This is a genomic window from Microbacterium sp. SWDP-B6 (assembly GCF_059803615.1).
Window position 1 is genome coordinate 57,672 of the sequence record NZ_JAPFGV010000013.1, and the last position, 47,309, is coordinate 104,980.

General features: G+C 68.3%; 44 protein-coding genes and 1 tRNA gene (1 of these 45 only partly in view). 11 read left to right on the top strand and 34 right to left on the bottom strand.

The genetic code is table 11. From position 1 onward, the window contains the following. The 3 genes from OPU70_RS14755 to OPU70_RS14765 all read right to left on the bottom strand — a co-directional run. A protein-coding gene (locus OPU70_RS14755; RefSeq protein ID WP_042539587.1) for a carbohydrate ABC transporter permease crosses the window boundary here: on the bottom strand, positions 1–93 show its beginning. The gene continues 867 nt to the left of window position 1, outside the view; only the first 93 of its 960 coding nucleotides appear in the window; it begins with the start codon at positions 91–93; its stop codon lies off the left edge, out of view. Next, the gene (locus tag OPU70_RS14760) at positions 90–1,229 is read right to left on the bottom strand and encodes a carbohydrate ABC transporter permease (RefSeq protein WP_042539585.1); all 1,140 of its coding nucleotides are present in this window, start codon (positions 1,227–1,229) and stop codon (positions 90–92) included. Before OPU70_RS14760 ends, OPU70_RS14755 begins: the two co-directional genes overlap by 4 nt. Positions 1,230–1,334: 105 nt before the next feature. After that, positions 1,335–2,654 carry an ABC transporter substrate-binding protein gene (locus tag OPU70_RS14765; protein WP_042539583.1) on the bottom strand — a complete coding sequence of 440 codons (1,320 nt, stop codon included), beginning with the start codon at positions 2,652–2,654 and terminating at the stop codon, positions 1,335–1,337. 281 nt (positions 2,655–2,935) lie between these two features. Here OPU70_RS14765 and OPU70_RS14770 point away from each other — a divergent pair, with 281 nt between their 5' ends. Beyond that, the gene (locus tag OPU70_RS14770; RefSeq protein ID WP_079113353.1) at positions 2,936–3,940 is read left to right on the top strand and encodes a LacI family DNA-binding transcriptional regulator; all 1,005 of its coding nucleotides are present in this window, start codon (positions 2,936–2,938) and stop codon (positions 3,938–3,940) included. A 127-nt stretch (positions 3,941–4,067) separates the two neighbouring features. On the opposite strand, the gene rplL is transcribed toward OPU70_RS14770, so the two are convergent. The 3 genes from rplL to OPU70_RS14785 all read right to left on the bottom strand — a co-directional run bounded on the left by rplL (position 4,068) and on the right by OPU70_RS14785 (position 7,009). Further along, the gene (gene rplL, locus OPU70_RS14775) at positions 4,068–4,445 is read right to left on the bottom strand and encodes a 50S ribosomal protein L7/L12 (protein WP_042539579.1); all 378 of its coding nucleotides are present in this window, start codon (positions 4,443–4,445) and stop codon (positions 4,068–4,070) included. A gap of 48 nt (positions 4,446–4,493) precedes the next feature. Then, positions 4,494–4,982, bottom strand: coding sequence for a 50S ribosomal protein L10 (gene rplJ, locus OPU70_RS14780; RefSeq protein ID WP_042539577.1), 489 nt, complete (start codon positions 4,980–4,982; stop codon positions 4,494–4,496). A 233-nt stretch (positions 4,983–5,215) separates the two neighbouring features. Continuing rightward, positions 5,216–7,009, bottom strand: coding sequence for a glycoside hydrolase family 15 protein (locus OPU70_RS14785; RefSeq protein ID WP_498558119.1), 1,794 nt, complete (start codon positions 7,007–7,009; stop codon positions 5,216–5,218). Between the two features lie 51 nt (positions 7,010–7,060). On the opposite strand from OPU70_RS14785, the gene OPU70_RS14790 reads away from it, so the two are divergent. Beyond that, positions 7,061–8,425 (top strand): glucose-6-phosphate dehydrogenase, encoded by a 1,365-nt coding sequence (locus tag OPU70_RS14790; RefSeq protein WP_367823608.1) that lies wholly within the window; start codon positions 7,061–7,063, stop codon positions 8,423–8,425. An 88-nt stretch (positions 8,426–8,513) separates the two neighbouring features. Further along, positions 8,514–9,206 (top strand): YqaJ viral recombinase family protein, encoded by a 693-nt coding sequence (locus OPU70_RS14795; RefSeq protein ID WP_042539571.1) that lies wholly within the window; start codon positions 8,514–8,516, stop codon positions 9,204–9,206. On the opposite strand, the gene OPU70_RS14800 is transcribed toward OPU70_RS14795, so the two are convergent. From OPU70_RS14800 to OPU70_RS14825, 6 genes are all read right to left on the bottom strand, one after another. Continuing rightward, a complete protein-coding gene (locus OPU70_RS14800) occupies positions 9,203–9,727 on the bottom strand; it encodes a hypothetical protein (RefSeq protein WP_498558120.1) in 525 nt (174 codons plus the stop codon). The two genes, OPU70_RS14795 and OPU70_RS14800, sit on opposite strands and share 4 nt — an antisense overlap. Then, positions 9,724–10,362 carry a hypothetical protein gene (locus OPU70_RS14805; protein ID WP_498558121.1) on the bottom strand — a complete coding sequence of 213 codons (639 nt, stop codon included), beginning with the start codon at positions 10,360–10,362 and terminating at the stop codon, positions 9,724–9,726. Before OPU70_RS14805 ends, OPU70_RS14800 begins: the two co-directional genes overlap by 4 nt. After that, positions 10,359–10,991 (bottom strand): signal peptidase I, encoded by a 633-nt coding sequence (locus tag OPU70_RS14810; RefSeq protein WP_498558122.1) that lies wholly within the window; start codon positions 10,989–10,991, stop codon positions 10,359–10,361. The genes OPU70_RS14805 and OPU70_RS14810 overlap by 4 nt, the downstream gene beginning before the upstream one ends. A 39-nt stretch (positions 10,992–11,030) precedes the next feature. Then, positions 11,031–11,648: a SipW-dependent-type signal peptide-containing protein gene (locus OPU70_RS14815; RefSeq protein ID WP_079113358.1), complete on the bottom strand. Its 618-nt coding sequence runs from the start codon at positions 11,646–11,648 to the stop codon at positions 11,031–11,033. A 2-nt stretch (positions 11,649–11,650) separates the two neighbouring features. Then, on the bottom strand, positions 11,651–12,274 hold the full coding sequence (locus OPU70_RS14820) for a SipW-dependent-type signal peptide-containing protein (RefSeq protein ID WP_079113359.1): 624 nt from the start codon (positions 12,272–12,274) through the stop codon (positions 11,651–11,653). Between the two features lie 236 nt (positions 12,275–12,510). Next, a complete protein-coding gene (locus OPU70_RS14825; protein ID WP_475434596.1) occupies positions 12,511–13,386 on the bottom strand; it encodes a LysR family transcriptional regulator ArgP in 876 nt (291 codons plus the stop codon). A gap of 70 nt (positions 13,387–13,456) precedes the next feature. On the opposite strand from OPU70_RS14825, the gene OPU70_RS14830 reads away from it, so the two are divergent. After that, entirely contained in the window at positions 13,457–14,119 is a 663-nt protein-coding gene (locus tag OPU70_RS14830) for a LysE/ArgO family amino acid transporter (protein WP_079113361.1), read from the top strand. A gap of 45 nt (positions 14,120–14,164) precedes the next feature. Here the strand turns inward: OPU70_RS14830 and OPU70_RS14835 are convergent, their stop codons facing one another. The 8 genes from OPU70_RS14835 to OPU70_RS14870 form a co-directional block, all read right to left on the bottom strand. Continuing rightward, positions 14,165–14,989, bottom strand: a complete 825-nt coding sequence (locus tag OPU70_RS14835) for an amino acid ABC transporter ATP-binding protein (RefSeq protein WP_475434594.1) — start codon at positions 14,987–14,989, stop codon at positions 14,165–14,167. Next, positions 14,976–15,641, bottom strand: a complete 666-nt coding sequence (locus tag OPU70_RS14840; RefSeq protein WP_042539555.1) for an amino acid ABC transporter permease — start codon at positions 15,639–15,641, stop codon at positions 14,976–14,978. The genes OPU70_RS14835 and OPU70_RS14840 overlap by 14 nt, the downstream gene beginning before the upstream one ends. Before the next feature lie 3 nt (positions 15,642–15,644). Next, on the bottom strand, positions 15,645–16,457 hold the full coding sequence (locus tag OPU70_RS14845; protein WP_498558123.1) for a transporter substrate-binding domain-containing protein: 813 nt from the start codon (positions 16,455–16,457) through the stop codon (positions 15,645–15,647). A 158-nt stretch (positions 16,458–16,615) separates the two neighbouring features. Further along, a complete protein-coding gene (gene rplA / locus OPU70_RS14850) occupies positions 16,616–17,305 on the bottom strand; it encodes a 50S ribosomal protein L1 (RefSeq protein WP_042539551.1) in 690 nt (229 codons plus the stop codon). Between the two features lie 11 nt (positions 17,306–17,316). Further along, positions 17,317–17,748: a 50S ribosomal protein L11 gene (gene rplK / locus OPU70_RS14855; RefSeq protein ID WP_042539549.1), complete on the bottom strand. Its 432-nt coding sequence runs from the start codon at positions 17,746–17,748 to the stop codon at positions 17,317–17,319. A gap of 189 nt (positions 17,749–17,937) precedes the next feature. After that, a complete protein-coding gene (gene nusG / locus OPU70_RS14860) occupies positions 17,938–18,990 on the bottom strand; it encodes a transcription termination/antitermination protein NusG (protein WP_498558124.1) in 1,053 nt (350 codons plus the stop codon). A 41-nt stretch (positions 18,991–19,031) separates the two neighbouring features. Next, positions 19,032–19,304: a preprotein translocase subunit SecE gene (gene secE / locus OPU70_RS14865; protein ID WP_042539545.1), complete on the bottom strand. Its 273-nt coding sequence runs from the start codon at positions 19,302–19,304 to the stop codon at positions 19,032–19,034. Positions 19,305–19,343: 39 nt separating this feature from the next. Beyond that, positions 19,344–19,416: transfer RNA gene (locus OPU70_RS14870), tRNA-Trp, on the bottom strand. Positions 19,417–19,607: 191 nt separating this feature from the next. Here OPU70_RS14870 and OPU70_RS14875 point away from each other — a divergent pair. Then, on the top strand, positions 19,608–21,431 hold the full coding sequence (locus tag OPU70_RS14875) for an HSP90 family protein (RefSeq protein ID WP_498558125.1): 1,824 nt from the start codon (positions 19,608–19,610) through the stop codon (positions 21,429–21,431). Between the two features lie 37 nt (positions 21,432–21,468). Beyond that, positions 21,469–24,267, top strand: a complete 2,799-nt coding sequence (locus tag OPU70_RS14880; RefSeq protein ID WP_498558126.1) for a hypothetical protein — start codon at positions 21,469–21,471, stop codon at positions 24,265–24,267. A 157-nt stretch (positions 24,268–24,424) separates the two neighbouring features. Here the strand turns inward: OPU70_RS14880 and poxB are convergent, their stop codons facing one another. From poxB to gabT, 7 genes are all read right to left on the bottom strand, one after another. Beyond that, complete coding sequence (gene poxB / locus OPU70_RS14885) at positions 24,425–26,149, bottom strand: ubiquinone-dependent pyruvate dehydrogenase (protein WP_498558127.1); 1,725 nt, start codon at positions 26,147–26,149, stop codon at positions 24,425–24,427. 132 nt (positions 26,150–26,281) lie between these two features. Beyond that, positions 26,282–27,646, bottom strand: coding sequence for an NAD-dependent succinate-semialdehyde dehydrogenase (locus OPU70_RS14890; protein ID WP_498558128.1), 1,365 nt, complete (start codon positions 27,644–27,646; stop codon positions 26,282–26,284). Positions 27,647–27,720: 74 nt separating this feature from the next. Continuing rightward, positions 27,721–29,187: an NAD-dependent succinate-semialdehyde dehydrogenase gene (locus tag OPU70_RS14895; RefSeq protein ID WP_042539535.1), complete on the bottom strand. Its 1,467-nt coding sequence runs from the start codon at positions 29,185–29,187 to the stop codon at positions 27,721–27,723. Between the two features lie 48 nt (positions 29,188–29,235). Next, complete coding sequence (locus tag OPU70_RS14900; RefSeq protein ID WP_498558129.1) at positions 29,236–30,780, bottom strand: APC family permease; 1,545 nt, start codon at positions 30,778–30,780, stop codon at positions 29,236–29,238. Next, complete coding sequence (locus OPU70_RS14905) at positions 30,780–31,664, bottom strand: universal stress protein (RefSeq protein ID WP_056373788.1); 885 nt, start codon at positions 31,662–31,664, stop codon at positions 30,780–30,782. The genes OPU70_RS14900 and OPU70_RS14905 overlap by 1 nt, the downstream gene beginning before the upstream one ends. Beyond that, positions 31,661–33,046, bottom strand: a complete 1,386-nt coding sequence (locus tag OPU70_RS14910; protein ID WP_498558130.1) for a flavin monoamine oxidase family protein — start codon at positions 33,044–33,046, stop codon at positions 31,661–31,663. Before OPU70_RS14910 ends, OPU70_RS14905 begins: the two co-directional genes overlap by 4 nt. Positions 33,047–33,157: 111 nt before the next feature. Beyond that, positions 33,158–34,525 carry a 4-aminobutyrate--2-oxoglutarate transaminase gene (gene gabT, locus OPU70_RS14915; RefSeq protein WP_498558131.1) on the bottom strand — a complete coding sequence of 456 codons (1,368 nt, stop codon included), beginning with the start codon at positions 34,523–34,525 and terminating at the stop codon, positions 33,158–33,160. A 117-nt stretch (positions 34,526–34,642) separates the two neighbouring features. Between gabT and OPU70_RS14920 the strand changes: the two genes are divergently transcribed. Continuing rightward, complete coding sequence (locus OPU70_RS14920) at positions 34,643–36,151, top strand: PucR family transcriptional regulator (protein WP_309690547.1); 1,509 nt, start codon at positions 34,643–34,645, stop codon at positions 36,149–36,151. Positions 36,152–36,165: 14 nt separating this feature from the next. Here the strand turns inward: OPU70_RS14920 and OPU70_RS14925 are convergent, their stop codons facing one another. The 6 genes from OPU70_RS14925 to OPU70_RS14950 are packed head-to-tail and all read right to left on the bottom strand — an operon-like array spanning position 36,166 to position 41,167. Beyond that, positions 36,166–36,990, bottom strand: a complete 825-nt coding sequence (locus tag OPU70_RS14925; protein WP_231567495.1) for a MurR/RpiR family transcriptional regulator — start codon at positions 36,988–36,990, stop codon at positions 36,166–36,168. A gap of 28 nt (positions 36,991–37,018) precedes the next feature. Continuing rightward, positions 37,019–37,852 carry a phosphonate ABC transporter, permease protein PhnE gene (phnE, locus tag OPU70_RS14930; RefSeq protein WP_056373794.1) on the bottom strand — a complete coding sequence of 278 codons (834 nt, stop codon included), beginning with the start codon at positions 37,850–37,852 and terminating at the stop codon, positions 37,019–37,021. Next, positions 37,849–38,658, bottom strand: coding sequence for a phosphonate ABC transporter, permease protein PhnE (gene phnE, locus OPU70_RS14935; protein ID WP_498558132.1), 810 nt, complete (start codon positions 38,656–38,658; stop codon positions 37,849–37,851). Before phnE (OPU70_RS14935) ends, phnE (OPU70_RS14930) begins: the two co-directional genes overlap by 4 nt. Beyond that, positions 38,655–39,458 (bottom strand): phosphonate ABC transporter ATP-binding protein, encoded by an 804-nt coding sequence (phnC, locus tag OPU70_RS14940; protein WP_498558133.1) that lies wholly within the window; start codon positions 39,456–39,458, stop codon positions 38,655–38,657. The genes phnE (OPU70_RS14935) and phnC overlap by 4 nt, the downstream gene beginning before the upstream one ends. A gap of 22 nt (positions 39,459–39,480) precedes the next feature. Next, positions 39,481–40,470, bottom strand: a complete 990-nt coding sequence (gene phnD / locus OPU70_RS14945; RefSeq protein ID WP_042539522.1) for a phosphate/phosphite/phosphonate ABC transporter substrate-binding protein — start codon at positions 40,468–40,470, stop codon at positions 39,481–39,483. 52 nt (positions 40,471–40,522) lie between these two features. Then, the gene (locus OPU70_RS14950) at positions 40,523–41,167 is read right to left on the bottom strand and encodes an HAD family hydrolase (RefSeq protein WP_498558134.1); all 645 of its coding nucleotides are present in this window, start codon (positions 41,165–41,167) and stop codon (positions 40,523–40,525) included. 126 nt (positions 41,168–41,293) lie between these two features. On the opposite strand from OPU70_RS14950, the gene OPU70_RS14955 reads away from it, so the two are divergent. Next, a complete protein-coding gene (locus OPU70_RS14955) occupies positions 41,294–41,956 on the top strand; it encodes an amino acid deaminase (RefSeq protein WP_498558135.1) in 663 nt (220 codons plus the stop codon). Between the two features lie 139 nt (positions 41,957–42,095). Here OPU70_RS14955 and OPU70_RS14960 read toward each other — a convergent pair whose 3' ends face one another. Then, a complete protein-coding gene (locus OPU70_RS14960) occupies positions 42,096–43,547 on the bottom strand; it encodes a helix-turn-helix domain-containing protein (protein WP_498558136.1) in 1,452 nt (483 codons plus the stop codon). Positions 43,548–43,683: 136 nt separating this feature from the next. Here OPU70_RS14960 and aceA point away from each other — a divergent pair, with 136 nt between their 5' ends. The 3 genes from aceA to OPU70_RS14975 all read left to right on the top strand — a co-directional run bounded on the left by aceA (position 43,684) and on the right by OPU70_RS14975 (position 47,257). Further along, the gene (gene aceA / locus OPU70_RS14965; protein ID WP_498558137.1) at positions 43,684–45,009 is read left to right on the top strand and encodes an isocitrate lyase; all 1,326 of its coding nucleotides are present in this window, start codon (positions 43,684–43,686) and stop codon (positions 45,007–45,009) included. A gap of 22 nt (positions 45,010–45,031) precedes the next feature. Then, complete coding sequence (aceB, locus tag OPU70_RS14970) at positions 45,032–46,702, top strand: malate synthase A (RefSeq protein WP_498558138.1); 1,671 nt, start codon at positions 45,032–45,034, stop codon at positions 46,700–46,702. A 120-nt stretch (positions 46,703–46,822) separates the two neighbouring features. Beyond that, positions 46,823–47,257, top strand: coding sequence for a hypothetical protein (locus OPU70_RS14975; RefSeq protein WP_056373808.1), 435 nt, complete (start codon positions 46,823–46,825; stop codon positions 47,255–47,257). The last annotated feature ends 52 nt before the right edge of the window (positions 47,258–47,309 follow it).

Genomic DNA, 47,309 nt, shown 5'->3' on the forward strand with positions numbered 1-47,309 from the left:
CTTGCGTGCACGGCCTGCCGACGCTTCGAAGCGTCCGGCGGTCGTGATCGCCCTGGTGCTCTGGTCGGTGTCTGAGTTCACGGTGTCGGTCATCGGATCTCCCGCTGCTTCTTGATCTGGCGCGCGTTGTAGATGACGATCGGGAGCACCAGGATGAACAGGATGACGGAGAGCGCAGCGCTGCGACCCGCCTCGAACTTGGAGAACTGCGTGTACATCTCGTTCGCGAGCACGGATGTGCCGTAGTTGCCACCGGTCATGGTTCGCACGATGTCGAACACCTTCAGCGAGGCGATCGAGATCGTGGTCAGCACGACGATCAGCGCCGGTCGGATCGACGGGATCGTCACCGAGCGGAATCGCTCCCAGGCGTTCGCGCCGTCAAGCTCGGCCGCTTCGAGAAGCTCGGTGGGCACGCCCTTGATGGATGCCGAGAGGACGACCATCGCGAACCCGGTCTGCACCCAGATCAGCACGACGATCAGCGCCAGGTTGTTCCACGGACCGTTCAGCAGGAACTGCTGCGGCTCTCCGCCGAACCAGACCAGGATCTGGTTGAGCAGACCGATCTGCTCGAACTCCGGACCGCGATAGGCATACACGAAACGCCAGATGATGCTCGCGCCGACGAACGAGATCGCCATCGGCATGAAGACCAGCAGCTTGTAGATCTTCTCGCCGCGGGTCTTGTCGATGAAGACCGCGTAGGCCAGACCGACCATCGTCGAGAGCGTCGGAACCAGCAGCACCCAGACGATCGTGTTCACCACCGAGGTGACGCCGTCGGACTGCGTGAAGATCCAGAGGTAGTTCGAGAAGCCGACGAAGTCGCTGCCGGTCGAGTTCCAGAATGACGCGTAGACGGTCTGGATCGACGGAAGGATTAGTCCTGCCACCAGCAGCAGCATCGCCGGCGCCATGAAGGCGACGAGCTGGATCAGGTATCCCGCTCCGTCGCGGGATCGGTAGTCGAGGAAGAAGAACAGCGCTCCCACGGCGACTGCCACTCCCATCGCCCAGTAGTACGAGTTGAAGAACCACATCACCGCGAACGGGATGAGGAGGCACATCGCGAGGCGAATGCCGGTGTAGAGCGCGCCCTTTCGCGGCGCGATGTCGACGAGCAGCAAGATGACGACGACGACCACCGCGAAGGCGAGGACGACGGCGAGAGCTTGGACGATCGGGGGCAGAGACCCGATCCATTGGAAGAACACAGTCGCGTTCATGGATTCCCCTTCATGAGACGGAGCTGATCAGCGGACGGCGCGCCCATGCGTGGTCCGAGTGCGAGAGAGGGTGGGCCGCCCATCGGGGCGGCCCACCTCATCCGATCAGCTGGAGGGCCAACCGGTCTCGATCTGGGTCAGCACCTCGTCAGTCGAGGTCCCGTTGATCCAGGCGACCATGCCCTTCCAGAAGGTTCCGGAGCCGACGGCTCCGGGCATCTGGTCGGATCCGTCGAAGCGGAACGTCACCGAGTCGTCCTGCAGCAGCTTGATCGACTCCTGCAGGATCGGGTTCTCGACGGCTTCGATGTCGACGCCCTTGTTCGCAGAGGTCACGCCGCCGAGTGCGAGACGGCTGTCCGCCCACTCGGGGCTCGAGAGGTACTCCAGCACCTTCTGCGTCGCCTCGTCGTCGCTGAACGCGCCGACGATCTCGCCACCACCGGTGATGAACGTCTCGTCCTCGCTCTGGCTCGGAAGCAGGAAGGCCCAGACGTCGCCCTCCTCGGAGATGTCCGTGCCCTCGGGGAAGAAGCCCGAGAGGAAGGACGCCTGGTGGGTCAGCGCGCACTCGCCGCTGGCGACTGCCGGGGCGACATCACCGAATGCGGTCGAGTTGATCGAGCGCACGTCACCGAAGCCGCCGTTGACGTAGGCCGGGTTGAGCAGGAGTTCACCCGTCGCGTCGAACGCCTCCTTGATCTGCGGGTCGGTGAACGGGATCTCGTTCTTGACCCACTGGTCGTAGACATCTGCTCCGGCGTTGCGGAGCACGAGGTCCTCGATCCAGTCTGTTCCGGGCCAACCCGTCGCGACGCCCGACTCGAAGCCGGCGCACCACGGAGCCTTGCCACTCGTCTCCTGGATCTTCTGAGTGAGCGTGAGCAGCTCTTCCCAACTCGTCGGCTCCTCGACACCCCATTCGGCGAACTTCTTGGGCGAGTACCAGACCCAGCCCTTGACGCTCGCCATGAGCGGTGCGCCGTAGAACTCGTCCTCGTAGGTGCCGAAGTCGACCCACCCCTGCGTCCAGTACTCCTTCGCGTTCGCCTCGACCGCTTCGGGTGCTGGCTTCAGGAAGTCGCGGGCGGCGTAGTCCGCGAAGAGTCCGGGCTGCGGGAAGATCGCGATGTCGGGCGGGTTGCCGCCCTGTGCGCGCGTTCCGAGCTGAGTCTCGAAGTCCTGGCTGCCCTCGTACTTGATCTCGATGTCGTTCTCTTCTTCGAAGTCCGCCCAGGACTCCGCGAGGAGTTCCGCTTCTCCCTCGACGATCGTGCCGTAGATCGTGACGGAGTTATCGCCGCCACCACCGCCTTCTCCCCCGCCGTCCGTGCCGCCGGGAGCACCACAGCCGGCGAGCGCGATGCCCGCGACTCCCAGCAGTGCGATTGGCGCGTAACGCCGGGAACGCTGTGACAGACCCATGTGAATTCTCCTCTTCGAGTTTCACGGCTCCCACGTCATTCTGCGCCGCCCCTCGGCGCAGAATCGGGAACCGATTCCAGGACAACCTACCGGGGTCTCACGCCGCGACACAATAAGCCAGGATCACAAGCTCGCAACCTTTCGCGATGTCCGATGCTCGGACGTGGGAGCGCTCCCGAGCGATTCGTATGGAACCGGTTCCTTTCCCGCCGCTGAACGGTTACGCTTTCATCGGCGTGGAGGCGCGGACTCGCGTCGAAAGGCATGGTCGAGGAGGACCGATGAGCACGATCGCGGACGTCGCGGCGCGCGCAGGCGTGTCGAAGGCGACGGCGAGCCGAGCGCTCAGCGGACGCGGATACGTCTCCGACGGCACCCGTCAGAGGGTCGCCGATGCCGCCGATGAACTCGCCTACGTCGCCCACTCCTCCGCGACCAGCCTCGCCACGGGGCGGACGCAGACCGTCGGCGTCATCATGCCTCCTGTCGACCGCTGGTACTTCTCCGAACTGCTGGCCGGGATCCAGGAGTCGCTGTTCGCTCTCGACTACGAGCTCGCCCTCTACGGCATCCGCGAAGGCAGCGAGACCCGCGAGCGCCTCTTCGACACGGTGCTGCCCGGCCGGCGGTTCGACGGGATCATCGCCGTAGGCATCCAACCCAGCGCGCAGGAGCTCGAGCGGCTGCATCGCTCAGAGCGGCCGCTCGTCAGTGTCGGCCCCTACAGCGAAGGGTCGAGCGCGGTGTCCATCGATGACGTCGCCGCCGCTCGCATCGCCACCGAGCACCTCATCGAACTCGGCCACACCGACATCGCATTCGTCGGTGGTTCCACGGATCCGGACGACCTCAGCTTCGGCGACGCCCAGCGTGTCGAGGGATACCTCGAGGCACTCGCTGCAGCGGGCCTCGAAGCGATCGCCAGGATCGCGGATGCGCGCCCGACGATGCCCGGCGGCTACGCCGCCGCTGTCGAGCTGCTCGGTGATCGCCGAGGGCGACCCACCGCGATCGTCGGCGTGTGCGATGAGGCGGCGATCGGAGCGATGATCGCGGCCCGGCGCCTGGGGATCGCCGTCCCCACGGAACTCAGCATCGTCGGGGTCGATGACCACGAGCACGCCGAGATGTTCGCGCTCACCACCATCAAGCAGTCGCCACGGGAGCAGGGGCACGAGGCGGTGCGGCTGCTGCGGCAGCAGATAGACCAGCCGGACTCGCCACGAGAGCGCACTGTGACGGCATCCGCCCTGGTCGTTCGCAGTTCCACCGCGGGTCGACGCTGACCCGCGACCTCGCTCGCGAGGCCTCTCACCGGCCCCGGACGCACGAAAGCCCCGGGCGGACCCGGGGCTTTCGTGAAGCGTTCAGACGCATCCAGGGCGAGGCGCACGCGCCGCGACCTGGAACGGATTACTTGAGGGTAACCGTGGCGCCTGCCTCTTCGAGAGCAGCCTTTGCCTTCTCGGCGGCTTCCTTGTTCGCGCCCTCGAGCACGGCCTTGGGAGCACCGTCGACGACAGCCTTGGCCTCGCCGAGGCCGAGCGAGGTGAGCTCGCGGACGGTCTTGATGACCTGGATCTTCTTGTCGCCGGCAGCCTCGAGGATGACGTCGAAGGAGTCCTTCTCCTCGACCTCTTCAGCAGCGCCGCCGCCTGCGCCTGCAACGGCGACGGGGGCAGCAGCGGTGACCTCGAACTTCTCCTCGAACGCCTTGACGAAGTCGTTGAGCTCGACGAGGGTCAGGCCTGCGAACTGCTCGAGCAGCTCCTCAGTGGTGAGCTTAGCCATGATGTATCTCCTAGATAGATGGGTTTGTTGAACGAGATCGCAGGTCGCTCACGCGGCCTCAGCGGTCTCCAGCTTTTCGCGAAGAGCATCGATGGTGGCGGCAGCCTTGCCCATCGTGGCCTTCATCATGCCCGCAGCCTTCGCCAGCAGAACCTCACGGCTCTCGAGCGCGGCGTACTTGTTGACCTCGTCGGCGGTGAGGGCGTTGCCCTCGAAGATGCCCGACTTGATCACGAGAAGCGGGTTGGCCTTGGCGAAGTCACGAAGAGCCTTGGCAGTGGCGACGAAGTCACCGTGCACGAACGCGACGGCCGACGGACCCTTGAGGTCGTCGTCCAGCGCGGTGATGCCAGCCTTGTTGGCGGCGATCTTGGTCAGCGTGTTCTTCACCACGGCGTACTCAGCGTCCTGACGGATGCTGTTGCGCAGCTCCTTGAGCTGGGCAACCGTCAGACCGCGGTACTCGGTCAGCAGAACGGCAGTCGAGTTCTCGAATGACTTCGTGAGCTCGGCAACCGATGCGTCCTTCTGCGCCATGGTCACTCCTTGGTGTGTACGAGGCGCCCCACGGAGGTGAGGCGCCGGTTCCGACCGCTGGCAACAGAAAAGCTCCGGCGCAAGCGCACGGAGCTTTGAGAAGTTCGTGTCCTGCGCGGGCCCCTGCTGAGCAGAGCTTCGATCCTCATGCGCTTGCGCACACGACGATGACCAGCGGTCTTCGGTTACGACAACTGTACCCCACGGCATCCCCGGCCCCAAATCGGTCGGGATCACCGACGGTGCGCGGCGCGACCTCCGTGGCCCGCGAGCGCGTCGGCGGCGCGGATGAGACTCAGGTGCGAGAGCGCCTGCGGGGTGTTGCCGGCCTGCCGCGCGTTCGCGACGTCGTACTCCTCCGACAGCAGTCCGAGGTCGTTCGTCATCCCCATCAACCGCTCCATCAGATCGCGCGCCTCGTCGACACGGCCACTCGTCGCATACTGCTCGACCAGCCAGAAGCTGCACGCGATGAAGGGATGCTCATCGCCGTCGAGCCCGTCCACACCCGACTCCGTGCGGTAGCGGCGGAGGAATCCGTCGGTGAGCAGGGTGCGCTCGATCTGCTCCACCGTGCGCAGCATCCGCGGATCGTCAGGGTCGCAGAACCCCACCTGAGGCAGCACGAGCAGCGACGCATCCACCTCGATCGAGCCGTAGTGCTGAACGAAGTACCCGTGGTCCGCGTCGACTCCGTGCTCGTCGATCTCGCGCCGCAGCCCGTCACGGACCCCCGCCCACCGATCGGCGTCGCCCGGGAGGCCATGCTCGTTCACGGCCCGGACGCCGCGGTCGAGCGCAGCCCACATCATGACCCTCGAATGCGTGAACCACTGCGGCTCGCCCCGGATCTCCCAGATGCCGTTGTCGGGACGCTGGATCGAGGCGATCACCTGCTCGATGAGCGCCCGCTGGAGGGGCCACGAGAAGTCCCCTTCCTCGAGGCCGGCGATCCGGGCCGCCTCCAGGGCGACGAGCACCTCGCCGATCACATCGCCCTGGTACTGGTCGACCGCCCCGTTGCCGATCCGCACCGGGGCCGCGCCTCCGTAGCCGGGCAGACTCGTGAGCTCTCGTTCGATGAGGTCGCGCTCTCCCGCGATCCCGTACATGATCTGCACCTCGTTCGGCTCACCGGCCACGGCTCGGAGCAGCCATCGCCGCCAATGGTGCGCCTCGGTGAGGAACCCGTGAGCGATGAGGGCTTCGAGCGTCAGGGCGGCGTCCCGCAACCAGACGAAGCGGTAGTCCCAGTTGCGCGAGCCGCCGAAGTCTTCGGGAAGCGATGTCGTGGCCGCAGCCACGATGCCACCGGTGTCCTTGTTCGTGAGTGCCCTCAGCACCAGCAGAGACCGCACGACCTCGCCGCGGTACGCGCCGTCGTGCTGGATCCCGCTCGCCCACCCCTGCCACCAGGATCGCGTGGCGGCGATCGCGTCGTCGGCGTCGAGTGCCGCCGGTGCGTGCTCGTGCGAGGGGAACCAGCTGAGCGTCAGGTCACGGACCTCCTCCGCGGCGACCGTGAACGTCGCACGGTGCCGGTGATCCTCCGCGACGAGCCGCACGCCGCGCACGGTCACGGCTTCGGGTCCGGCCGTCGCGCGCAGCGCCGGCTCCTCATTCGTGCCCACCTGCCGCACCCACGGGAGCCTGCGGGAGTAGTCGAAGTGCAGGCGCAGCTCGGTGACGAATTCGACGTGGCCCGCGATGCCGACGACCCTGCGAACGACATCGGTGCGCGAGGACTGCAGCGGCATGAACTCCTGCACCTCTGCGATGCCGTCGGCCGTCTCCCATCGGGTGACCAGGATGAACGTGTCCGACACGTAGTGGCGCTGCGAGGTCGCGGCGGCATCGAGCGGCCGCAGGCTCCAGCATCCGTTGCTCGCCTCTCCGAGCAGGGCTCCGAACAACGACGGCGCGTCGAAGCGAGGAAGGCAGAGCCAGTCGATACTGCCCTCCTTCGAGACGAGCGCGCCGGTGCGGCAGTCGCTGAGCAGGGCGTAGTCCTCGATGGGAGCGGGCATCGACCGATTCTGGCACGACCGTCCGTCGAGAGGACGGGATACGGTGAGACCATGACCGATGCGACGACGCTGGTGATCCTCGGGGCCGGTGGCGACCTCACCGCCCGGCTCCTCCTCCCCGCGCTGGGACAGCTGCTGACACGGGAGCCCTCCCGCGCGGTGCGCATCGTCGGCGCCGACCGCGAGGAGTGGACCGACGCGGATCTCGAGTCCGTCGTCCGCGCGTCGTTCGCGTCGATGGATGCCGAGGACGCCGCGTCCCGCGTGGACGTGACGTACACGCGGACCGACATCACACATCCGGACGACCTCCGCGCACTGTTGAAGGACTGCACCGGGCAGGTCGCGCTCTACTTCGCCGTGCCGCCCGCCGTGGCCGCGGCATCTGTCGCGACTCTCACCCCCGACATGCTGCCTGCGGGCGCGATGCTCGTCATGGAGAAGCCCTTCGGCACGGACGAGGCGAGCGCCGAAGAGCTGAACCGGACGTTGACAGACCTCGTGCCCGAGAGCCAGGTGTTTCGGGTCGACCACTTCCTCGGCCGCTCGACCACGCTCAACCTCCTCGGGGCGCGGTTCGCGAACCGCATCCTCGAGCCGCTCTGGTCTGCCGAGAGCATCGAGTCGGTCGACATCGTCTACGACGAGTCGCTGGCGCTGGAGGGACGCGCGGGCTACTACGACAAAGCGGGCGCACTGGTCGACATGATCCAGAGCCACCTGCTGCAGGTGCTCGCCGTGCTCGCGATGGAGGAGCCGGCGACTCTCGATGAGATCGACTTCCGGGCCGCGACCTCTGCGGTGCTGCGTGCGACCGCGGTGTGGGGCGACGACCCCGCGGGGTCGTCGCGTCGAGCCCGATACACCGCAGGAGAGATCGACGGCGCGGCGAAGCCGTCGTACGTCGACGAGCCGGGGGTCGACCCCGACCGCCAGACCGAGACGCTCGCCGAGGCGACGTTCGAGGTGCGGAACGCCCGATGGGCGGGGATCCCGTTCCGGCTCCGCTCCGGCAAAGCCCTCGGCACGCCTGCAAGGGAGATCGTCGTGCGCTTCCGTCCGGTCCGCCACCTGCCACGGGGACTCACGGGCACGTCGGACGGCGCGGTGCTGCGGTTCTCGCTGGGACCGGACCGGATGTCCCTCGAGCTGAACCTCAATGCGTCCGAGGACCCGTTCGAGCTGGAGCGGGCCACGTTGTCGGCCGAGCTCGGAGAGGGTGCGCTCAAGGCGTATGCCGAGGTCCTGTCCGGCGTCTTGGACGGCGACCCGATGCTGGCAGTGCGCGGCGACGCCGCCGAACAGTCCTGGCGCATCGTGGCCCCGATCCTCGAGGCGTGGCGGCAGGGCGATGTGCCGCTCGACGACTACGTCGCCGGATCCTCCGGCCCCGAGGGGTGGCCTGAGCTCGGCTGACCCCTTTCCGACGCGGAGAGCGCCCGGGGGATGCCACGGAGCGGCGTGTGCGGGAGGGAGAGTCGGCGACCGGGGTTACCCTCGATAGGTGACCCCCGAACTCCAAGCTCGCATCGTCGCGGACTCCCGCGACCGCGTGGCCTGGATGAGGGCACGCTCGCGCGGGATCACCGCCACGGACGTCGCCGGACTCACGAGCGAGAGGTCGATCGCGCGCGCGGCCGACTCGAAGCTCGGCGGTGGCCCCCGCTTCGGAGGCAACGCCTATACCGATCACGGGAGACGCCGCGAGCCCGAGATCGCCGCCTGGGTGGCGGCGACCCACGGCATCCTGCCGTCGTCCGCACTGTTCCGCGCCGAGGTCGAGCATCGACACCTGGCGACCCCCGACGGCATCGCCGTCGACGCGGACGGCCGCGTCAAGCTCGCCGAGATCAAGACCACGAACAAGGCGTTCCGCGGCATCCCCCGCACCTACCTCCGCCAGATCTGGTGGCAGCAGCACGTGCTCGGCGCCGAGCGCACTCTGTTCGTCTGGGAGGAGCACGTCGACTTCGCTCCGATCCACGATGAGCCCCGCTGCGTCTGGATCGATCGCGACGACCGCGAGATCGCGAAGCTCGTCGGCCTCGCCACCGACCTCATCGACGAGCTGTACCGACGAACCACCGGCATGCAGGTGCCGACCCGGATAGCGGATGCTGCGGCAGCGGCCGCCGCCAGTCGCCGCGAGCACCTTCGCGAGCGCGACGCCTTCCGCGCGCTCGCTCTCGCCGACTAGACGCCGTTGGCGGGAGTGCAGGTCGGCGCGCCCGCGATCAGCGGAGCGTTGTAGGTGGCTGTGGTGACTCCGGGAGAGGTCCACCCCGAATACGTCGTCCGCATCTCGAGGATGACGTCCGCGCCCAGCAACGACCCGAGCAGCCCCGAGAGCAATCCTGTCGTGATGTCCGCCGTGTACCTGCCCTGGGCATCCGGCCCCGTGACCACGGGGGCGATCACCGTCGTGCCGACGCGCCACTGCACGTTCGCCGATGTCATGGTCGAGTACGGTGCCGCAGCGTTCGGCCACTGGAAGACGATCTTCATGAACGAACCGCCCAGCACGGGCGGCCGGATGCACGAGGAGAAGCCGGTGATCTGAGGTGGAGCGAGACGCAGCGCGGTGATGGTCGTCCGGGCGTGGTCGCTGTCGGTGAAAGCCGCCTCGGTCATCTGAGCCGACGGTGCCATGCCGATGCCCAGCAGAAGAGCTGCCCCCGCGACGCCGGCGAGGACGCGCCGCCCACGTCGGCCGGTCATGACCCGTCCTCGCTCTCGACGAGGACACGGCGGCGGCCCGCCACGAACAGCAACGTTCCGACGGCGCCCACGGCGATGGCCGCGCCGATCGTCCAGGGCGCGAGCGGTGAGAGGCCGGTCGTCGCGAGTCCCCCGTCCGGGCCGATCACGGCCGACTCCCCGGCGCCGCGCGCATGCACCCGCACCTGCGTGCTTCCGGCGTCGTCGCCGGCTAGAGAGATGACGAGCCTCAGGTGCGCGACCTCCGTGTCCGGCATCTCGAGGAGGTCCACCTCCGCGCCGTCTCGGGGAATCGGCCAGCCGGTTGTCAGCTCTTCCACGCCGCCGGCGCAGCCGGTCTCGTCCCACACCAGCTCGCACCGGTAGGCATCCACGATGAGCGACGCATCTCCCGACGCACTCAAGCCCACCGCCACGACTCCCGGGTCGGGCGCCTCCGCACTCACCGTCACGTCCCAGTGCACTGGCTGTCCTGGCAACAGGCTCGAAGCAGCGTCCCAGTCGGCGACCGAGACCAACCGCAGAACATCTCCCTGCACCACCTGCGTGGACGGCGACGCCCACGCAGGGCCCGCGAGAAGCGCTCCGAGAACGACCGCCGAGGCGCTCGTCGCGCATGCGGCCCGCCGGTTCATCGGCCGGCCCCCGCCGTGTGGGTCCGCACGCGACGATCCTTCGACGAGCGCGGCCAGAACGCCCAGACGACCAGGGCCGTCGCGCCGAGGGTGAGGCCGCCGAGCACGTAGGGGTTGCCCATCGCGACGATCACGGTGGCGATTCCCGGAACGGAGAACAGCACGACTCGCACCGTCTGCACGGTGTACGGGTACGGATCGTCGGCTGCGTTCGCGTCTCCTCGCATCGTGATCACACGCTCATCCTCGTTCGCCCCCGGAGTGATCGACGTGATCCGGTGAGTGACAGGCAGGTCGCCCGCCCTATCGACGGTGACGACGTCGCCGACCTGCACCTGCGAGGCGGCGACGCTCTGGACGACCGCGACGGAGCCTGCCGGAATCGTCGGCGCCATGGATCCGGTGCGGAACATGATGAGGGTGATGTTCGCTGTGAGGGCCACGACGACCAGCACCATGCAGGCGACGCCGGCGATCGCCGAGAGCCAGAGAAGGGCGTCGGCGAGCACGCGCCCGAGACCTCGACGGGTCGAACGCCTCGGAACGGATGCCGACGCTGCGGGCGCGGAGGGCGACGCGTCGACGGTCGCCGTCTGCTCACGCAGGCTCCGCCTCGTGGGTGCGCTCATCGTTCCTCCTCAGACGTCATCCGTAGCTCTGCCCGCGCATCAGCTGGAGGTGCCGACGACCTGCCATGTCTGGATCGCCGTCAGTCCCTGAGCTCCGTTGTCGGTCGCAGCGGGCAACGTCACCGCGAAGCAGTAGTTCACCGTCGTCCCGCCGTTCGCCGAGACCGCCTGGGTTCCGGTGCCGCCGACCGACATCAGCGAGTTGTCGGGAACGACCGCGGTGCCGGCCGTATAGGTCGTGCCGTTGCACGTCGTCCCGGCGATCGCCCGCACGCCGTAACGCAGGTAGGTGCCGAGACCGGTTCCCGCCGTCGAGGTCACGCTCAGCTGCAGCGTGCCCGCGACGGATGGGTTCGCGGTGCGCACGCTGAACAGCGAGTACACGGTGTTTCCCGGAGCCATGGCCGAGAACGGTGCGCTGAACGACAGCGCTGCCGGAGTGCCGACGGGGTGGCTCGAGAACGTCGTGCCGTCGGTCGCACCCACGATGTCGAACCGCCCCGCGGTGAATGTCGCGTTGCCGTGCTCGGAATCGTTCCAGGCGGCGAGGGTCATGGTCGCGCCGACGCCGAACACCAGGCCGCCCGCGAGAACGGCTCGAATCCGACGGGACAGCAGCCGCTTCGCCTCCCGCACGCCTCTGCGGGTGACAGCCATGATCAGTCCGCAGTCGAGGTGGCCGTGAACTCCCATGTCGCGGTCGCGGTCGCACCCTGCGTGAGACCGGCACCGGCTGTCACCGCGAAGCACAGCTGAACGGGCGTTCCCGCGGTCCCTGCCGGGGTGCCCTCGGTCAGCGGAACCGAGGTGGCTCCGGTCTGAGCGCTGAGTGTCGTTCCCGATGCGACGACCGTCCCTGCGGCGGTGGCATCACACGCATCACCCGCGTCGATCGCTGTGACCGTGTACGACAGGTTCGCCTCGTTTCCGCCCGTTCCCGCGGTGATCCCCGACGGGACGAGCGTGGCGCTGTTCGTGGTGGTGCTGTCGAGCCGCACCCAGAACGGCGCGTAGACGACGTCGCCCGGCGACATCGACGATGCGACAGCCGGCAGCTCGAAGACGAGCGCTGCGGCCGTCTGCCCCAGGTCGACGTTGTGGTTGGCATATCCGGTCGTGGCACTCGTCGTCGAGCCCTCGAGGTTGAACGAGCCTGCGGTGAACGTGCCGGTCGCGAACTCCGAATCGTTCCAGGCCGCGAGCGTCACCCCGATCCCTACGCCGAGCACCAGCCCACCGGCCAGAACTGCCAGAACTTTGCGTTGCGTATCCTTCTCAGCCATGGCATTCCCCCTCAGGAATTCATGAACCGCAGATGCCTGGGGATGGCCGCCCTTCTGCGGCCCGCATCCGAGTGTTCATATCGTTCCCGTCAGCTTTGTCCAAGGAATGTCTTATTTCAAGGGGTCTGTGATCACGATCAGGCGTCCACATCGGTATTTCATGACTGAATGTCTGTGACGATCGAGAACCGATCGGCTGGTTGTCGTGCCCGAACTCACCTCGACGGGTCCTGCCGTCAGCGCGACAGCACCCGCCGCGCCTCGTCCGCGACCTCGGCGGCGATGGTGTCGAGCAGCCGAGACCGCAGATTCCACTGCTGCCAGTAGAGGCTGACGCGCAGCGGTGGTCCCCCGAGCCGCACCAGCTCTTGATCGCCCTGCAGCAGTGGCACCATTCCCCAGCCGAGCCCCAGCCGGACGGCGAGCGCGTAATCATGCGACGCCGGCACGTAGTGCCTGGGGACCCCGTGCTGCGCGACGCCCATGGCGCTCAGCCACTCATGCTGCAGCGTGTCGCGTCGATCGAAGTCGACGAAGGGCGCGGCGGCGAGAGCCTCGGCCGTGACGCCGTCGCCGAACCAGCGCCGGGCGAACGCGGGCGCGGCCATCGCGTGGTACTCCAGCACGCCGAGCGACGAGACGGAGCATCCGGCCACGGGTTCCGCCTCACTGGTGACCGCCCCCATGACGGTGCCCGACTCGAGCAGACGGGCCGTGAAGTTCTGGTCGTCGCGATGCAGGTCGAAATCGAGCTCGTGCGTCGCAGAGAGTCTCGCCAGCGGGCTGAGGAACCACGTCGCCATCGAGTCCGCATTGACGGCGAGAGGGATGCGGGTGCGCGGCGCGTTCACGTCGTCGAGGCCGAGCGCGGTGAGGGCGTCGTGTTCGAGCAGGGCGATCTGCCGCGCCAGTCGAACGACCGACTCACCGGCCTCTGTGAGGCGCGCCGGCTTGGCGCGCACCACGAGCACGCGTCCGAGCTGCTCTTCGAGGCTCTTCAGCCGCTGGCTCACCGCAGAGGGGGTCACCCCCAGTGCTCGGGATGCCGCGTCGAAGGTTCCTTCGTCAGCGACCGCGGCAAGGGTGGCGGCGAGTTCGGGGTCGATCTTCACATTAGTGATGCTAATGGTAGACAAGGAATACGAACTGGTGTTGATGTCGACTCGGACCTAGCGTGGGATCATGCTCCCCGTGTTCTCCGGCCTCGGCCTCGGCCTGTCCCTGATCGTCGCCATCGGCGCTCAGAACGTCTTCGTCCTTCGTCAGGGCATTCGCCGTGAGCACGTGCTGCCCGTCGTCATCATCTGCGCCGTCTCGGACGCCCTGCTGATCGCCGCGGGCGTCGCCGGACTCGGATTCGTCATCTCAGCGGCTCCCTGGCTCATCGTCGTCGCTCGCTGGGCGGGTGCCCTGTTCCTGCTGGTCTACGGGATCCTCGCGGCTCGTCGAGCATGGCGGGGCGGCGAGCAGCTGCGGGTCGACCCGGCAGACGGTGAAAGAGCGACTGGCCGATCGAGCGGCCCTGCCACGGCGACCGCGACTCGCACTGCGCTCGCTCCGGTGGTCGCGACGGCGCTGGCGCTGACCTGGCTGAATCCCCATGTCTATCTCGACACCGTGCTGATGCTCGGATCGATCGCGGCCACCCACGGCGAGGATCGCTGGCTGTTCGCGGCCGGAGCGATCATGGCCAGCATCCTGTGGTTCACCGCGCTGGGGTTCGGCGCCCGCTACCTCGGTCGCTGGCTCCGCACCGAACGCTCATGGCGCATCCTCGACGCCCTCATCGCGATCGTCATGATCACGTTGGCTGTCAGCCTGGTGCTGCCGGTGCTCGGCGCCTGAGACGCCTCGAGGCCATCCACCCCGGCGTCTCGGCACGGCCTGCGGTCACTCGCCGTCGAGGGGCCTCATGATGCGGGTGAGGAATCTCTTCGTGCGCTCGTGCTGCGGGGCGCCGAAGATGTCGCCCGGGGCGCCCTCTTCGACGACGACGCCCGCGTCCATGAACAGGACATGGTCAGCCGCCTCGCGCGCGAAGCTCAGCTCGTGTGTGACGACCACCATGCTCCAGCCCTCATCGGCGAGCTCTTTGATCACCAGCAGCACCTCCCCCACGAGTTCGGGATCGAGCGCGCTGGTCGGCTCGTCGAAGAGCAGGAGGTCGGGGCGCAGCGCGAGAGCGCGAACGATGCCGACACGCTGCTGCTGCCCACCGGAGAGCTCGTGCGGGCGGGCGTCCGCCTTGTCGGCGAGCCCGACCCTGGCGAGGAGCACCTGTGCTTCTGCGACGACCTCGGCCTTGGGGCGGCCCTGCACGCGCCACGGCCCCTCGATCACGTTCTCGAGCACCGAGAGGTGCGGGAAGAGGTTGTGGTGCTGGAAGACCATCGCCGAACGATCACGCAGCGCGAGTCGCTTCTGTGCCCGCGTGCGCTTCGACACCGGCGCCTCAGGGGCGAAGTCGATATCGGGCCCGCCTGCGACGACGATCGTGCCTGCATCGGGCGTCTCGAGGCCGTTGAGTGCGCGCAGGACGGTCGTCTTGCCCGACCCGCTCGGTCCGATCAGCACGACGACCTCGCCGCGGTGCAGCGTCAGATCGATGCCGCGGAGCACCTCGTTGTCGCCGAAGCGTTTGTGCAGGCCGCGCACCGTGAGAAGAGCGTCTGCGGTGGACGTGTGGGGCGTGCGTGCAGCATCAGCGAGCGACATTGCGATCCAGTCTCCTCTCGAGTGCGCTCTGACCGAACGACAGCACGAGGCACAGCACCCAGTAGACCAGGGCGGCCGCGAGATACAGCACCATGAACTCCAGAGTCGCCGATGCGATCTGCTGCGCGACCTTGAAGAGCTCGGTCACAAGGATCAGCGAGGCGAGCGAGGTGTCCTTGACGAGCGAGATGAACGTGTTCGACAGGGGCGGCACCGAGACCCGTGCGGCCTGCGGAAGGATGACGCGGGTGAGCGTGCGCGTGCGATTCATGCCGACCGTGTACGCCGCCTCCCACTGCCCCTTCGGGACGGACAGGATGGCGGCGCGCACGACCTCTGCCCCGTAGCCGCCGACGTTGAGCGACAGCGCGATGATCGCACTGGGCCACGGGTCGATCTTGAGTCCGATCGACCCGAGCCCGTAGAAGATCACGAACAACTGGACGATCATCGGCGTGCCTCGGATCACCGAGATGTAGAACCTGGCGATCCCCGACAGCAGCGGATTGACCGAGATCCTCATCAGGGCGACGCCGATCGCGAGCACGAGCCCCAGCGCGAACGACACGAGCGCGAGCGGCACCGTCACCGTCACTCCCGCCAGGGCTATCGGCCCGAGTGAATCGAAGAACAGCTGCCAGGGATTCTCCATCGGCTACTGCGTCACGTCTTCGCCGAAGTACTTGTCGCTGATCTCGGCCAGGGTGCCGTCTGCCCGCAGCTCTTCGAGCGCGCCGTCGACGGCCTCGACGAGGTCGGTCTTGTCCTTGGTGAACACGAACGCCTGCTCGCCCGCCTCCTCGGTCTCGGCGGCGATCTTCAGACCGGACGGGCTGTTGGTGGTCTCGTAGTCGAGGAAGGTCAGCTTGTCGTTGATGGTGGCGTCGACACGGCCCTGGCGGAGCAGCTCGACGGCCTGCGCCCAGCCCTCGACGCCCTCGACCGTGGCACCGGACTCGGTGGCCAGCTCATACCAGTTGCTGGTGAGGGACTGCGCGGTGGTCTTGCCTTCGAGGTCGTCGAACGAGGAGATCGAGTCGTCGTCCTCGGCGACCACGATGACGCCGGGCGAGACGGTGTACGGAGTGCTGAACAGGTACTTCTCCTGCCGCTCCTCGTTGATGCTGACCTGGTTCGCGATGAGGTCGAAGCGCCCGGCGTCGAGGCCCGCGAAGATCGCGTCCCACTGGGTCTCCTGGAACTCGATCTCGAGGTCGAGCTTGTCGGCGACAGCCTGGATGATCTCGACGTCGAAGCCGGTGAGGTCGCCCGTGCCGCCGTCGCCGTGGAAGCTGAACGGACGGTAGGTCCCTTCGGTGGCGACCGTGAGCACGCCGTCGTTGACGAGACCGAAGTCCGAGCCGGCGTCGCTCGAGCTGCTCTCAGCGGGGGTCGTGCTTCCGCTGCAGGCGGTGAGTGCTGCTGCGGTGACGACCAGTGCGGTGACGGCGATGAGGCGACGGGACATGTGACCCTCCTGGGGTGCGATGAGGCGCGATTGCTGTGGCGCGGAACTCATTCACAGTACGCGGCATCCGACCCGCACCCCAACATCCGATGACGCTCGATGTCGTTCTGGATGCAGAAAGGCCCCCGCAGAATGCGGGGGCCTTTCCGGAATCACACTCAGATGGCGTTGACGTCCAGCGGGATGCCGGGGCCGAACGTGGTCGACACCGCACCCTTCTGGATGTAACGACCCTTCGAGCTCGACGGCTTGAGGCGGACGATCTCCTCGAGCGCTGCGCCGATGTTCTCGTCGAGCTGCTCAGCCGAGAACGACGACTTGCCCACGACGAAGTGCACGTTGGCGTGCTTGTCGACGCGGAACTCGATCTTTCCGCCCTTGATCTCCTCGACGGCCTTGGCCGTGTTGGGGGTCACCGTGCCGGTCTTCGGGTTCGGCATGAGTCCACGCGGCCCCAGGACCTTTCCGAGACGACCGACCTGGCCCATGAGCTCCGGGGTCGAGACGGCCGCGTCGAACGCGGTCCAGCCTGCGGCGACCTTCTCGATGAGCTCGGCGCCGCCGACCTCATCTGCACCTGCGGCGATCGCTGCCTCGGCCGCGGGGCCGGTGGCGAAGACGATGACGCGGGCGGTCTTGCCGGTGCCGTGGGGCAGGATGACGGTGCCGCGCACCATCTGGTCTGCCTTGCGGGGGTCGACTGCGAGCTTGAGCGCGACCTCGACGGTCGAGTCGAACTTCGACGAGCCGGTCTCCTTCGCGAGTGCGACTGCCTCGCTCGGAGTGTAGAAACGGTCTGCCTCGATCTTCTCGGCGGCAGCCTTGTAAGCCTTGGACTTCGTAGCCATGATTATTCTCCTCAGCCCTCGACCGTGATGCCCATGGAACGGGCGGTGCCGGCGATGATCTTCGAGGCAGCCTCGATGTCGTTAGCGTTCAGGTCGGCCTGCTTGGTCTCGGCGATCTGACGGACCTGGTCCTTGGTGATCTTCGCAACCTTGACCGTGTGAGGCGTCGACGAGCCCTTGGCCACACCGGCGGCCTTCTTGATGAGCTCCGCGGCCGGCGGGGTCTTCAGGATGAACGTGAAGCTGCGGTCCTCGTAGACGGTGATCTCGACGGGGATGACGTTGCCGCGCTGCGACTCGGTCGCGGCGTTGTACGCCTTGCAGAACTCCATGATGTTGACGCCATGCTGACCGAGCGCGGGGCCGATCGGCGGCGCCGGGTTGGCTGCACCGGCGTTGATCTGAAGCTTGATCAGGCCGGTCACCTTCTTCTTCGGTGCCATATCCTCTTCCTTTCATCGAACGGATGCGGGTGCATCCGCTCTCCCGCGAACCCGGCATCTCCGGGCTGCGGTCGTCCGCGCGCACGCCGAAGCGGCACGCAAACCACACAAGTCTACCTGATCCGGAGGCATGCCTCCTACGCAGGAACGGCCGCCCCGGAATGGGACGGCCGTTCTCTGAGGCGTATGTCAGATCATCTTCGTGACCTGGTCGAACGACAGCTCGACCGGGGTCTCGCGCTCGAAGAGCGACACGAGCACGGTGAGCTTGCCGCTCTCGGGCTTGATCTCGCTGATCGAACCGGGAAGACCCGCGAACGAGCCCTCCTTGATCGTGATGGTCTCGCCGACCTCGAAGTCGACCTCGGCGGGAAGCGGACGAGCGACCGCGAGACCGCCCTTCGACGCGATGTTCTTGGCCGTCGGGACGTCCTTGACCTCGACGAGCGACTTCAGCATGTTGAAGGCCTCTTCGAAGCGCAGCGGGGTCGGGTTGTGGGCGTTGCCCACGAAGCCGGTGACGCCGGGAGTGTGGCGCACGACCGACCAGGTGTCTTCCGTGAGCTCCATGCGCACGAGCACGTAGCCCGGGATGCGCACGCGGGTGACCATCTTGCGCTGGCCGTTCTTGATCTCGACCACGTCTTCCATCGGGACCTCGATCTGGTAGATCTCGTCCTCGACCTCGAGCGTCGACTTGCGCTGCTCGATGTTGGCCTTGACCTTGCGCTCGAATCCGGCGTACGAGTGGATGACGTACCACTTGCCCGGAAGCATCCGGAGGTCCATGCGGAAGGCCTCGTACGGGTCTTCCTCGGCGTCGTCCTCATCGGACTCGGCGTCGTCGGCCCCGGCCACGATGTCATCGTCGCCGTTGACGTCGGGTCCGTCGTACGGGGTGACCTCATCGGCCTCAGCAGCCTCGAGCTCGGCGGTCTCTTCCGCCACAGAGTCGTTGAGGACCTCGGCGGCAGCCTCAGACTCAGCCGCTTCGTCCAGGTTGAGAGCGTCGTTCACGATAGCGTCCGCCTCCGGGTCGTTGATGTCGATGTCGGTGTCGTCGTCCTGCACGTCGACGTCGTCGTCTCCGTCGACGTCCTCGATGTGGAGGGCGACATGTTCGGCCGAGGTGACCGACTGCTCCTCCGCAGCGAGCACGTTGCCCTCCTGGGCCTCGTCCTCTTCGCTGGACTGCTCGGCAGCCGTCGCCCAGTCGGCGTCGTCGGAATATCGTTCAGACACGTTGTTTCTTTCCAATCACTGCGGCCAGGGCCGCGAGGGCGTCAGGCGCCCGGGACTCCGAAGACGATGTGCGTCACCCAGGCGAACAGGGTGTCCAGTCCGTAGACGATGCCCATGACGATGAGAACGAAGACGAGCACCACTGCGGTGAACTTGACCAGCTCTTTGCGGGTCGGCGTGACGACCTTGCGCAGCTCTGCGATGACCTGACGGAAGAACAGGGCGATCCCTGCGAAGAAGCCCGCGATGCCACGCTTCTTCTCGCGGGTGGCGCCGGCCGCGACGACCTCGCCGCGCGGTTCGTCCTGATCCATCCTGAATGTACCTTTCGTGTGTCAGCGTGTGCTGACGCGCAGGGCGGACAGGAATCGAACCTGCAACCTGCGGTTTTGGAGACCGCTGCTCTGCCAATTGAGCTACCGCCCTAGAGACCGGGAGGTCTCGGGGTGTCGTCTCCATCCTGCCACCGCTGTCGGACCGGAAGGACCGGGCACGGCGAAAGAATGCAGACAACAACTGCTGGTCAAGCATACGGCATCCGCCGGTCGGTGCCGAACCGGGCCCGCTCTCGTCGTTGTTGTTAGGCTCGGCGAGCGGACGAAACGGGAGGGGGCGCAGTGAGCGCTGACGTGCAGCAGTTCCAGGTGGACCTGCGCGGTGTCGTCGACCTCCTGAGCCGCCACATCTACTCGAGCCCGCGCGTGTATCTGCGCGAGCTGCTGCAGAACGCCCGCGACGCCATCACGGCACGACGCGAGGTCGACGGCGGGGGCGGGAGCATCCGCATCACCGCGCTGACGGACGACTCCGCCGAGTTCGTGCTGCGAGACGACGGAGTGGGCCTGAACGCCGCCGAGGTGGGCGATCTGCTCGCCACGGTCGGACGCAGCTCGAAGCGCGACATCTTCGATCTCCCTCGCAGCGACTATCTGGGTCAGTTCGGCATCGGCCTGCTCAGCTGCTTCATGGTCGCCGATTCGATCGTGATCCGCTCGCGCAGCGCACGGGGCGGTTCGGCCGTCGAGTGGACGGGCAGCGCCGACGGCACCTTCCGCGTCGTGGAGATCGACGACGACCTGCCCGTCGGCACGAGCGTGCACCTGAAGCCCCGATTCGACGCCGACGAGCTGCTGCGCCCCGCAGCCGTGCGCGAACTGGCCACCGCCTTCGCCGAGTTCCTGCCCGTGCGGGTGACGCTCGAGTCCTCGAACGGCGACATCGACATCACGAGACGCGCGCCCTTCCTCGACGCCGTCGACGACATCGACGGCGCAGTGCAGTACGGACGCGACCTGCTGGGGGCCACTCCGCTCGACGCGATCGAGCTCAGCGAACCCGCCACGGGCACTCGAGGGCTCGCCTTCGTGCTCCCCTACGCTCCCCCACCGGGTGCCCGCCAGGCGACTCGCATGTACCTCGGCAGGATGCTGCTCGGCGAGCGGGTCGACGACGTGCTGCCCGAATGGGCCTTCTTCGTGCGGGCGGTCGTCGATTCGACCGGCCTCGCTCCGACGGCGAGCCGCGAGTCGCTCGTCGACGACGCGGCGCTCGAGCGCGTCCGCGAGCAGCTGGGCGCCGGCATCCGCCGCTGGGTGCTCGAGCTGGGGCTGCGCGAGCCGCACAGACTGGCCCAGTTCGTGGCGATCCACGAGGTCGGTCTGAAGTCTCTCGTGCGCCACGACGAAGAGCTGGCGACGTTCATCACCCGGTGGCTCACCCTCGAGACGACGCACGGCACGATGCGCATCGGCGATCTCGTCGAGCGGTACCCGCACGTGCGCTACGCGCAGACGGTCGACGAGTTCCGCCAGGTGGCCGGCATCTCGCCCGGCTCCGAGGTCCTGGTCAACGGCGGCTACCTGTACGACGCAGACCTCGTGCGGATGCTGCCGGACCTCTACCCCCATGTCACGATCGAGCTCGTCGACGTCGCGGGTGAGCTCGACCGGCTCGACCCGCCGCCCCTCGACGACCGCGATGCCGCGATGGCGCTGGAGGAACGAGCGGGCCGCGTGCTGACGGCATCCGGATGCTCCGTCACGGTGCGCTCGATCGACCAGCCGGAGCTCGCAGCGCTCTACGTCGCCGATCCGGAGGTGCTGCGCCGGATCGACCGCGGTCGCACGAAGGGCATCACCGGATCGCTGTGGGGCGGCGTGCTCGACCGCATCGACTCGACCGTCTCGGCATCCCGCGACGACGATCTGAGCGCGCGCCTCTGCCTGAACTGGTCGAACCGCGTCGTGCGGGCGCTCGTGCGCGTGCAGGACGACGCGGTGTTCGCCCGCACCGTGCAGCTGCTCTACATCCAGGCTCTGCTGGCCGGTCACCATCCGCTCTCCGACGCCGATCGTGCACTCATGACGACGGCGCTCTCCGACCTCGTGTCGCTGTCGGCCGGCATCGAAGAGGACTCGATCCCCTTCGGTGACGCCGTCTGACCACAGCTCTGCCATCCGCTCCGTCCGAAGGATCCCCATGACACGTCCGAAGAAGCGCTTCACGCAGCTCATCGAGGAGATCGACCGCACTCCGTGGGGCCCGGCGGAGCAGGCGCTGGTGGCGGATGCCGTCGCACTCGCCGTCGAGCTCGGCGACGAGCGGCTCGAGTACGAGGCACGGATGCGGCAGACCGCGTCGGCGAACATGAACGGCGCGACCGACGTGATGCTGAACTCCTTCGCGTGGTGCCTCGCCAGGCACGACGCCGACCCGCAGCGGTTCCCCGCCGATCTCGAGTACGGCGGGGCCGATCTGATGTGGCAGTTCAAGTGGATGGCCTCGTCCCTGCGTTCGTCTCCCGCCTTCTCCGTCGAGCAGATCGCGGCGGTGCTCGACGACATGGAGACGCACTACCGCACAGCCGGGCTCGGCATGAGCGGGGTGCTCACGGCCCGATTCGAGGACGCCTGGGACGCCGGGCGCATCGACGACGCCGAAGCGCTGGGCGTGCAGCTGGAAGCCACGCCCCGCGACGACCACAGCCACTGCGACGCGTGCGGGCGCAGCCAGTTCGCCGGGTTCTTCGCAGAGACCGATCGAGACGCCGAGGCCATCCGGCTCGTCGAGGAGATGCTCGAGGGCGGATTCTCATGCGGCGAAGAGCCGGAGCATGCGCTGTCGCGCGTGCTCGTGCCCTACCTGCGCGCTGGGCGCCTCGACGAGGCGAAGAGCGCGCATCTGCGCAGCTACCGTCTGGCGAAGGACAACCCCGACAACCTGCGCATCGTCGCGAACAACATCGTGTTCTCCGCCCTCACCGGCAACGAGGCCAGGGCGCTCGCCCAGGTCGAGCGCCATATCGCGTGGCTCGCGCACGACGGCCTCAACGTCGACGCGCACTTCGCGGCGCTGGCCGCATTCGCCTTCGCCCTCGACCGCGTCACCGCAGCAGGCCACGGCGACGCCCCGGTGCGCGGTGCCGACTCCCCCTCGCTCATCGCGTTCTTCGGCGAGCACGATGGGGCGTGGGGCGCAGCCGAACTCGCCGCCGCCGCATGGGGCGCTGCCGAGCGCATCGGCTCCCAGTTCGATCGCCGCGACGGCACCGAGGGCCACGCACGCAGCCTCGCCCGCATGCGCGCTCTCGCAGACGAGCACTACGACGTGCCGATCAGGTCGGACGCCTTCGCCACCACGCCGGACTCGGCCACGCCCGGCGATCCGGACGCCTGGTTCGACCGGGTCATGGATCTCGCCCAGTTCGGGGCGGAGCACGAGACTCTGCAGGCTCTGCCGTATGCCCTGGCGGTCGAGGACCCCTCGAAGGTCGCTCAGCTCATGTCGATGCGCCTCGGCATCCTCATCGCGCTCGATCGCGCCGACGAGGCCGCCGACCTGTTGCCGGCACGGATCGATGCACTGCGCGCCGCCGGCCTCGATGCACAGGCCGATCTCGAGCAGCGGGTGGGTCTGGCGACCTTCGGGCTGAACACCGCCGATGCCGCAGCGGCGCTCGAGGACGAGCTCGCGAACGCCGAGTCCCTCCCGGCCTGGTCGCGGGGAGATGTCGCGATCAGCCGGGCCTCGATGCACATGCAGGCCGACGAACCGGATGCGGCGCTCGACATGGCGGAGATCGCCGCCCGGGCGTTCGCCGACGCAGACGATGTGCGCCTCTCGAACACGACGACTCTCGTGGCCATCGCGGCGGTGCTGCAGAAGGGCGACATCGAGGCGGCATCCGCTCTGCTCGATCGCTTCCTGGCCCAGGACGATCTCAGCGTCGGTCACCGCGCCCAGGCCCTGCAGACGCGTGCCAGGGTGCGCGGAGGCAGCGACGACTACGCGCGAGGCGCGGCGGATGCCGATGAGGCGTCCCGGCTGCTCGCCGGGCTCGGCGCGACCACGGCGCTGGCAACGACGCACCTGCTCGCCGGGGCGCTCTGGGAGGACGCCGGCGACCCCGAGAAGGCGGTCGCCCGCTACCGCGTCACCTCGCGTCTCGTCACCCAGGAGGGCGGCGACCAGGCGGGGGCGGACTTCCGCCTCGCGCGGGCGATGCTCGCCGCGGGTGACGCCGAGGTGGCCGCCGAGCTGTTCGGTCAGGTTCTCGAGCGTGAGGAGCAGGCCGAGGTGCCTGCCGCTTCTCGGGCGATGACGGCATCGCTTCTCGCCCGATCCCTGGGTTCGGCCGGCGAGTTCGGTCAGGCGGTCGGCGCGTTCGGGTATGCGGCCCATCTCTTCGGTGAGGCGGAGGAACACGCCGATCAGGCCATGGCGTTGACCGAACGTGCGAAGATCCTCGCCCGATTCGACGAGCACGACGACGCGATCGAGTCGCTCGAAGCGGCATCCGAGATCGTGCGCAAGGCCCCTGAGGCGGTCGGCGCCCTCGCCGACGTGCTGCACAACCTCGGGCAGGCCTACGGCGCGAAGCAGGACGACCGCGCCTTCGCCCTGTTCGACGAGGTCGCAGCGCTGGCTCAGGAGCACGAGGCGGGGTGGCTGCTCGCCGACGTGACCGATTCGCGAGGTCGGGTGCTCGCTCAGTTCGGGCGGATCGACGAGGCTGTTGCCGCTGCTCTGACGGCAGCCGACGGATTCGCGGCGATCGGGGATGCGGGTTCGGCGGGCGGCTCCGAGCTGTTCGCCGCCCGCCTGCTCGCCGGCGACGACCGCGCGGCTGACGCCGTGCCGGTCTACCGCAGCGCGCTCGAGCACGCGGTGGAGCATGCGCCGCTGCGTCAGGTGTCGGCGCTCGAGCTCGGCAACGTGCTCGAGTCGCTCGGTCGCCAGGTCGAGGCAGCCGAGGTGCGCGCGCTCATCGAGAGCTAGACGCGGGTTCGGAGCCTTCGCTTCGCCGCGGTTTCGACACCGTCGCAGCACCTCACCGCGAGCTGCCTGCTCGTCGGGAGGAGATCTTCCCCTCGGGAGGAGGAATCGGGCCGATTCCTCCTCCCCAAGAGGCGTTGTCCTCCCGAGCGCCCGAAGCTCAGAGGAACTGACGCCAGTTCGCGCGCGCGAGGTCGAGCAGTTCGTCTCCCTTGCCCGACATGACCGTGCGGATCGCGTACAGCGCGAAGCCCTTGACCTGCGCGGCCTCGATCGCCGGCGGCATCGACAGCTCCTGCCGCTCGGTGACGACATCGAGCAGCGCGGGGCCGTCGTGTGCGAGCACCTCGCGGACGGCATCCGGCAGATCCTCGCTGTTCTCGACGCGGCGGGCGAAGATTCCCATGGCCTCGGCGATCGCCGCGAAGCTCGGGTTGTCGAGCGCAGTGCCGTAGTTCACGAAACCGGCGGCCTTCATCTCGAGCTCGACGAAGTTCAACGACGAGTTGTTCACCACGATCGTCTTCACGGGGAGCTTGTTCTGCGTGAGCGTGAGCAGTTCGCCCAGCATCATCGCGAGCCCGCCGTCGCCGGCGAGTGCGATGACCTGTCGATCGGGATGCGAGACCTGCGCGCCGATGCCGTGCAGCAGGGCATTCGCCATCGATCCGTGCGTGAACGAGCCGATCAGCCGTCGATTCTCGGTCATCGACAGATAGCGGGCGGCCCACACCGTCGGCGAGCCCACGTCGGCGGTGAACACCGCGTCATCTGCCGCCTGCTCATCGAGCAGTCGCGCGAGGTACTGCGGGTGGATCGGCCGACCGGCCTTCGTGGGTGTCGCGAGGTCGTCGAGCTTCGCCCTGGTCTTGCGATAGTGCGCGGTCGAGTCGTCGAGGTGATCGCGGTCGCTCTTCTCCGCCAGCCTCGGCAGCAGTGCCTCGGCGGTGGCGCGGACATCACCGACCAGACCGAGATCGAGCGGATGCCGCTTGCCGAGCTGTGAGCCGCGGATGTCGACCTGGATGGTCGTCGCGTGCTCGGGATAGAACTGCTCGTACGGGAAGTCGCTGCCCAGCACGAGCAGCGTGTCAGCCGCCTCCATCGCCCGATAGCCGGAGGCGAAGCCGAGCAGGCCCGTCATTCCGACGTCGAACGGGTTGTCGTACTCGATGAACTCCTTGCCTCGGAGGGCGTGCACGATCGGCGCGCCGAGCCGATCGGCGAGTGCGATGACCTCGTCGTGGGAGCCCTCTACACCCGCTCCGGCGAGGATCGTGGTCTTCTTCGAGGCATTGAGCAGTGTCGCCGCCCTGGCGAGTTCGTCGCCGCTCGGCACGATCACGGGGTGGGACCGCTCGATGACCACGGCTCGGTCGTCGGCGATCTCGGCCAGGGCGACGTCGCCGGGGATCACGAGCACCGCGACTCCGCGCTGCTCGATCGCCGCGCGCATCGCGATCTCGAGAAGGCGCGGCATCTGCTTGGGGTCTGCGACGTACTCGACATAGACGCTGCACTCGCGGAAGAGCTCTTGCGGGTGGGTCTCCTGGAAGTACCCCGTGCCGATCTCGGTCGTGGGGATGTGCGCCGCGATCGCGAGCACGGGGACTCGTGAGCGGTTGGCGTCGTAGAGGCCGTTGATCAGGTGCAGATTGCCCGGTCCGCACGAGCCGGCGACGACGGCGAGCTCGCCCGTGAGCGCCGCATCCGCCGCCGCCGCGAAGGCCGCCGACTCCTCGTGCCGCACGTGCACCCAGCGGATGCCGCCGTCCTTTCGGAGGGCGTCGGTGAAGCCGTTGAGGGAATCACCCGGAAGGCCGTAGACACGGTCGATCCCGTTGGCGCGGAGGGTCTTGACGATGTTCGCTGCGACGGTTGCCATGCTTCCAACCTACGCCCGGGTGCGCATGCGGGCTCCGGCATCCGTCGAACCCCGGGCGCGTCCGGAACCGGGCACCGGGCGCACGAAGGGGCGGATGCCGCAGCATCCGCCCCTTCGTGCGGCGAGCGTCGCTCAGCCGATGCGGATGAGCTTCTTGTTGACGAACTCGTCGGCCGCGAGGTGGCCGAGCTCGCGCGAGGTGCCGCTGCGCTTGATGCCGCCGAACGGCAGCTCCGGGCTGTCGGCCAGCACGAGGTTGACGTAGACCATGCCCGCCTCGATGTTGTCGGCGACGCGCTCGGCCTGCTCGGCGTCGGTGGTGAAGACGTAAGAGCCGAGACCGAAGGTCGTGTCGTTCGCGAGAGCGACGGCGGCGTCCTCGTCGGCGACCCGGTAGACGACCGCGGCGGGGCCGAAGAGCTCCTCACGGTAGACGTTCATCTCGGGCGTCACATCGGCCAGCACGGTCGGCGCGAAGAACGCTCCGTCGCGGGTTCCGCCGGTCAGCAGCGTCGCGCCCTGCTCGACGGCCTGGTCGATCTGCTTCTGCAGGTTCTCGGCCGCCGTCTCAGATGAGACGGGCCCGAGCACGGTGTCGTCGAGTGTCGGGTCCGAGGGCTGCACGGCCGCCATCGCGGCGGTGAACTTCTCGACGAACTCGTCGTACAGACCGTCGACGATGATGAAGCGCTTGGCGCCGTTGCACGCCTGTCCGTTGTTGTCGAGACGCGCGTCGACGCCGGCCTGCACCGTGGCGTCGAGGTCGTCGGTCGACAGCACGATGAAGGGGTCTGAGCCGCCCAGCTCGAGCGCGACCTTCTTGAGGTTGCGCCCGGCGATCTCGGCGACCGCGGCGCCTGCGCGCTCCGAGCCCGTGAGCGAGACGCCGGCCACGCGCGGGTCGGCGATCATGTCGGCGATCTGCTCGTTCGTCGCGAGCACGTTCTGGTAGGCGCCCTTCGGGAATCCGGCGTCGTGGTAGATCGTCTCGATCGCGGTCGACGACTCGGGGCACTGCGGCGCGGGCTTCAGAAGGATCGTGTTGCCGACGATCAGGTTCGGCGCCGCGAAGCGGACGATCTGGTAGGCCGGGAAGTTCCACGGCATGATCCCGACGAGCGGTCCGAGCGACGACTTGCGGACGATCGCCGAGCCCTCTCCGAGGATGGCGATCGGCTGGTCGGCCATGATCGCCTCGGCCTGGTCTGCGTAGTACTCGGCGATGTCGGCGGCGAAGTCGACCTCTCCGAGTGCCGCCTCGCGCGGCTTGCCCATCTCGCGCACGAACACGTCGGCGAGCTGCTCGCGACGCTCGCGGTGCAGCTCGGCTGCCCGACGGAGCAGCGCTGCGCGCTCAGCCACGGTCGAGGAACGCGACCAGTCGCGGTGCGCGGCGTCGGCGGCCGCGAGTGCCTCCTCGATCTGCGCATCCGTGAACGTGTCGAAGGACGCCAGCGTCTCTCCGGTGGCGGGGTTGATGACGGCGTAATCGGTCATGTTCTTCTTCCTCTCGTTCGGTTCCCGGTCGTCGAGCGCGGAGCGGAGCTCCGCCCGCCCGACGACCGGAAGGATCAGGAGATCGGGATCAGGGTGTACTTGGTCGACAGGTACTCGTGGATGCCCTCGAGACCGCCCTCGCGGCCGACGCCCGACTGCTTGACGCCGCCGAAGGGGGCAGCTGCATTCGACACGACACCGACGTTCAGACCCATCATGCCGGTCTCGAGCTTGTCGATCATCCGCTGCCCGCGCTGCAGGTTCTCGGTGAACACGTACGAGACGAGCCCGTACTCGGTGTCGTTCGCGAGGCGCACGGCGTCGTCCTCCGTCTCGAAGGTCGCGATCGCGAGCACCGGGCCGAAGATCTCCTCCCGAAGGATCGCGGAACCTGCGACCACGTCGGTGAGCACGGTCGGCTCGTAGAAGGTGCCGGTGCCCTCGAGCGCCTTGCCTCCGGCGAGCAGCGTTGCTCCGCGCTCGACGGCGTCATCGACGAGCTCGCCGGCCTTCGCGACGGCGTCTTCGTCGATGAGCGGTCCGATGGCCACGCCCTCTTCCGTGCCGCGGCCGATCTTCATCGCCTTCACGCGCTCGGTGACCTTGCGGGCGAACTCGTCGGCGACGTCCTGGTGCACGATGAAGCGGTTGGCGGCGGTGCAGGCCTGGCCGATGTTGCGGAACTTCGCGGCAAGCGCGCCGTCGACCGCCTTGTCGAGGTCGGCATCGTCGAAGACGACGAACGGGGCGTTGCCTCCGAGCTCCATCGACACGCGCAGCACGCCCTCGGCGGCCTGGGCGATGAGCTTGCGGCCCACCTCGGTCGAACCCGTGAACGACAGCTTGCGCAGACGCGGGTCGGCGATGATCGGGGCCGACAGCGCCGACGACTTCGACGTCTGCACCACGTTGACGACACCGGCGGGGAGGCCCGCCTTCTCGAGCAGCGAGGTGAAGAACATCGTCGTCAGCGGCGTGAGTGCCGGTGGCTTGATGACCACGGTGCAGCCGGCTGCGAGGGCAGGGGCGATCTTGCGCGTCGCCATCGCGAAGGGGAAGTTCCACGGCGTCACGAAGAACGAGGGACCCACAGGACGCTGCGAGACGACCATGTGGCCGGTGCCCTCGGGATTGATGCCGTAGCGGCCGCTGATGCGCACCGCCTCCTCGCTGAACCACCGAAGGAACTCGCCGCCGTAGCCGACCTCTCCTCGTGCCTCGGCGAGCGGCTTGCCCATCTCGAGCGTCATCAGCAGCGCGAGGTCCTCCTTGTGCTCCTGCACGAGGTCGAACGCACGGCGCAGGATCTCGCTGCGGGTGCGCGGTGCGGTCGACGCCCACGAATCCTGCGCGGCGACGGCCGCATCCAGCGCACGGATGCCGTCGCCGGGGGTCGCATCCGCGATCGTGCGGATCACCTCTCCGGTCGCCGGGTCGATCACGTCGAACGTGCCGCCGGTCTCGCCGTCGATCCACTCTCCCCCGATGAAGAGGCCGGTGGGGATGCTGTCGAGCAGCGCCTGCTCAGTCTGAGTGCTCATGGAATCTCTTTCTGTGGGGAGGAAGGAATGCGGATGCCGCGGATGCGGTCAGCGTCTGCGGCTGCTCGCGGGAGCATCCATGCTGAGCGTCTCGCCGCGGAAGAACGCCGGGCGCTTGATCGACTGCCAGATCATGATGACGATGCCGATCGCGATGATGCCGACGCCGAGGACGAACACGAGCCCGACCCCGCCGATGCTCGAGCCGCTGCCGTACGCGGGGTCCATCGAGTCGATGAGCGTCGTCACGAACAGCACGGCGAGGATCGCGCCGCCGACGAGCGGGAACAGGAACGTGAAGAAGAAGCTCCTGGCCGAGTCGAACCACTGCCTGCGGAAGTACCAGACGCACGCGAACGCGGTGAGGCCGTAGTAGAAGCAGATCATCATGCCGAGCGACAGGATCGTGTCGGTGAGCACGTTCTCGCTCACCAGTCGCATCACGGCGTAGAAGACCGAGGCGACGACGGCCGAGACGATCGTCGAATAGCCGGGCGTGAAGAAGCGCGGGCTGACCCGTGCGAACTTCTTCGGCAGGGCGCCGTAGTGCCCCATCGCCAGCAGCGTGCGGGCGGGGCCGACGGCGGTCGACTGCAGCGACGCCGCCGAGCTCGACAGCACCGCGAGCGAGACGAGGAACGCGAGCGGGCCCAGGATCGGGTCGGACAGCGCGAAGAACACGTTCGCCGAGATGTCCTCGTTCGCGAGCCCGTAGTCGCCCGTGCCGACACCGGCGAACATGATGAGACCGATCGCGAGCAGCAGGTAGAGGCTGACCACGACGACGACGGTGACCATCGCCGCACGACCGGGAGTCTTCTCGGGGTCCTTCGTCTCCTCGTTCATGGTGAGGACGACGTCCCAGCCCCAGAAGATGAAGATCGACAGGGAGAGCCCGGCGGCGAAGGCGCTGAACGACGGCACCTCGAACGGGTTGAACCACGACCACGAGAACGCCGTGGGCTCGGGGGCATCGCCGGAGACGGCCTTGACGATCGCGACGGTGGCGAAGATCACGAGCACCAGCACCTGGAAGCCGACGAGGATGTACTGGAACTTCTGCGTCGTCTGCATGTCGCGGTACGACACGAGCGTCGCGCCCAGCATGAAGAGCAGGCACACGACGACGTTGATGATCGGGTTGAAGGCCAGGTCGGCGATCTCGGGGTTGCCGCTGAGCTGTGCGATCAGCAGGAAGAGGAACTCGACGGCGATGCCGGCGAGGTTCGACAGCACGATCACGGTGGCCGCGATCAGGCCCCACCCCGTCATCCAGCCGATCCACGGGCCGAAGGCCCGCACTCCCCAGGTGAACGAGGTGCCCGAGTCCGGCATCATGCGGTTGAGCTCGCGATAGCCGAACGCGGTCAGGAGCATCGGGATGAAGCCGACGAGGATGATCGCCGGAACCTGCGTGCCGACGACCGCGACGGTCGGGCCGAGCGACGCGGTGAGAGTGTAGGCCGGGGCGATCGTGGAGACGCCGATCACGACGGCTCCGAGGACTCCGACGGCCCCCGCGCGCAGGCCCTTCTGCGAGATGCCGGTCGTCACACCGGATGCGGGCTCCGTCGCCCGGTTCGAGCTGGTCATCAGCGGACTCCTGCTTCGGCGCGCGTGCGCGGGACGACGATCATGGGCACGGGCAGTTCGTGCAGCATCTTCGCTGCGGTCGAGCCCAGGAACAGGCGGCGCGGCTGCGCCAGGCGGCTGGAACCGACGAGGACGACCTCGCCGGGCAGCCACGACAGATGAGCGACGGCGTCTTCGACCGTGTCGCCGGGGGCTTCTTCGACCTCGGCCTTGAGCTCTTCGGGCAGCAGTCCCTTGGCGATCTCGAGAACCTCGTTCGCGTGCTCGTCGCCGACCACGCGGATCGCCCCGGTGTCGAGACCGGGGGGCACGTCGAACGGCACGAGGGAGACCAGACGGAGACCGACGCGCGACTCGGTCGCGATCGCAGCGGCCTCGTCGAGGAGGTTGTCTGCGCCGGCGCGGTTGCCGACCGCCGCCGTCACCCGCGGGAGCACGTGGTCGTCCTGCTCCGCCGTGCCGGCCGGGGCGAGCGCGACGGGGATGGTCGACGAGTGCAGCAGCTCAGAGGCGACGCTGCCGAGACGGTGGCGTCCGAAGATGCTGCCGCCGGCGGTGCCGATGACGATCAGCCGCGCATCGAACTCCTCGCCGGCGGCGATGAGCCCTTCCGCGAACGACTCGGCGAAGCGCACATGACCCGTGCGGGTGAGCTCCTGCGGCAGTCGGACGACGGCATCCTCGAGCCACTCCTTCGCCTGCCGGCGGATGTGCTCTTCGTATGCCCGCTCGGGCGGAACCGCCGCGTTGCGGGTGCCCTCAGAGGGAAGCACGATCACCAGGTGCAGAACCGCACCGAGGCTGCGCGCGAGCCGTGCGCCGAGCGCTGCGGCATCCGCTCCCGCATCCGTCGCCGTGTAGCCGACGACGATCGCGCCGGTCATCCGTCGACCTCGGCGGTGTCGCCCGCGGCACGCGCGGCTTCGACGATGGTCGATGCGACGAGGTGCCCCATGCGGATCGCGCCGTCGACGTGCTGGTATCCGGCGCCTGCCATGTCGCTGCAGGCGAAGTGGATGGGTCCGACGGCCGAACGCAGGTCGGCGCCGTAGCGGTGCAGACCGCCCATGTCGAAGCTCGCCGCGTACGCGCCGCGGGTCCACTCCTCCGTGCCCCAGTCGCTCTCGTAGTACACGACCGGGTTCTTCGCCTCGTCGCCGTAGTAGTGCGAAAGGGACTCGAGGATCCGCTCTTTGCGCTCCTCTGCCGACAGTGTGAACAGGTCGTCGGCGTTCTGGTCGCTCACGAAGCCGACCAGGGTGCCCCGCTCGTCACCGTGGTTGGTGTTGTCGTACGCCTCGTGCGCGAGCTCGTAGGGGCTGAACGCGGTGCCGCTGAGGCCCTGTTCGCGCCAGAACGGGCGGTCGTAGACGGCGTGCACCTTGATCACGAAGCCCATCGAGATGTGCTGGTGCATCTGGTGCTGGCGACGGGGCAGCGGCGGCACGAAGGCGATGCGGCTGTAGAGGATCGGGGCGTGCGCGAGGATCGCGAAGCGCGCGCGCACCGTGGTGTCATCGGTCGTCGCGGTCACGCCGTCGGCACTCCATTCGAGCGACCGCACCGGCTGGTTCAACAGCACGTCGTCCCCGAGGCGCTCGGCGAGCAGCAGCGGCACCTTCTGCAGGCCGCCGACGACGCGCTTGTCGAGGATGAAGTCGGCGTCGACGAGGTTCGAGTACGAACCGGCGGATGCCGCCATCAGCAGCGACTGCAGCAGCGAGAACGAGTGCGTGGGCTTCGTGAGCATCGCGGATCCGGTGGCGAATGCCAGGTTGCGCACTGCCTCGTCGTCGTCAGTCTGCGCGCGCAGCCAGGCATCCCACGTGACCGAGTCCCACTCTTTCGCCTTCGCGTGCTCCCAGGGGCGGTCGGGGTCGATCTCGGCGACCATGGCGTCGAGACGCTCGGTGATCTCGGCGATGACGGCTTCGGTCTCGGCGGACACCGGGAACATCTCGCCCGTGAAGCGGTGCGTCTGTCCGTCGGGGCCGACGTACACGCTGTCGCCCTCGCGATAGCGGCTGTAGGTCTCGAGCCCCAGCTCCTCGATCGTGTCCTTCAGGGCATCCTGATCGGGCGAGACCCACTGGCCGCCGATCTCGAGCATGGCGCCGTCGATGACGTCGGTCCACAGACGGCCTCCGACGCGGTCACGCGCCTCGAGGACGGCGACCGACAGGCCTGCCTTGCGCAGGTCGTTCGCGGCCGTGAGCCCTGCGGCTCCGGCTCCGACGATCAGCACGTCACGAGTGATCTCAGCCATCTGCTTCTCCTTCATTGGAAATGTGTGTGCCGGCCGCGACTCGAAATCCCCCGATCCTCGTCGCGGCCGGACGTGTGGTGGCGGTCACGACTGAGCGCGACCGCTGGTCTGTCAGGCCGCGTTCGCGGCGAGTGCGGCCGCGACGACGTCGAGGCCCTCGTTGAGCAGGTCGTCGCCGATCGACAGCGGCGGCAGGAAGCGGATGACGTTGCCGTACGTGCCGCAGGTGAGGACGATGACCCCCTGGGCGACGCACGCCTTCGCGACAGCAGCGGTGAGAGCGGCGTCAGGCGCCTTGGTCTCGGGGTCGACGAACTCGGCCGCGATCATCGCGCCATGACCGCGGATGTCACCGATGCGGGCATCCTTCTCCTGCATGGAGCCGAGACGCTGCACGAGGATCTCGCCGATCTCACGGGCGCGCTCGATCACGCCGTCGTTCTCGAAGACGTCGATCGCGGCGAGCGCTGCGGCGCAGGCGATCGGGTTGCCGCCGTAGGTGCCGCCGAGGCCGCCCGCGTGCGACGCGTCCATGATCTCGGAGCGCCCGGTGACGGCGGCGAGCGGCAGACCGCCGGCGATGCCCTTCGCGGTCGTCATGAGGTCGGGCTCGATGCCGAAGATCTCGCTCGCGAACATGTGGCCGGTGCGGGCGAAGCCGGTCTGCACCTCGTCGGCGATGAAGACGACGCCGTTGGCGCGGCACCAGTCGGCGATCGCCGGCAGGAATCCGTCGGCCGGCACGATGAAGCCGCCCTCGCCCTGGATTGGCTCGATGATCACGGCGGCGAGGTTGTCTGCGCCGATCTGCTTCTCGAGCTGCAGGATGACGCGGGCCGCAGCCTCGCCGCCCTCGAGCCCGTCGCGGAACGGGTACGACATCGGTGCGCGGTAGACCTCGGGGGCGAACGGGCCGAAGCCGCTCTTGTAGGGCATCGACTTGGCGGTCAGCGCCATCGTCAGGTTGGTGCGGCCGTGGTAGCCGTGGTCGAAGGCGACGACCGCCTGGCGACCGGTGTGCTTGCGGGCGATCTTGATCGCGTTCTCGACAGCCTCGGCGCCCGAGTTGAACAGGGCGGTCTTCTTGGCGAAGTCACCGGGGGTGAGACGGTTCAGCGCCTCGGCCACCTCGATGTACGACTCGTACGGCGAGATCATGAAGCAGGTGTGCGTGAACTGCGCGGCCTGGGCGGCCACCGCTGCGGCGATCTTGGGGTGGGCATTGCCGACGGTCGTCACGGCGATGCCCGAGCCGAGGTCGATCAGCGAGTTGCCGTCGGCGTCGACGACCACTCCCCCGCCGGCCGCGACGGCGGCCACGGGAACGGTGTGCCCGACGCCTGCGGCGACGGCATCCGCCTTGCGGGCGAGGATCTCGGCCGATCGGGGGCCGGGGAGTTCGGTCACGAGGCGACGCTCCTGGGGGAGGTCGGGTCCGCCGAGGGGGACTGCAACAGCTGCGGTGTCGAGGAGAGCCATGTTCGTGAGCGTACGACCGGATCCGCCGTGGGCGCATTCGCCCGGCTGTACAATCTCGAAGAGATCATCGCCCGACCGTATAACGCGCTGACCGCGGAGACGAGAGAGGAGCGTCGCATGGATGACACCGAGCAGCCCACCCTGCGCGCCCTTTTCCGACGTCGTGACCTCGGACTCGGCCTGATCTCGGCCGAAGAAGACCTTCCGGCCGGCGCCCTCGATCGTCCACTGCGCTGGGTGCACAGCTCCGACCTCGCCGACCCGACGCCGTTCCTCGCCGAGGATCTCGCTCTGCTGACCACAGGCACCCAGTTCGACGCCGGCACCGACGTCGATGTCTACGTGGGGCGGCTCGCGGATCGCGGGGTGCTCGGCCTCGGATTCGGCACGGACGTGCACCGCGCAGGGATCCCCGAGGAGCTGATCCTCGAGTGCGCACGCCGCGGGATCCCCCTCTTCGAGGTGCCCTATCGCACGCCGTTCATCGCGGTCGCCCGCGCACACTCCGAGGCCATCGCCGCTCAGGCATATGCCCGCAGATCATGGGCGCTCGACACCCAGCGCGCGCTCGCACTGGCGGCTCTCCGCCCGCGGGGACTCGACGCGACCGTCGCCGAACTCGGCCGTCGCCTCGGCGTCTGGGTCGGCATGTACGACGCGGCCGGTGCTCTGCAGCTGTCGCACCCCCGGTCAGCCGTGTCTGCGGGCCGCCTGACCGAGCTCGGCGAACGCGCCACCGAGATCCTCACCCGCGGACTCGAAGCAGGGCAGTCGCTGACGATCGACGATGAGACGTTCACGCTCTTCACGGTCGGCCGCGGCGGACATCTGCGGGGAGTGATCGCGCTGGCCGTCGATGCGCTCGACGCCGAGGCGCGCACGGTCGTGACCTCGGTGATCGCGATGGCCGGGCTCGCCCTCGAGCAGAGCGACCAGCTCGCCCGCAGCAAGCGTCGGCTGAACTCGCAGCTGCTGAGCTCTCTGCTCGATGACGACCCGTCCCTTGCACGGAAGGTGCTCGGCGGCATGCCGTCGGCGCCCGTCGTGGTGGCGATCGCCGCGGACGCGCCGACCGGACCGTTCGCCGACTGGTGGGACCGCCGCCGCGCGGAGCACGGCACCGCCAGTTTTCTCGCCGAGTCGCCGGAGGGCGTCGTGCTCTGCGTGTCGATGGCCGACGACGCACTGCTCGACGAGGTCGCCGCACGTTTCGGCATCCGCGTCGGCGCATCGGGCTCGGAGTCGTACGACGCGTTCTCGCGTGCCCACGCCCAGGCGCTCGCGGCACTGCGCCAGCAGTCCGGCACAGGGGTCTTCCACTTCGCCGATGCGGCGGGATCCAGCATCCTCAGCGCGCTCGCGACCGATGAGGCTCGCCTGGTCGCCGAGTCGCGCCTGGCTCCCCTGCGCGACCACGATGCGCGATCCGGCGGCGACCTGGAACGCTCTCTGCGAACCTGGCTCGAGCACGATGCGAAGGCCGATCCGGCGGCCGCTGCTCTCGGGGTGCACCGTCACACGTTGCGGTCGCGGATCACGCAGGCCGGCGCCCTGCTCGGCAGCGATCTGTCGTCGTTCCCCGCCCGCGCAGAGCTGTGGGCGCTGCTGCAGACGGCTCGGGACTGACGCCTTCGGCGTCGCTACTCTCCCGCACCCTCGCCGAGGTTGTCGGAGACGACCTCGAGCGCATGAGCCCGCGCCTGCACGGCATCCGCGCCCCGCTCCGCCGTGACGGCCGCGGCGAACACCTCGGCGAACACCAGATATGCGACGCGCGAGGTGTGCTCGAGCTCGTCGCGGAAGCTCACCCCGGTCGGGGCGATCACGAGCGACAGCGTCGCGGCCTCGGTCAGCGCCGATGAGGCGAAGGAGGTGAGGGCGATCACCGTCGCACCGCCCCGGGCTGCCGCGGTCGCGACGCGCAGGCTCGCCTCGTTCGCGCCCGATCCGCTGACGATGAGGCAGACGTCGTCGGGTGTGAGATGACGTGCGGCGATCTGCTGCGCGATGGCATCCGCGATGAACTCCGCCGCACGACCCGACGCGGTCAGCCGCATGGCGAGGTCGTTCGCGATGGGCGAGGACAGACCGTTCGCGAGCACGAGCAGCCGGCGAGCGGACGCTGCGAGCCGGACGGCCTCGCTCACGGCATCCGCGTCGAGCAGGCTCGCGAGGGCCGGAAGGGATGCCGCGACGCGATCGATCTCGCCCCGCATCCGCCCGAGCGCGCCCGGCCCGTGGTCGATGCCCGCCTCCCCCGGCCCGCTGCCGAGTTCGGAGGCGAGCGCGACGCGCAGCTGCGGGTATCCGCGGTAGCCGAAGCTCTGGCACGCGCGCACGACCGTGGCGCGGCCGACACCCGCTCGGTCGGCGAGCTCCTGGGCGGTCCATTCGACCACCGCCTCCGCCGACTCGACGATCAGCTCGGCGACGCGGCGTTCGGCGGGCTGCAGGGTGTTGAGCACCGCGGCGATTCGAGCGGTGGGTGGGGCGCTAGGAGAGAACACGGGCGCGGGCTCCCTCCATGATCCGGCGGCGGATCGCGCCGGACACGGCATCGATCAGCATCGTGACAGCGACGACCACGATGAGCAGGACGCCCACCGTCGACCACTCACGGTACTGGGTATAAGAGGTGAGCATGTCACCGATTCCGCCGACGCCGATCAGACCGAGCACGGCCGACGAGCGCACGTTGATCTCGAAGCGATACAGCCAGAACGACCAGAACGCGGGCTCGACCTGCGGCCAGACACCCCAACGCAGCACCTGCAGGGTACCGCCACCGGCCGCGCGTGCGGCCTCGATCGGCCCGGACGGCACGGCCTCGACCGCTTCGTATCCCCACTTGCCGAGTGTGCCGATGCCGTTGATCGCCAGCGCGAGCGCACCCGTGAACGGCGTGAGCCCGGTGACCGACAGGATCACGATCGCGATGATGATCTCGGGAACGGCCCGGATGAGCGAGAACAGGCCGCGCAGCAGCGCGCGCAGCCAGGCGGGGCCGAATCCGCGCGCGGCGAGCAGGCTGATGGGGGTCGCGAGCAGGATGCCGAGGATCGTACCGACCCACGCCATCTCGATGCTGCGCCAGGTCTGCCAGAGCGCCTCGGGCAGCTTCTCCCAGTTCGGGCTGCCGAACATCAGGAACGTGTAGCGGACGATCTCCGCAGGCAGGTCGGCGAGACGTGCCCAGTTGATGTCGATCGACCAGAAAGCCAGCACGACGATGGCGGTGACGATGATCCACGAGGCAACGAGCCACGGGCGTCGCGGCCTGTCGGGGATGACGGTGATGGCAGGAGGCGGAGTGAGCACGGTGGTCATACGAGCCTCCGTCGGATGGCGTCGGAGACGAAGTCGATCACGATGACGACGATGAGGATCTCCAGGATGATGAGCGAGAGCTGGTCGTAGCGGTAGAACGTGCGGACGGCGTCGATGAGCAGGCCCATGCCGCCGGCGCCGACCAGACCGAGCACCGTCGAGGCGCGGACGTTGAGCTCGAAGACGTAGAGGGTCTGGTTCGCGAACGCCGGCCAGGCGTCCGGGAGCGCGAGCGTGCGGTTGATCTTCGTCTGAGTGGCTCCGACCGCGCGGCCCGCCTCGAGCGGACCCCGGTCGTTGGTGTCGATCGCCTCCGACACGAGCTTGACGATGATTCCGACATTGAACAGCAGCAGCGCGAGGATGCCGGGGAGCGCGCCGACACCCACCATCGCGACGAGGATCGCCGCGTAGAGCAGGTCGGGGACGCTGCGGATGACGTTCAGGATGCCGCGCACGATGATGCGCGCCGGAGTGTTCGGGTTGGTGGCGCGAGCCGCCCAGAAGCTCAGCGGCAGCGAGATCACCGCGCCGATCGCCGTCGCAATGACGGCCATCTGCAGCGTCTCGATGAGCGGCGGGAGCGTGCGCGGGAAGAAGCTCCAGTCGGGCATCAGCAGCTTGATGATCTTGTCGGCGCCGTTCTGCCAGTTGCGCGCGATGGCCGAGAGGTCGACCCCGATGCCGATGCCGGGCAGGCACATGACCACGGTGATGGCGACGATGGCCAGCAGGATCACGGGCCCACGCCACGCGCCGGACGGCCGCCGAGGTATCTCGAGCGGTGCCGGTGTCGCCTCGGTCACGTGTCGAGCCGATCGTCGGCGGTGAGGGATCGACCGTAGATGCTCTCGAAGTCGGCATCCGTCGCGCTCGCTGCCGGACCGTCGTAGACGATCCTCCCCGCGCGCATGCCGATCATCCGCGCTCCGTATTCGCGGGCGAGGTCGAGCAGGTGCAGGTTGACCAGTACGGTGATGCCGAGGTCCCGATTGATGCGGCGGAGGTCGTTCATGACACCGTGCGCGGTCGGCGGGTCGAGGCTCGCGACCGGCTCGTCGGCCAGAACGATGCGCGGCTCCTGCGCCAGTGCGCGTGCGATGGCGACACGCTGCTGTTGCCCACCCGAGAGGTCGGATGCGCGCGAGTGGATCTTCGGCAGGATGCCGACACGGTCGAGCGCCTGATAGGCCAGCTGCCGGTCGGCGTCGGGGTAGGCGCCGAGCAGGGTGCGCCACAGGGACGTGTGGGCGAGACGCCCGACGAGCACGTTCTGCAGGACGCTCGCCCGGCCTGCGAGGTTGAACCCCTGGAACACCATGCCGATGTCGCCGCGCAGGCGTCGAAGAGTGCGGGGCGAGGCTCCGCTGACGCGGTGCTCGCCGACGTCCAGCGTTCCGCTCGTCACCGGCACGAGGCCGTTGATCGTGCGGATGAGAGTGGACTTGCCCGACCCTGAGAGGCCCACGACCGCGACCATCTCTCCGGCGTCGATGTCGAGCGAGACACGGTCGAGACCGACCGTCCCGTTCGGGTATCGCACCGTGACGCCATCGAGACGGATGGACCACGGCGTGGACGCCGCAGCCTGGGCTGCGGCGTCCACGTGCTGGATCTGATCGGACAATTTACTGGAGCCCCAGGGCCTGGGCGGCGCGGGCGACGACGTCGAGCGACTCGGGATCGGCGGGCGCGAGCTTCGTGATCGAGTAGATGCTCGTGAGGATCTCGGAGCCCTCCTCGGTGTTCGAGAAGTCTTCGAGAGCCGTGGAGATGCGGTCCTGCAGCTCGGGCGACAGGTCGGACGACAGCGCGACGCCGTCATTCGGGATCTCCTCGGTCAGGGCGAAGACGACGACCTTCTGGCCCACATCGGGGGTGTCCTTCTGCACGATCGTGCGGGCGTCCCAGAAGCTGAAGCCGACCTCGGCGTCGCCGTTGTAGACCGCCAGCACCGAGGCGTCGTTCGCGGTCACGGGGATCTGCTGGATGTCGGTGTCGGTGTCGAGTCCTGCCTCCTGCAGCGCGAGGACCGGGTAGATGTAGCCGGCCGGCGAGCCGGGTCCGAGCAACGCGACCTTCGCGCCTTCGACCTTGTCGATGCTGTCGAGACCGGCAGGACCCGACATGGCGTCGGCGCCGTTGCAGAACAGCATCCCGTCGCGCTCGACCGGCTCGTCGTCGCAGTACTTGTCCGGGTTGTTCGTCATGAACTGCGCGGGGTAGGTGATGTTGCCGTTGCGCTCGGTCTGCAGCACGACCGATGCGTCGTACATGTCGTTGGCCTGCCACAGCTGCAGCGACGGGAGGAACCCGATCTGCGCCTGACCTGCTCCCATCGCCTCGACCGCGGCCTGGTAGTCCTTGGAGACCACACCCGTGACCTCGATGCCGAGCTCCTCGGTGAGGTAGTCGGTGAGCGGAGCTGCGGTGTCGACGAGGCCGTCCTGGTCCTGCGAGGGGACGAGCGCGAGCACGAGCGATTCGGGGTCGGCAGCGGGGGCGGCGGACTCGTCGGGCGCGGCGGTGTCGGTCGAGCAGCCGGTGAGCACGACGGCGAGCAGGGCGCCCGCGGCGACGAGCCCCGCGGCGGTCCGGCGGAAGGGGGAGGTACGCATTGTCATCCTTCGATGGGGTGGTGGGTGTGAGGGAGGGTGGAGTGGTGCGGGTTCAGGAACGCAACCATGCGGTGAGCTGAGGGATCAGCGTCGCGAAATCGGCAGCGCGATAGGTGGGGGTCGCGTGGGGGTCGGCGAATCCGCCGATCAGCGCGGTCTCGTGGCCACGGGCGTGGGCGGGGGCGAGGTCGTTGTGCCAGATGTCTCCGATGCTCAGCACCCGCGCATCAGCGGGCAGGTCAGCCAGGAACACATCGAGACCGGCCGGCTTGCCCGCACTCGTGACGATGCGGTCGAAGAGCCCGGCGAGGCCGAGCGCGTCCAGCGCCTGGTCGATGCGGATCGCCGGTGCGTTGGTGACGAGAACGAGCTCCGCGTCAGCCGCAGCAGCGGCGAGGAAGACTGCGAGGCCGTCGGGTGCGGTGATCGGAGCCGCTGCGGTGGCGAGTTCTGCGCGGCTCGCGAGATACGCGGCGCTGAGCATCCGGGCATCCGCACCTCGAGCAGCCGCAGCCCGCCGCACTGCGTCGTAGCCGTCGAGGGCCTCACCGTCAGCAGCGGAGAGCGTCTCGCGGATGCCGTCGACGAAGCCGTGGTCGTCGTCGAGAGCGGCGGCCACCTGCGTGGCGTAGGCGAGAACGGGGCCGTCGCCGAGCGCGATCGTGCCGTCGAAGTCGAAGAGGAGAATGGAGTTCACGGTGTTCTTTCCGCATCCGCACTCTGATCTCGCGGACGCTCCGTCCAGCATGGTTAGTCATTGTGGACAGAAAGTCCCGATCGTGTGAACGCCGTGTGAACACTCCGTCCATCGGAGTCTTGTAGCGTGAACGCCGTGTCCGGAATCGACGACCTCACGACCGCTGCGATCCGCGCGCAGTCAGACTCGGCGACGGCCGCGAGGAAAGCCCTCGACAGTCTTCCGTGGCTCGTCGCCTCGCTCGAGGACGACCGTGCCCACGGACGCTTCGACGCCTGGGGCCGATCGACCGTGATCGACGAGAACATCGGCGCGGCCGTCATCTCTCCGGCGCTGTTCGACGAGTTGCACCGCCGAGCGGGCGTGAGGGCGCAGTGGCCCGTCGGCAACGCCGGCCTCCTGCACTGCTACGGGTATCTGCTGTCACTCGTCGAGACGCCGTACGGGCTCAAGCGCGACCGCTGGGTGACAGCCGCTCTCGCCGAGGCGTGCGCTCTCACACCCGACGCGTTCCTGCCCTGGCGCGAAGACGCCACACTGCTCGACAGGGCAGGCACCGCCGCATCCGAGATCCTCCACAGCGCATCATCGTCGCGCACAGCGACCGTCGACGAGCGACACACCCGCGTCGGGGTCACCCGCGAGCAGGGACCCGCGGCTCTGGTCTACGCGGTCGCCGCCGCCTCCGAGACCACTCCGCTGCTGATCACGATGTTCCCCGTCGCCGACGCGGGCGTCGTCCTGACCGAGTTCGCGAGCACTCCTCGCCTGCGCTGGAACGCGGTGTGATCCACATAGATCAGGCGCGCCGGTCACGATGCTGATCGGCGTCGAGTGGAACTTCGTCGCCTTCGCACTCGTGGCGATCGTCGCGGCGGTGGCCGTATCCCTGGTGCCGATGAAGCCCGCGACTCTCGGCTGAGGCACGTCAGCGTGGTGCGTGCGCCTCGAGGAACTCGTAGACGTCCGTCGTGTCGACCCCGGGGAAGGCACCGGTCGGCAGCGTTGCGAGCAGCGTGCGAGGAGTCTTGACGTTCGGCCAGGAGTTCTCGCGCCACCGCCCCTCGAGGTCGGCCGGCGCGCGGCGGCAGCAGACCTCGACCGAGTGCTTCGAGACCCCACGATGCGGGGTGTCCCGGCCGACGAACCACTTCGTGTCGTCGAAGCGCACGCCCACGCTGACCGAGTGCAGCCCCTCGCTCGACGCCTCGACACGGGCGGTGCACCAGTAGGTGCCGTTGCCCGTGTCGGTGTACTGGTAATACGGGTTGAAGCGGTCATCCTCGTCGAACACGACACGGCTCGTCCAGCGGCGACAGCACATCTGTCCCTCGATCGAACCGAGCCTGTCCGTCGGGAAGTTCACGTCGTCGTTCTCGTATGCCTTCGTGATCGTCCCCGACTCGTGCACCTTGAGGAAGTGCACCGGGATGTCGAGGTGGCGGGTTGCGAGGTTCGTGAACCGATGCGCCGCCGTCTCGTACGACACCGAGTAGGCGTCTCGGAGGTCTTCGATCGAAATGGCCCTGCGGGACTTCGCATCCTTCAAGGCGGGCACCACGTGGGCCTCGGGAACCAGCAGCGCCCCGGTGAGATAGTTCGTCTCGACGCGCTGGCGCAGGAACTCGGCATAGCTGCGCGGTTCGGCATGCCCGAGGATGCGACTGGACAGCGCCTGCAGCACAGCCGTTCTCGCATCGCCCTTGGCCGGCACACTGCTCGACAGATAGAGCCGCCCGTTCGCGAGGTCGGCGACACTGCGCGTGGTCTGCGGCAGATCGGGCGCGTAGTGCAGGGTGAAACCGAGATAGGCGGCGATCTCGGATGCGGTGCGCTGCGTGAGCGGTCCACCCGGATGCCCGACCGCCGCGAGTATCTCGGCGGCCTTGCTCTCGAGGTCGGCGAAATGGTTGTCCTGCCTGCGCATGAGGTGACGCAGCTCGACGTTCGCTCGCCTGGCCTCCTCCGGGGTCGCGGCCCGCTCGTCCCTGAGCCGGTCGATCTCGCCGTGCAGCGCGAGCAGCGCCTTCAGCGCATCCGTCGGCATGCTCTTGGCGATGCGGAAAGGCTCGATCCCGAGCGCCTGGAACGTCTGGCCTTTCATGGCGCGCTCGAGGGCGATCTCGATCGCGCTGCGCTCGTCGAGTGGCTCACCCTCGAGCAGCGCATCGATCGTGACACCGAGAGCGCGCGCGATCGCTTGAAGCTGGGTGAGCTTCGGTTCGCGCTTGCCGGTCTCGATCATCGACATCTGGCTCGGTGCTCGATCGACGGCCGCCGCGAGGTCGTCGAGGGTCATTCCCCGCGCGGTGCGCAGCTGACGGATGCGTCGACCGATCGTGAGGGAGTCGGCGTCTTCTTCGACCGCTGAATTGCTCATGCGGCCGATTCTGTCACAGAAACAGAATTTCGCGCGATCTTCACAAGCCGAGTGGCCGGTTTCAGGGTAGATCTTCACGCACAGTGGAAACACGCCACCCGGCTTCACGGTCCGGGCATCCAACGGAGGAGACACCATGACGAACACCGCTCAGAACCCCGCACCTCGCCCCGCCGGTCTGCGCGCCGGCGACCAGGTTCAGACGGCCGCCGAGCTCCGGGAGATCTGGGAGACGGATCCCCGTTGGGACGGTGTCGAGCGCACCTACTCGGCCGAAGACGTCATCCGCATCCGCGGCTCGGTGCGCGAAGACGCGACCCTCGCCCACCGCGGGGCCGAGAACCTGTGGAACCTGCTGCACACCGAGGACTACGTGCGGGCGCTCGGTGCCTACACCGGCGGCCAGGCTGTGCAGCAGGTGCGGGCAGGCCTCAAGGCCATCTACCTCTCGGGGTGGCAGGTCGCCGCCGACGGCAACCTCGCCGGCCAGACCTACCCCGACCAGTCGCTCTACCCCGCGAACTCGGTGCCGGCGGTCGTGCGTCGGATCAACAACGCGCTGATCCGCCAGGACCAGCTCGAGCACGCCGAGGGAGAGATCACCCAGGACTGGCTCGCGCCGATCGTGGCCGATGCCGAAGCCGGCTTCGCCGGGCCCCTCAACGCTTACGAACTCGCGCAGTCGCTGATCCAGGCGGGTGCCGCCGCCATCCACTGGGAGGACCAGCTGGCGAGCGAGAAGAAGTGCGGCCACCTGGGCGGCAAGGTGCTCGTGCCCACTCAGCAGCACATCCGCACGCTGAACGCGGCACGCCTCGCGGCCGACGTGTCGGGTGTCCCGACGGTCATCATCGCCCGGACGGATGCTCTCGCCGCCGACCTGCTCACCAGCGACGTCGACGAGCGCGACCAGCAGTTCACCACCGGCGAGCGCACGACCGAGGGCTTCTACCGCATCCGCCCCGGCATCGAGTCGGTCATCAGTCGCGGCCTGGCGTTCGCGCCGTACGCCGACCTGCTGTGGGTCGAGACGGGCGAGCCCGACATCGAGCTGGCGCGTGCGTTCGCCGCGGCGATCCACGAGCAGTGCCCCGGCAAGATGCTCGCCTACAACTGCTCCCCCAGCTTCAACTGGAAGCGCCACCTGTCGGACGCCGAGATCGCGACGTTCCAGCAGGAGCTGGCCGACCTGGGCTACAAGTTCCAGTTCATCACGCTCGCCGGCTTCCACGCCCTGAACCACTCGATGTTCGACCTCGCCCGCGGCTACGCCGATCGCGCCATGAGCGCGTACGTCGAGCTGCAGGAGGCCGAGTTCGCCGCAGAGGCGAACGGCTACACCGCCACCAAGCACCAGCGCGAGGCGGGCACCGGCTACTTCGACGTCATCTCGACCGCGCTCAACCCCGACAGCGCGACCCTCGCCCTCGCCGGCTCCACCGAAGCCGCGCAGTTCCACTAAGCCATTCCAAAGGACTCAGATCATGACCACTCCCACCGCTCCCCCGACCACCGCGCCGATCCAGACGACACAGCAGGGCCCGGCCATCAGCGTCACGGGCCCGCTGCGTGAGCGCTACGACGAGATCCTCACCCCCGAGGCGATCGCGTTCCTCACCGAGCTGCACCACCGCTTCGCCGCTCGCCGTCACGACCGGCTCGCCGACCGCATGCGCCGTCGGTTCGAGATCGGCAACGGGCACGACCCGCGCTTCCGTGACGACACCGCGCACATCCGTCAGGATGCCGACTGGCGTGTCGCCGGCCCCGGCCCCGGACTCGAAGACCGTCGGGTCGAGATCACCGGACCGACGGATCCGAAGATGACGATCAACGCGCTGAACTCCGGAGCGCGGGTGTGGCTCGCCGACCAGGAGGACGCCACGAGCCCCACGTGGAAGAACGTCATCGAGGGTCAGCTCTCGCTGCGCGACGCGATCTGCGGCGAGCTCTCCTTCACCGGACCTGCGAGCGACGCGGGGCCGGGCAAGGAGTACCGCGTGACCGCCGAACGCACGCCGACGATCGTGATGCGTCCTCGCGGCTGGCACCTTCCCGAGAAGCACCTGCAGTTCACCGATCGCGCGGGGCGCCGCACTGCGGCATCCGGTTCGCTCGTCGACTTCGGACTGTACTTCCTGCACAACGCTCGGGAACTGATCGCGAACGGCCGCGGACCGTACTTCTACATCGCCAAGCTCGAGTCGAGCGAAGAGGCGAAGCTGTGGGACGACGTGTTCACTTTCAGCGAGGAGTACATCGGCATCCCGCACGGCACGATCCGCGCGACGGTGCTCATCGAGACCCTGCCCGCGGCGTTCGAGATGGACGAGATCCTCTTCGAGCTGCGTGATCACTGCGCCGGCCTCAACGCCGGACGCTGGGACTACATCTTCTCGATCATCAAGAACTACCGCGGCCGGGGCGCGCGCTTCGTGCTTCCCGACCGCAGCGAGGTGACGATGACCGTTCCCTTCATGCGGGCGTACACCGAGCTGCTCGTGCAGACCTGCCACAAGCGGGGCGCCTACGCGATCGGCGGCATGAGCGCCTTCATCCCGAACCGGCGCGACCCTGAGGTGACGGCACGGGCGATCGAGAAGGTCTCGGCCGACAAGAAGCGCGAGGCCGGCGACGGCTTCGACGGCACATGGGTGGCGCACCCCGACCTGATCCCGACCGCGCAGGCCGAATTCGACGCCGTTCTCGGCGATCGCCCGAACCAGGTCGACCGCCAGCTTCCCGAGGTCACGGTGACCGCGTCGCAGCTGCTCGACCTGCACATCGGTCGCCCGATCACGGCTCAGGGCGTGCGTGACAACGTGTCTGTGGCGATCCGGTACCTCGAGGCGTGGTTGCGGGGCCTCGGCGCGGTGGCCATCGACAACCTGATGGAGGATGCCGCGACCGCCGAGATCAGTCGCTCGCAGGTGTGGCAGTGGATCCATCAGGATCGCACCACGGAGGACGGCACGCCGATCACCGCCGAGTACATCGAGGGCTTGATCGGCGAGGTGCTCGACGAGGTCGAACGACGCGACGACGACCGCTTCGACGACGCGGCATCAGTGTTCCGCGATGTCGCGCTGCACGAGGAGTTCCCGGCGTTCCTGACGCTCGGCGCCTACAGCCGCTTCCTCGTCGAGGAGGCCTGACCCTCTGCACGAGAGCCCCTCGGATGCCGCAGTTCGGCACCCGAGGGGCTCTGTCACGCGACGCCGGACGTGCGCCGAAGGGTCGGGTCCGCCCCTCGAGAACGGGCGTAGCCTGAGATCATGAGCGACGTCTGGTCCGACATCTCCTCCGAGTTCCTGCATCTGTATCCTCGCGGGCGACGGCTGGTCGTCGTCGCCGGAGCGGATGCCGAGCGCTCACGCCGCGCAGCGGACGACCTCGCCTCCACCCTGACGTCCGCGGGTCAGCAGGTCGAGCGGAAGCACAGCGCAGACGGGGACGAGCAGGCTCTGCGCGCCGACATCATCGCTCCGTTCCGCGCCGCACCCGACAGCGGCACCGTTCTCATCGTCTCGGGTCCGCCCGAGTTGCTCAGCACGACAGCGCGCGGACTCTGGAACTTCATCGTGTGGCAGCTCGCCGGCGACGAGACGCCGCACTCGATCGCCACTGCGATCGTCGATGTCTCAGACCCCGATCATCCGACCCGACGCTTCGCCGACTACTGCGCACTGCCCTCGTCGTTCGGCGCCTGACAGCATCCTCCGCAGCCGGGTTCGCGGGTGCCTCGGTCCCCCCGACCGAGGC

What these genes read in the sequence shown, in the direction of transcription:
- OPU70_RS14760 (WP_042539585.1), bottom strand. Translation starts at nt 1,229, where the DNA reads ATGAACGCGACTGTGTTCTTCCAATGGATCGGGTCTCTGCCCCCGATC.
- OPU70_RS14765 (WP_042539583.1), bottom strand. Translation starts at nt 2,654, where the DNA reads ATGGGTCTGTCACAGCGTTCCCGGCGTTACGCGCCAATCGCACTGCTG.
- OPU70_RS14770 (WP_079113353.1), top strand. Translation starts at nt 2,936, where the DNA reads ATGAGCACGATCGCGGACGTCGCGGCGCGCGCAGGCGTGTCGAAGGCG.
- rplL (WP_042539579.1), bottom strand. Translation starts at nt 4,445, where the DNA reads ATGGCTAAGCTCACCACTGAGGAGCTGCTCGAGCAGTTCGCAGGCCTG.
- rplJ (WP_042539577.1), bottom strand. Translation starts at nt 4,982, where the DNA reads ATGGCGCAGAAGGACGCATCGGTTGCCGAGCTCACGAAGTCATTCGAG.
- OPU70_RS14785 (WP_498558119.1), bottom strand. Translation starts at nt 7,009, where the DNA reads ATGCCCGCTCCCATCGAGGACTACGCCCTGCTCAGCGACTGCCGCACC.
- OPU70_RS14790 (WP_367823608.1), top strand. Translation starts at nt 7,061, where the DNA reads ATGACCGATGCGACGACGCTGGTGATCCTCGGGGCCGGTGGCGACCTC.
- OPU70_RS14800 (WP_498558120.1), bottom strand. Translation starts at nt 9,727, where the DNA reads ATGACCGGCCGACGTGGGCGGCGCGTCCTCGCCGGCGTCGCGGGGGCA.
- OPU70_RS14805 (WP_498558121.1), bottom strand. Translation starts at nt 10,362, where the DNA reads ATGAACCGGCGGGCCGCATGCGCGACGAGCGCCTCGGCGGTCGTTCTC.
- OPU70_RS14810 (WP_498558122.1), bottom strand. Translation starts at nt 10,991, where the DNA reads ATGAGCGCACCCACGAGGCGGAGCCTGCGTGAGCAGACGGCGACCGTC.
- OPU70_RS14815 (WP_079113358.1), bottom strand. Translation starts at nt 11,648, where the DNA reads ATGGCTGTCACCCGCAGAGGCGTGCGGGAGGCGAAGCGGCTGCTGTCC.
- OPU70_RS14820 (WP_079113359.1), bottom strand. Translation starts at nt 12,274, where the DNA reads ATGGCTGAGAAGGATACGCAACGCAAAGTTCTGGCAGTTCTGGCCGGT.
- OPU70_RS14830 (WP_079113361.1), top strand. Translation starts at nt 13,457, where the DNA reads ATGCTCCCCGTGTTCTCCGGCCTCGGCCTCGGCCTGTCCCTGATCGTC.
- OPU70_RS14835 (WP_475434594.1), bottom strand. Translation starts at nt 14,989, where the DNA reads ATGTCGCTCGCTGATGCTGCACGCACGCCCCACACGTCCACCGCAGAC.
- OPU70_RS14840 (WP_042539555.1), bottom strand. Translation starts at nt 15,641, where the DNA reads ATGGAGAATCCCTGGCAGCTGTTCTTCGATTCACTCGGGCCGATAGCC.
- OPU70_RS14845 (WP_498558123.1), bottom strand. Translation starts at nt 16,457, where the DNA reads ATGTCCCGTCGCCTCATCGCCGTCACCGCACTGGTCGTCACCGCAGCA.
- rplA (WP_042539551.1), bottom strand. Translation starts at nt 17,305, where the DNA reads ATGGCTACGAAGTCCAAGGCTTACAAGGCTGCCGCCGAGAAGATCGAG.
- rplK (WP_042539549.1), bottom strand. Translation starts at nt 17,748, where the DNA reads ATGGCACCGAAGAAGAAGGTGACCGGCCTGATCAAGCTTCAGATCAAC.
- secE (WP_042539545.1), bottom strand. Translation starts at nt 19,304, where the DNA reads ATGGATCAGGACGAACCGCGCGGCGAGGTCGTCGCGGCCGGCGCCACC.
- OPU70_RS14880 (WP_498558126.1), top strand. Translation starts at nt 21,469, where the DNA reads ATGACACGTCCGAAGAAGCGCTTCACGCAGCTCATCGAGGAGATCGAC.
- poxB (WP_498558127.1), bottom strand. Translation starts at nt 26,149, where the DNA reads ATGGCAACCGTCGCAGCGAACATCGTCAAGACCCTCCGCGCCAACGGG.
- OPU70_RS14890 (WP_498558128.1), bottom strand. Translation starts at nt 27,646, where the DNA reads ATGACCGATTACGCCGTCATCAACCCCGCCACCGGAGAGACGCTGGCG.
- OPU70_RS14895 (WP_042539535.1), bottom strand. Translation starts at nt 29,187, where the DNA reads ATGAGCACTCAGACTGAGCAGGCGCTGCTCGACAGCATCCCCACCGGC.
- OPU70_RS14900 (WP_498558129.1), bottom strand. Translation starts at nt 30,780, where the DNA reads ATGACCAGCTCGAACCGGGCGACGGAGCCCGCATCCGGTGTGACGACC.
- OPU70_RS14905 (WP_056373788.1), bottom strand. Translation starts at nt 31,664, where the DNA reads ATGACCGGCGCGATCGTCGTCGGCTACACGGCGACGGATGCGGGAGCG.
- OPU70_RS14910 (WP_498558130.1), bottom strand. Translation starts at nt 33,046, where the DNA reads ATGGCTGAGATCACTCGTGACGTGCTGATCGTCGGAGCCGGAGCCGCA.
- gabT (WP_498558131.1), bottom strand. Translation starts at nt 34,525, where the DNA reads ATGGCTCTCCTCGACACCGCAGCTGTTGCAGTCCCCCTCGGCGGACCC.
- OPU70_RS14920 (WP_309690547.1), top strand. Translation starts at nt 34,643, where the DNA reads ATGGATGACACCGAGCAGCCCACCCTGCGCGCCCTTTTCCGACGTCGT.
- phnE (WP_056373794.1), bottom strand. Translation starts at nt 37,852, where the DNA reads ATGACCACCGTGCTCACTCCGCCTCCTGCCATCACCGTCATCCCCGAC.
- phnD (WP_042539522.1), bottom strand. Translation starts at nt 40,470, where the DNA reads ATGCGTACCTCCCCCTTCCGCCGGACCGCCGCGGGGCTCGTCGCCGCG.
- OPU70_RS14960 (WP_498558136.1), bottom strand. Translation starts at nt 43,547, where the DNA reads ATGAGCAATTCAGCGGTCGAAGAAGACGCCGACTCCCTCACGATCGGT.
- aceA (WP_498558137.1), top strand. Translation starts at nt 43,684, where the DNA reads ATGACGAACACCGCTCAGAACCCCGCACCTCGCCCCGCCGGTCTGCGC.
- aceB (WP_498558138.1), top strand. Translation starts at nt 45,032, where the DNA reads ATGACCACTCCCACCGCTCCCCCGACCACCGCGCCGATCCAGACGACA.
- OPU70_RS14975 (WP_056373808.1), top strand. Translation starts at nt 46,823, where the DNA reads ATGAGCGACGTCTGGTCCGACATCTCCTCCGAGTTCCTGCATCTGTAT.